Genomic DNA, 56,275 nt, shown 5'->3' with positions numbered 1-56,275 from the left:
CAGAAACAGTTGGAGGACCAGCCCGGCGTTGCAGCCCACGAAAGTGCCGATGGCCCGGTTCCATCCCGCCGGCCCGGCGCCTTTCCAGTTGAGGGGAAACAGCACCAGTATGGTGGCCACCTGGGCGGACAGGGATCCCCGCAGATCCAGTACCTGGAAGGCGATGAATGACAGCGTTGCTACCGTGGTAGCCAGGATCACCTCATGGCGCTGGTTGCTGACGGGCTTGGGCGGTATCTGTCGCGGTGGCCGGGGTTCCACCTCGGGAAACAGCCAGTGCATCAATACTACAATGGCCAGGCTGACGAGGACCGCCTCCAGGAAGGTGGTCACCATGCCCAGCACGTCGGCGCTAGGGTAGCTGGCGAAGTGCAGCAACATCGACAGGTTGACAATGCTGGTGGCGCCAAACAGGAAGTTAGGGCCGCGGGTCATGGCGCGGAACAGCAATGCAAACAGCCCGGCCACGATCAGGATAAGGGGCACGGGTTTGTCACCAAACAGCCCCTGTACCACCAGCACCATAACCGTTACCAGGGCGGCGCCGGCCAGGAACTGCCTCATCACATGGGGATTCAGGACCGGGACCATGCCCAGGAGCAGCATGGGGGTCACGGTGTAGAACGCACCATAGTTGGTGCCGGCGATCTTGCAGAAGAGGAACCCAAGGATCCCGCCAAAGGCAATTCGCAGGCACTGGCGCAGGTCGTTGGCGTTCATCGACGGCTTGCGGATCAGCAGTATTGGCTTGAAGCGTGCCATGGTGGCCTCAGTAGATGTAGTGGATCAGGCTGATGGCCTTGATTTGCAGTTCCCCGAGCCAGGCAGCCGGCCCGGATGCCGGTAACAGTTGTACTGTGGCGCGGGCGCCGGAGGGCAGGCGTTGCAGCAACTCCCGGTGTTCCCGCAGATCCAGGTGCAGGCGCTCGCGCTGGGCATCCCGTACCCAGCGGTCGGTGCTGGTGGGGGCGGCCAGGGTGCCGTCCGCCAGCAGTTGGCCCTGGCGTGTGCCGGCATCAATGGTGCCGACGCTGGCATGGAACACTTCCCCGGGAATGGCATCGAACACGACGGCGGCCTGGTCGCCGGGATGCACATAGGCCAGGGACTTCTCCCGGAAATCCGCCACCACATCCGCCCGGTCACCCACCAGGGCCGCCAGGGAGGCTCCCGCCCGGGCGTAGGTGCCCGCCTGCACCTGCAGGTTGGAGAGAGTGCCATCCTGTTCGGCGCGGATCTCGGTGTAGGCCAGGTCCAGTTGCGCCTGGGCCAGGTCATTACGGGCCTGGCGCAAGCGCAGGTTCTGTTCGTCCGTCAGCCCCCGCTGCACCGATAGTTGATGCACCTTGGCCTGCGCCGCCCATACGTTGGCCTGGGCGGCCTCGTGTTCGGCAGCGATCTGGTCCGCCTGCTGGCGGGATACGCCGCCATTCGCCTTCAGCCGTTGCATGCGGGCATCATCCCGGGCCAGTTGGGCCTCCTTCGCCTTTGCGGCCGCCAGGGCGGCGTCGGCGTTGGCCAGGCCGGCATCGTACTGGTCGTTCTGGACACTGGCCGCCTCCAGGGCCAGTTCGGCTTTCTCGATGGCAAGCTGGAACGGGCGCTGGTCCAGGGTAAACAGCAGGTCGCCGGCTTCCACATGCTGGTTGTTGCGCACATGCATCTCGGCCACCTGACCGCTGACCTGCGGCGCCACCTGCACCACGCTGTGCATTACCCGGCCCTGGGGTGTCAGCGGCATCCACAGGTCGGCCACCAGGAAATAGATAAACACCACCACAAAGGCGATCAGCGATAACCGCACCCAGCGGGCAAAGGCCTGATCCGGTGTCATTGACGGTCCTCCTTGTGGGTATCCAGGTACTGGTGGAGGTTGGTCTCCATGGCGCAGATGATGCGGGCGAGCTGATCCAGCTGTTGGTCGTCCAGGTTGCCGTAGATGGCGGTTCGCACGGCCTGGATGCGCTCTTCCAGGTCGGTCATGAGGTGGCGGCCCTGTGCGGTGAACCAGAGAGTATGGGCACGGCGATCATTGGGGGCGGCTCGGCGCTCGATCAGTTTCTGTTGTTCAAGCTGGTTGAGGGTGCGGGTAAGGGACGGCATCTCGATGGCCAGGGCACGGGCCAGGGCCTGCTGGGTGTTGCCTTCCCCCAGGTGGTCCAGGTGCACCAGCACCGCCCAGCGGCTTTCCGTCAGTTCCAGCGGTGATACCGCATGGGTAATGGCCTGACGCCACAACCGGTGGACGCGCCCAAGGGCGCCACCGACGGACGGCTTGAGTTTGTGGTGGGCAGTTTGTGTGGCGGTATCGGACGGCAGGGCGCCCGTTTGTGCATGAATGGGCATGGTCGGGATCTCATGGCTCCGGTGGCGTTGATGGCCGCAATGGAGCGAATAACTTGATTAGCGTGCTAACAATAATATCGACGGAAGTTTAATTTAGCAAGCTAACATAAATAGTGGATAGGGCTTACGGATGGCACTGGGAGATCAGGAAGGGGGCGCCTATAGCAATGAGCCTTCCTTGGCTTGGCGCAGTTTGGCCTTCAGAACAGCCCTATCTGGGGCTCTTCCTGTCTCAGGTCTGGGAAGTCCGCAGTGGGCACTCGCTGACCCAGGAGTTCATTCCATAACCTGGCCAATGCCAGGGCGTCACCACTGTCAGGCATGTGCATGAAGATGTACGGATACTTATCCCGAGTGATCCATTCAGCTACCCGGTCAACCCAGGGTTGGAGGAAGGGGCGGTTGGCCTCCAGGTCCGGGTGACCGATGTAGCGGATGACGGGTGGCGCGTCGGCAGGCAGCAGGTGGAGGGGGAGCCTCGGTTTTTTGCGCTGGGCATCGCGGGTTGCTTCGTCCGTAGCAGGGGCCGCAAAAAGGGCGCGGGTGTCAAAACAGACACGGGCAAGGGCCCGTTCACGCAGCCCCCGGTTCAACTCCCGCTCCGCACTGCCCTTGTCGAAGAAAGCCGGGTGTCGGACTTCCACGGCACAGGTGAGTGGGGATGGCAGTGTATCGATGAAATACCAGAGGTTATTCAGGTGCTCCGGCCCGAAGGCCGGGGGGAGCTGGAGTAGCAAAGGCCCCAGCACATCCTGGAGTGGGTCCAGCAAGGTCAGGAACGCCCGCAACGGCTGGTCGACCCCGGCAAGCATCCGGTCGTGGGTGATCTGGCGGGGGAGCTTGAACAGGAAACGGAAAGAGTCCGGCACCTGGGATCGCCACCGTTCACACTGACTGGGTGACGGGGTGGCATAGAAAGTGGTGTTGCCCTCCACGCTGTTGCAAACCTGGCTATAACAGGCGAGAGGGCTCTGCCCTGGTGGCAATACCCGGTTCCAGTCCGGGTGCTGCCACTGTGGGCAGCCAAGGAAGTAGGGATGGGGCATGGGGCGGTCGCTGTGAGCCTGTCAGTTGTCCTGAATGCGCGCCAAGTATAGCAAGCCAGTCCCCGGGTTTATTGCCCCACCTTGGGTAACAGTCACAGATCAGACGGCACCCTGATCATTGTGATGTCTGGCTGGCAGGTCGTTTCGATCCGGTTCTCACGGAAACGCCTGTTTTGCCCTGCATTTTCTGCTCGCAGAAGTGGTAACTGTTTCGACCACTTTTCTTGGCGGTATACATGGCGCTGTCAGCGTTGCGCATCAGGGTGTCGGCGTCCATGCCGTTTTCCGGATAGACAGCAATACCCATGCTCATGGTCACCTGAAGCTGGCGGCCATCGACCATGCGCGGCGTGGAGAACCTGGCCAGCACTTTTTCGGCAATCTGTGCGGCGTCGCTCCGTTTTTCGATTTCGGTCAACAGGATAACGAATTCATCACCGCCGTGGCGGCTGACGGTATCCGTGGCGCGTACACAGTTGCTGATCTCCGCTGCCACGTCGCGTAGTAAGTGGTCTCCCATGGCATGGCCCAGGGAGTCGTTAACCTGTTTGAAATGGTCCAGATCCAGGAAAAGCAGGGCCATCTGCTTCTGGTGTCGATTGGCCATGCCAATGGCCTGGGTAAGCCGTTCCAGAAGAAGCATCCGGTTGGGCAGGTCGGTGAGAAAGTCGTGCTGGGCCTGATGACTCATTTTCTGGATCACGGAGCCTGCCTGGCGGGCGTCGTGAAAGACAATCACCGCTCCCACGATCCTGCCGTGATGATCGTGGATGGGGGCTGCGGAATCCTCAATGGTAAGGTCGGCACCGTCACGACGGACAAGGACGCTGCCAAGGGCGAGCGCCACATTCTGGTCCTCGTCGATTGCCTGTTGAGCGGGGCTTCTCACCCGTTCCCGGGTTGTGCCGTCGAAAACGAAAAACACCTGCTCGACCGGACGCCCAAGCGCCTCCTCCCGTGACCAGCCGGTCATGGTTTCGGCCACTTTGTTGAGATAGAGAAGTTTCCCCCATGGGTCTACCACCAGTACGGCGTCACCTATGGCGTCAAGGGTGATCTGTGCCATATTGGCGAATGAAATATCCGTTAAGGGCCCGTAGAGAGCGGCATTGGCGCTTTCTGGTCTGGCCCTGCAATGCGGGCAGGTGGATTCGGGGCCGTAGGTATTGGCACTATCAGCGGGTAAGAAGGTAATAGGCATTGGGGGCTCCCAGTCATTATTGTCCTGAGGAGATTAGTCAGGTGGGGGAGCCCGGTCTGTTCGGAACCGCACTAAGCCACTGGAGTCAGGGGCGTTCCTCGGGACTGTGGGGGGCCTGTGTCGCCGGTTTCTCTTCGGCGTCGGTTCTGGAACCTGAATCCGGGGCGCTGTCCTTGCGTACTGAGTGTGAGAACAGGGGCACTACAAAAAGTACCAGCCAGGCCAGGACAGTGCACAGGATAGCCGTCTGCTCACGCCCAAGGCCGACGGCAATGCCGATGGCCGCCGTAAACCAGATTCCGGCCGCTGTGGTAAGGCCGCTGGCATCCTGTTGGCCTTTACCCGTGATAATGGTTCCCGCGCAAAGGAAACCGATGCCCGCAATCACCCCCTGGATAACTCGGCTCATTTCGGAATCCGTGATTCCGGTCTGTTGTGGAATCAGGATGAATAAGGCTGCACCCATGCAGACCAGCATGTGGGTACGTATTCCGGCAGCCTTGCCCCGTTGCTGACGCTCAAGCCCAAGCAGACCACCAAGAAGTGCGGCGACCAGTAACCTGGTTACCACAATGACAAAATCACCCAGATCGTTGAGGTCCGAAAATTCCGCGACAATTGTATCGCCAACCAGTGCCATTATTTCATTCATGGCTGCAAGGCCCGTGATGAACGTGAACCAGCTTAGCAGATCCTTCCATCATGCCACGTCTTCTTTTACAGGACAGGGTTTCAGGACAAAGACGAGGGTAACAGTCTGTCACACTCCTTCTTGACCACCCCATAGCACTCACAACTCAGCCGCTCAAGTTCCGGGCGATCAAGCACACGGATGTGGCCGCGCTTGTAATGGATCACGCCCAGCCTGTCCAGTTTGCCTGCGGCTTCCGTCACGCCCTCCCGGCGGACCCCGAGCATGTTGGCGATCAGTTCCTGGGTCATGGTCAACTCGTCACCGGGCAGGCGGTCCAGTGACAGTAGCAGCCATCGGCACAGCTGCTGGTCAATGGAGTGGTGACGGTTGCAGACTGCAGTCTGCGCCATCTGGGTGATCAGTGACTGGGTGTAGCGCAGCATCAGATCCATAAGGTCGCTGTGGCGGTTGAACTCATCCTTGAGGTGTTGTCTTGGCAGTCGGAATGCGTTGCCGGCACTCTGGACGATGGCCCGGCTGGTCGTGCTCTCTCCGCCCATGAATACGGCGACCCCGACAATGCCTTCCCGTCCCACCACGGAGATCTCCGCAGAGGCGCCGTTGCTCATCAGGTAAAGCAGGGATACGATGCAGTCGGTGGGAAAGTATACGTAATGCTCGGTATCACCCGACTCATACAGCACCTTGCCGAGTGGGAAGTTTACCAGTTCAAGGTTGGGAATCAGGCGGTCCCGGGCGGCCTGTGGCAATGCCGCGATTAAACAGTTGTCCTCGGGGGAAGCGACGGCTTTCAGCATGGTTGCTCCAAATTGCCCACGGACATACGTGGTCATTCACCATATCACAATCGGGTAACCGTTCGGTTCGGTATCGAACACAGCCAAACATTCCCTTGGATGCCACCGGCGCATACCCGGAATCCTACCCGAACAACGCACGATACTTGTTGTTCAGGGCGGTATGGCATTCACAGGCGGCGATCTCAAGTCCGGCCCGGTCGATAATGCGTATCTCGCCCCGGTTATAGCTGATCAGGCCCCGGCGCTGCAGAGAGCCTGCCGCGATCGTTACCCCGCTTCGGCGCACGCCCAGGGCATGGGAAAGCAACGTGTGCGTAAAATGAATGTTGTCGGTCAGGCTAAGCTCCTGGACCAGCAGCAGCCAGCGTGCCAGACGTGGCTCGATCTCGTGAAAATGCAGGCAGGCGGCGGTCTGCAGGGTTTGCATCATTAACCGGTACTGGTAGTGGTGTACCGCGTCCCGCAGGCACTGGCTGGCACGTAGCTCCTGGTGCAGTTGAGCTGAGGGCATCACCAGGGCGGTGCCTTCTACCTGCACCACAGCGCGCATGGGTGCCGCCAGAATATCCAGTGACAACGTTGCCCCCAGCATACCGTCGCGGCCGATCAGGCCCAGCTCGAGGGGCGGTCGGCTACCAAGGACCATGGCCAGTGACATGACCCCGGATGTCGGGAAGTATGCCTTTTCCAGGCTTTGATTCGGCTGGCACAGAATGTCGCCCCGTTTGAGTGGAGTGGGTTGACACAGGGCAGCAAGTCGTCGGCCTTCCCTGGTCGGCAGTGCTGCCACGATGGCGTTCGTCGCTTGTTTGCTCTCCTCAGGCATGATGGTCTCCCTGCGGCTTTCCAGCCGCTGAAGGTTCTGCAACGTGGATCGGCAGAATCCCCTTAGCACGCTGTGCTCTTGCATCGTCAGGGTCTGTGCGTTGACGCACCCAAGCACCCCTCGATCCTGGTGTACCCCTTCAGGGCGGTGGCTCTGTGTATGTCGGCGCACAGACGACACCGTCGCCAGGCCCCATGATGAAGATCGATCTCATCACACGGGTGAGAGAAGGATCATGTCAGGGAGTCACGACATGCGATCAAGTAGAAGTGTTCAACCCCGTCCTTACAGAAGGAGAACCTGACATGACACTCATACCACTCCCATACGCCGGCTCATTACGCCTTTTTCTGTTGGCGCTAGTGACCAGCGGGTTGCTGATCACCGGTTGCGCATCCTCGCCTCCGGCACCGACCACCTTGCTGGATGATGCGCGTACCGCGGTTGTCAGTGCCGAACAATACAACGCTGGCCGATTCGCCGCCTCCGAACTGGGTGATGCCCGGGAAAAGCTGGCGCAGGCGGATACGGCTGTACGAGAGGAGCGAATGGACGACGCCGAGAGGCTGGCTGTGGAGGCCAGAGTAGAGGCCGAGCTGGCATACGCAAAGACCGAGGCCGCCAAGGCGGCGGCGATCAATGCTGAAATGCAACGCGGTGCAGAGGCCTTGACCGAAGAAATGAACCGCACAGGAGCACAACAATGAACACGCATCGTTTACTTGGCGGGTTAATGCTCGGGTCGGTCCTGCTGGCGGGGTGTGCTTCCACGCCACAAAGCCCCCAGGGCGCGGACCTTGCCCGCGAAAAACTGAACCGTCTGCAGTCCGATCCGGTACTGGCCAACAAGGCACCAACAGCACTCGAAGCGGCTGAAAGGGCAGTTCGCCTGGCGGAGCAACCATTGTCCGATAGCGGGCAGAATCAGGTGTTAGGCGCGCACCGCGTATATGTGGCTGATCGTCAGGTGGAGATTGCCATGGCGAAGGCATCCACTCGCCAGGCAGAGGAAGAACGCGCACAGTTGGCTGAACAGAGGGCCACCTCCCGCCTGGACGCCCGCACACTTGAGGCTGACCGGGCGCGGGCGGACGCCGACCGCATGCAACAGGAAGGGGAACAGGAACAGGCATTGTCAGCCGCCAGGGCCGCCGACCTGCAGCGGCAGATCGATGAACTGGAGGCGGAAGCGACTGAGCGGGGACTGGTGCTGACACTGGGCGATCTGCTGTTCGAGTTTGACAGCTCGGAACTGAAAGCGGGAAATACCTCCCACCTCACAAGACTCGTGGCCTTCCTTACGGAGTATCCGGAACGCAATGCGGCGATAGAGGGCCATACCGATAACGTGGGCAATATGGACTACAACCGTGAGTTGTCTCAGCGCAGGGCCGAGGCCGTCCGGTCTTACCTGGTGCAGCAGGGGATAGCGGCACAGCGTCTGACCGCCATCGGTCTGGGGCAGAACCAGCCGCTGGCCAGCAACGACTCCGCAGCCGGCCGGCAAAGCAACCGTCGGGTCGAGATCATTATCGACAACCCGCCGGTGGCGTCGGCAAATGCGCAGTGAACGGATGTTCGCGATCCGTCCCCCGTTCAGGGACGGACCGGCCCTGGGCCAAGCCCGCTAAAGCGAGCGTGGAGTATAATTCCGAAGGGCCTTGCGCGGAGGCTGGCAAGCCTGAGCGCTTCCCTACAGGTCAAAATGACTGGCCTGCCGGGTCAGCTTCTCGGATAGCTGCCGAAGTCTGCCGCCAACATCCGCCAGGTGATGTACCTCGGCATTGCTGGCGACAATGTCCCGGCTGATGGCCTGCACGCTGCTGTCGCCGGTCTCCATGACCTGACGTTGATGATTGGCGGCTTCCGCTGTCTGGGCATTTGCGATGTTGATCTTGTCAACGCCGGTGGCGATGGTCTCAAGGTGTGCCGCCAGGCATTCAAACACCTGGACGGTTTCCTCCGTTGCCGACTGGCTTTCGGTCATGGCGTCATCCGCGTCCCGGGCTGCCTGCTGTAGCTCGTTGATCATTGACTGGATCTCATGAGCCGACTCCTGGGTCTTGGTGGCCAGGGAACGTACTTCATCCGCAACCACCGCAAACCCCCGACCATGCTCACCGGCACGGGCGGCCTCAATGGCCGCGTTCAGTGCCAGCAGATTGGTCTGCTCCGCCACACTATGGATAACGTCCAGCACCGTCCCGATGGATTCGCTGTCTTTTGTCAGGCGGCTGACCAGTTGGCTCCCCCCATGAATACTGCCGGAAAGGCGGTCAATCACTGGCTTGCTGTCGGCGAGGGCGCGGGTACCTTCCCGGGCGGCATCGTCAACCCTGCCAGCGGCTTCCGCCGCCTCGCTGGCGCTGGAAGACACCTGTCGGACGGCGGCGGTTGCCTGACTGACGGCGGTGGCCGCTTCCTGGGTGTCGGTTTCCTCGGCGCGGAAAGTTTTAGCAAAGTCGTCCGCGAGAGTCGCCATCTCCGAGCTGGTCTCGTCGAGCTGCCGGGTGACGTCCCGGGTTTCGCTCATGACTTCCCGGGTGCGTGCCATTACGTCCTGCAGGGCCTTGCCAACGCGGCTGGCCGGTTTCCGGTCGGTGCCCCGCAGGTCGATCCGGTCGCCGCCCTCCAGGAGCGAGCCCACGGCAGAATGGATATCCTGGGTTTCCAGGGCCTCGCGGTGGAGCTTGATGGCCATCAGCACAAGAATGATGGTTTCAAAAACCACGTAGGCGGCATGCAGGAAGACGATTTCCAGGCCGGTGTTGGCCTCGAAGACAAAGACGGGCACGGCAGTGGCAACCTGCAGGTAGTTGAACACCAGGTGGTGGATTGCGATAACCCCCGCAGCAAAGACGACAGGTGCCCAGTCCCGATAGTAGAGCAGGAAAGCCAACAGCATGAAGATGCCGAAGTGCATCTCGATCATGCCGTGGGCCTGGTGGATATGCAGGGCCGACAGGATCATGAAGCTGGCCCCGAAACCCAGCCTGGCAGTGCGGGTTGCCGGCACCATGACCGCGATAACCGTCGGGATGATGGCGGCCGGAAGTCCGAACCAGAGAACGGCGGCCCAGGTATCGTGCCAGGACGCCAGCACCACGGCGTATGCGAGCAGGAGCCAGGTGACCCCCACCATCAGCCGGTCGGCACCTCGTTGTTGCTGTGCCAGGCTGAACAACTGCCCTGCTTTTTGCCCGGGCTGCCTGTGCTGGGGGAGGATGCGGGGTGTTCCTATCGTTGTTGCGGGCATATCCATGCTGAAATGCTCCTGGGGCTCGGTGATCAGGTTGAGTACGTGCCGGTTTTACAGAAACAGCCGACGGCCATGTCGTTGATCCAGGGTGAGGGGGGCTGCCCTTTATCCAGCCTGGTCAGCAGGTCTTCGACAAAGTTGATGCCCGCACCGCAGATGGGGCCACTGGAGTAGGGGCCGAAGTAGAGCAGGGTGCCGCTGGCATCAAACAGTGCCGCCGAAGGAACTGCCGGAACGATCGCCCAGAATTCGGGTAGCGCTATCGTCTGCGCCCTGGGCATCGCTGTGCTGGTGGCGTCATAGGATTGCGTTGCCTGCACAAGGGTGAGGGCGGTCCCGTCAAAGATATCGTACAGGTCGCTGACGTGTTGCCGGCTCTGCTGGTCGCAGTGGCATTGGGGGGTGGAAAAATGGATCAGCGTTGGCCCGGAGGAAAACGCCTCACCCTGCCCGGGGAGTGTTGTCCAGGCGCTTTCCAGGTGCCGTTTCAGTTCCCCATGCCCGATGGGGCTGTCGATAGTGGTGTAGGGACGGGTGACCTTGTCCTGATACAACCAGTAACCAAGGGCCGTCACCAGCAGCCAGCCGATCATCAGGGCAATCGCGCCCAGGCGTCTATACTGCTCCATAACACTCCAGGCAAACAGCTGTTTGAATGGCCGATAGTGTTAAAGCTAGCAGCTAAGCCGGTTTTGTCTGGCGAAATTTGTATAGAAAGTGTTACACATGGATGTCCATTCATGCGCTCGGCGCCACAGCGCCAGCCGACGCTTTCATAAAGGCGTTACTGGCCCGCGCCGATACCGTGATGTACAGCGTCAAGCAGGTGCGCCGGGCCGGCTGGGCGCCAGGTTCTGTCCTGCAGGATTCCGGTTCAGCTTCCGGGCCCCATGGCCTCCAGCAACTGCCTCTCCCAGTCCGGATCAACCTTCGGTGCGAGGATCTCAATCCGGCTCTCCAGAGCGTCATCCAGGGGTATCTCGGTGAGGCTGTCACTGGTCAGGTTGTACCCGAAGACGCCGTTGTCGGTGATGAAGACCGCTTTCATGCGTTCGGCGTCCAGCCCGCTCAGGAAGGCGAACAGTGTCTGGTGATCGAAGATGCGATTGGCGTCAAAGCGCCAGCCGACGCTTTCATAGCCTTCACCCTCATTGGTTGCCCTGAGGAAGCCGCTGTCGGGAAGGGGGCCGGTTCCGGCCGGTGCTTCCGGGGGGCGCGCATGGTGATGGTGGTGATGGCCATCTGACAGGGACGCAGAGGGGCCTTCCAGCCATGCCGGCTCCAGCGCTCCCTGCTCGGTGAACGTAACGGTCGCTCCGGGGGCGCCATGGTCACGCACGTAGGTCTCCAGCCGTGACTTGTCCTCCGGCCCGTACATATCCTGCTTGTTACCCACCACCACATCGGCCATGGCAATCTGCTGGTTGAAGGTGGTGTGTCCGGTATACCGGGCATCCGTGAGCTTGCGGGCGTCCACCAGGGTCACGGTTTTGCGGATCGAGAGCACGTCCCGGTAATGCTCGGCGGAAAGGCTCTGCAATACTTCAAGTGGATGGCCCAGACCGGTGGGTTCAATCAGCAGGCGATCGGGCCTGGCCTTCGCCAGTAGCTGGTTCAGGGCGATCTGCATGGGCAGGCCGGCGGTGCAGCACATGCAGCCACCGGGTACCTCGCGCACAAAGACGCCGGCCGCTTCGGCATGTACGCCCTGGAGCAGGCTGCCATCCACACCGATTTCTCCAAACTCGTTGACCAGAACCGCCCAGCGTTCGTTGTCGGGTTTGTGCTGTAGCAGGTGAAGGATGGCGGTGGTCTTGCCCACGCCCAGGAAGCCGGTGATGACGTTGGTGGGAACTGCCTTGATCTGGTTATGGTTCATGGATCGGAGTGCCTGATCGTATATTGCGGGGTGTGTTATATTATAACATTATATGTCATCCATGTTCAGGATGTCCTTCAGCGGGCACGGTCGGTGCACCCAGTAGCCCTGGAGCAGGTCAACGCCGATATCGGTCAGCAGGGCCGCGGCTTGCTCCGATTCCACGTATTCAGCGACCGTGGTCATGTGCATGGTATGGCCAATATCGTGGATGGCCCTGACCATGGCCAGGTCGGTGTCGTTGGTGAGAATGTCACGGACGAACATGCCGTCTATTTTCAGGCAGGTAACGGGTAACTGACGCAGGTAGCCGAACGACGACAGTCCCGAACCGAAGTCATCCAGGGCGAACTGGCAGCCCATGTCACCGAGTCGTTTCATGAAGGCTTCCGCTTCGAGCAGATTGTGAACAGCGGCGGTTTCTGTGATTTCAAAGCAGATTTTATGCGGGGGAATCTGGTAGCGGGTGAACTGTGACACCACGAAATCCGCAAAGCCGCTCTGGTCGAATGAGCGGCCGGACAGGTTGATGTGACAGGCGTCGAGCCTCTCCAGGTGTTGTGGTGCCCGGGACAGGGCTTCCAGGACGTGGGTGATGACCCATCGGTCAATCCTGCCGGCCACGCCGAACCGCTCCGCGGGGGGCAGGAAGGCGTTTGGGGGGACAACCGTACCGTCCGGCGCCCGCAGGCGAATCAGCACTTCGTAACGCAGCCCCCGGTTGGAATGACGGGATGGTGCAATGACCTGGCCTTCGAGGAAGAACCGATCCTCCTGAAACGCTGTCTGGATGCGGCTAAGCCATTCCATTTCGCCGCGTTGGGTTGCAAGCTGTTCGTCGTCCAGTGCCATCAGGCAAACGCGATTCCTGCCTCCGTCCTTCGCGGTATAGCAGGCGATGTCCGCAGCCCTCATCAGTGCACTGATGCCGGTGGTTTCCGCCGTGATCGGTACCACCCCGATACTGCAACTGATGGTATGGCTGGTTCCCCGCCAGGTGAAAACCAGATGGTCCAGGGATGCCCGCACTTTTTCCGCCAGCCGATGGGCGATATCCAGGTCGCAGTGTTGCAGGATAAGGCCGAATTCGTCACCGCCGAGCCTGGCCAGGATATCGGTGTCGCGGAGGTTCTTCTGGATGATGCTGGCCACCTGTCGCAACAGTTGGTCACCGGCATCGTGGCCTGAGGTGTCGTTCGCCACCTTGAACTGGTCAAGGTCGATAAAACAGAGGGCATGCTGTTCGCCTCCGTTACGTACACGCCCGAGATGGCTGGCAAGCTGTTGTTCGAAGGCGCGCCGGTTGATCAGGTCAGTCAGGCTGTCATGGGTGGCCAGGTAGCTCAGTTCGGTGGATAGCCGATGGGATTCGGAGATGTCCTCCAGTACGGTCGTAAAGTAGAAAGAGTGGCTGGCGGCGTCCCACACGCGGGAGATGGTCAGGCGGGCCCACAGCAGTTCCCCGCTTTTGCGGACCAGCCGGTGTTCCGTCGTGTAGTTGTCGATATCGCCGCGGTTGATGGCAACCCTGGCCTCCTTTTCGATCTCCCAGTCTTCCGGATGGATCAGCGCACGATAGGAGTGCGGTACCAGTTCCTCGCGGGAATAGCCCAGGATGTCGCACGTGGCCTGGTTGGCGTTGACGATCCGACCGGCGGGATCGATCTGGACAATGCCGATGGCGGACTGCTCGAAGATGGAGCGAAAGCTCTGTTCGCTCCGTTGCAGCAGCTTGACCAGTTGGACTGCGAGGAACCAGGACAGCAACGTCACCAGCGCCAGGAACCCGGCGCTGACCCAGGAGAGGAATCCGGCGGCCCAGCGTGCGGCCTCTCCCATGGCCAGCCTGAACACCAGGGCTCGTGAACGCAGTTGGTCGTCCAGTGTGGACAGGCGTTGCTCCAGGTCCTGAAGATGGCTCCGGTCGGGAGACTCGCTGAGCCATTCCCGCTCCATGGCGTTACCGATCTGGTCCATCTCCATCAGCAGATCATCGGTGGCTTGCCAGGCGTTAATGGCCGTTTCCATGGGCTCAAGCCATGACAGATAACGGACCAGCAGGATCATGCGGGTGAAGTCGTCGGGGTGGATGCCGCCCTGTTCAAGGCCCTTCCTGGCCCGGGCCCAGTCCAGTTCCGGGGCGGTCATGGCCAGGCGCGCGTGCAGGTCGCCGATGGGGACCATCAGTGATTGCCGGGCCTGGGCCAGTTCCCGGAAGCGCCCGGTTTCCCCGAAACGGTGGAAGTGCCGGACAGCGTCAACCTGTGCCCTCGACCAGACACTCTCTCCGAAGGTGTAGGCGGTAATGGCGGACTGTATCTGCACCACGGCGACCATGAATCCCACCGTCAGGACAATCGTAAGGCCGAGTCCTGTCACCAGTAGGGTCAGTTTTCTCCGCAGGTTGGGTTGCTGTTCCCTGACTCCCATGTCGCGTCGGTATCCCGTTGAGATGTGTCGAACAGCTAGAGCTTGCTAACTGTTTATAAATCTAGCAGGGAGGAGCGGAAAGTCGACCGCGTGCGATCGTTTTTGCACTGTTTGACAGGTTGGGGAAGCCAGAGGCCGGTGTGATAAGGCTGACTGGAGCAACTGGTACCCTCCATGGCTCCAGCAGATTGTGGGATTATCGTCCCTGGCAGTTGAGGGTCAGGGAGTAACGATGTTGAACCCGAACTCGAAGCTGTCCAACAGCCCCAGGAAGGTCAGGAAGGCCTTCTGGTCGCCCTCGATCGCCACGTCACCGGACTGGATGGCGTCCGGGAAGGTGCGCTGCTGCAGGTTGATGGCGTCCAGCACGGCACGGTCCATGGTGACAGTGGCGTCGGCGTCATCGGCCTGGGTATCCATGGTGTAGTTCATCACGCCATTGGCAATGCTGAGGGTGACCTCATCGCCGGCATCCGGCATGACCAGGTTCAGGGTCATGTCGACACCCGCCTTGGCGGCTCTGGGGTGATCCAGGCGCATGGCCAGGTAGTCCAGGTACTTGTCCAGCGGCAACCCGAGGATGATGTCGGCGGAGGCCGCATTCGGCGCCAGGTCGGAGCTGACGCCGTCACGCAGTTCCTTCGCTCCGGTGAGGTAGAAGTTGCGCCAGGGGCCGCTCTCGGACTGGTATCCCATCTGGGTCAGCGTGTCGGCCAGCAGATCCTTGGCGGCCTCATTGTCCGGCTCGGCGAAGACCAGGTGGTTCAGGGCGGTGGCCGCCCAGCGGTAGTTGCCCGCCTCATAGTCGTCCCGGGCCTTGCTGATCAGGGCGTCGGCACCGCCGGCATATTCGACGAACTTACGGCCTTCCTCCGCCGGCGGCAGCGGATTGAGCTCCGACGGATTGCCACTGAACCAGCCGAAGTACAGCTGGTACTGCGCCTTGGCGTTGTGGCTCACGGTGCCGTAGTAACCGCGGTTGGCAAATTCGCTGGACAGGGTGTCGGGCAGCTTCACGTTTTCGGCGATTTCGTCCATGGTCTGGCCCTTGTTGGCCAGGCGCAGGGTTTCATCGTGGATATAGCGGTAGGTATCCCGCTGCTTGCGCCAGAACTCGTTGATTTCCTCGTTGCCCCACACCGGCCAGTGATGACTGCCGAAACTGATTTCGACCTCATCGCCGTACAGGTTGATCACCTGGTTGATGTACTTGGCCCACTGGTCGCCGCTGCGAACCTTGGCGCCCCTCAGGGTATAGAGGTTATGCAGGGTGTGGTTGATTTCTTCCGCCTGCATCAGGGCTTTGGAATCCGGCAGGTAGAACATCAGTTCCGCCGGTGCTTCCGCGCCCGGGGTGTTGAGGAAGGTGATGTTGACGCCGTCAACGGTGGTTTCGATGGGCTCTCCCGGGGGGCCGGAAATGGTCCGGGTCGGGCGCATGATGGTGATGTTGCCGGCAGATGTAATCGGCCCGAGGCCGGCACCGATGGAACCCTCGGGCCCCGTGGGCAGCAGGTTGCCGAACATATAGCTGGCCCGGCGGCTCATGGCGTTGCCGGCTATCAGGTTCTCGCCCACGGATTCCTCGTAGAAGCCTTCCGGCGCGATGATGGGTACGTTCCGTTCTTCCACTTCCTGTTCGGAAATGATGCCTTTTACACCACCGAAGTGGTCCGCGTGGCTGTGGGTGAAGATAACCGCGCTCACCGGCAGGTCCTCGACGTTGTCACGCAGAAGCTTGAAACCGGCCCTGGCGGTATCAACGGACAGCAGCGGGTCAATCACGATCCAGCCCTCGTCACCCCGGATGAAGCTCATCACCGAGAGGTCGTATCCCCGGATCTGGTAGATATCGTCGGTTACCTCGAACAACCCGGAAAGCTGGTTGAGGTGGCCCTGACGCCAGAGACTGGGGTTGGCCGTGTCCGGGGCCTCCGTGCCTTCAAGGAACTCGAACTGGTCTAGGTCGTAGACAACCTTTCCGTTGGCATCGGTGATCTCGTTCTGTTCCGGTGTGGCGATCAGCCCGCGTGTGGCCCGCTCGAAATCGGAGCGGTCATCGAAGGGCAGGCTGTCCAGTACGGCACGGTTGGCTTCGGCGGTATGTACGGTCGCGTCCTGTGCATGGGTTGTCGGCGCCATCAGCGCCAGCGAGACCATCATCGGCACCGCCATCTGTTTTAGGGGTATTGTTATTGTCATGTGTACTCCTGTTGCGATGTTCTGGGCGGCAGCGACCGATGTCCGTTGGTCGTGGCCCTAAAGGAAGGTTTCCAATACGGCCCGCATTTCCATGGCGAGCGATTCTTGGTCCCGGGGAGTGCCCGTGACCTGGTTTTGCATCTGATAGCGGAAGACGCCATCTAGCACGGCATAGCCGAGTGAGGCGTCGACTTCGTCAGCTTTGCCGGCCCGGGTTGCGGCCATGGCGACAATCTCGATCAGCGCCTGTTCGATATCCCTGACTGCGGGTCGGAACGTTGGGTCAAACAGGGCCTGGCTGCGCAGGTCGTACCACAGCCGGTGGGTAGAGGCATCCTCGACAATGGTGGTTGCCAGACCTTTCGCCAGGGCGTCCATGATCGCTTCACGGCCGTCCGCGTTGCCCACCGCCTCACGGAGCAACGAGATGAACGTTGTCTTATAGGCGGTCACACAATGCAGGATCAGCGCCGTCCGGTCCTCGAAGTAGTAGTGCAGCATGCCCAGTGACAGCCCGGCCTTCTCGGCGATGTCCCGCAGGCTGGTATTGGCATAGCCCAGTTCCTGCAGTGCCTGCAGGGCGCTGCTGGCAATCTGGTCCTTCTTTTCCTGGCGCTTGCGGTTCTTGCGTTCGGCACGGGCCAGTAACTTGTCGGGTGCGGCGGAACTCATACAACCTGTCCTCAAATGGATGACACAGCCATGGGGCGCGGGTGCGCCCCGATTCGGGCGTCAACCTTACCCCAAGAGCGCATTGGCGAAAATGCGGGGAATACGATGCCAGCCGGGGCTATGCTGGAAACGGGTGAGCAGGCGCCCAAGCCGGTGCTGGCGGCGGTTGGTGATAAACCAGGGCGGCCGTGGCAGCAGGCTCCATTCGCCGGACAGTACCGATCGGGGGAAGGGCCGGAAGGGCGCTTCCACGACTGCACGCTCCACTGCATCGAACATGAAGGTGTTGTGGACGGTACCAATACCGCTCTGGACATCGTCCAGGGTGTGACCCGGGAAGGCGCCCCACGGGCAGGCGGTATTCAGGAAACCCAGTCCGGTCCAGGTATTGATGGCGATGGTGCCGTAGCGGAGATCCGTCAGCAGTGCCTCGAACCGGTCGCGTCCGATGGAGCGGATGGTGTCCGGGTGGATAACGATGTTGGCGCCCAGCGTGCCGTGGAGCTTGCTGTTGGCGAAGTCGATGGCATTGCGCAGGTATTGTTCCGCATCCGGTGCCTCCAGGGAGTGAGTGGAAAGCGCCGGGGCAAAGATTTCATTGCTGCGGAACCAGTCGTCGTCTTCAAGCTGGTTGATCAGCAGGTCGGGAGCTGTGTCCCGGCTGACCGATGTCACCTCTGCAGACTTCTGGCGGAAGGTTTCCAGGCGATCCTCGGCGCCCGGATAGTAGGCCGGGCGCGTGGAGCGGCCCATGACCCCGCGGATCTCGTTCAGCAGTTCATTGGCCTGATCCCAGCCCTCTGGCATCAGCAGTGCCTGGCAGGCCACGCAGTTGAAACCGGAGTTGTGGAGCTTCTGGGTGGCGATCTGTTCCGCCTGGAAGCGGATGTCGGCGCCTGACCAGTTACCCGGTACCACGATGGTTGGGCAGACCGCGCCCAGTTCGGAGGTGATGCGCTTGTCCAACCGGGGGGTGCCGGCCTCCCGGTTGCGTTGGCCCTCATCGCCCCGGCCCCAGATGATGGCGTCGTGGGTCGATTCGGCACCGGTGATGTGGATTTCCTCCACCGTCGGGTGCTCGGTCAGCCAGGCGCCCACGTCACCGCCACCCTTCACGATGCGCAGGGCGTCGCGTTCAATCAGCGGGCGCAGGGCGGCCTCCAGGTGTTCGGTCGGGTAATCGTTGACCGGGTTCATCTTGAGGACCACCACCTGGTGTTCCAGGAACAGTTTCTGGAAGGCATCGAGCGGCGCGATGGCGGCAATGTTGCCAGCGCCGAGAACCAGGGCAACGCGACCGGTTCTCTGTTCGGGCGGCACATCATAGGCGGTTGCGGCGTGTTCGGCGATGTTGCTCTCGTTGACGCCCTGTTTCATCCAGACATCGGCCTTCACGCCCGACAGCAGCAGGCGGTCCCAGATGCCATGAGGCGTTACCCGCGCGGCGGTCTGTCCGGACGGCAGCGTGCGGAAGGGAATGTGCTTCAGGAAGGCCTTGCCCTCCAGCTCCGAGAGCGTCTGCATCAGGCCATTGCAGCCAGACATGACCGCATAGGGGCCTGACAGCCATTCCTCGCCAGCCAGGGGCGAATCCGCAGACAGGCCCTTGGCCCGGGCGGCATCCCGAACCCAGCCATCGGATGCGGACAGCAGGGCATCCTTGATTTCCTGGAGTACCTGGATGCGTTCCGCCACCGGTGTCCTGGCCCAGTTGTCACGGGCGTTGGCGAGGGCAGCGAGGTCGTTCTCAAGACCAGTGAAAACATCGTTCTCTTGGGGGGCGTTGTTGGTCATATCCGGGCCTTTTCAGTCGATTCGGGTTGGATCTGCTGTGTTGCCGGCGCGTCGGTCGGCTGGTGTGACCGCTTGTCCGGGGTGTCGGTCTTTTCCGGAATGAACGACATGGCTCGTTCCGCGAGGGCGGTGATGGTCAGGCTGGGGTTCACGCCCAGGTTGGCGGACAGCATGGAGCCGTCCACCACGTACAGGTTCTGGTAGTTGAACACCCGGTTCTGCGCGTCGATCACGCCCTTGTCCGGCGAGTCCGCCATGGCGCAGCCGCCCATGCAGTGGGCGGTCATGGGTACGTTGAACAGGATCTCGCTCATGGAGCTGAGGCCGACGCCACCGGTGGCCCGGGCCGCTTTTTCCGTGAAGGTGTTGGCCTCGGGAATGAACGTGGGAATACGGTCGCCCTGGGTCGCCAGTTGCTTGCCGAACGGCCAGTACCAGGCCCGCTTCCAGCGCATGTTGATATGGCCATCGATGGTCTGCATGACCAGGAAAATCACCGTTTCCGAGGACCACCGGTAGGGCAGGACACTGCGGATGCCGTTGATACCACGGGTGGCGACCAGCTTGGTGAGTGCCCCCATCCAGCTCAGTATCCGGGTCGGCCCCGGCCGGCCGCCGGTCAGCACCGTCAGCAGGCTGCTCATCAGGTTGGAGCCCTCCGGGTAGCGGACAGCCTCGATGTGGGTGTGGTCGTCGATGTAGATGCCCGAACCAATGGCAACCCCACGGGACATGTCCTCCTTGGCGCCAGGGTAGCGAACCCCGAGGATCGACTCGGAATTGGTGCGGACCCGCTTGCCCAGATCGTCGGATACGTTAGGCAGCGACCCGGAGTCCTTCAGCTTGAACAGGAGTTGCTGGGTACCCAGGGACGAGGCGGAAAACACGACGCTCCTGGCCGTGATGCGGGTCTTGGGGCGGTTGAAGCGCTTGAAGGCCGGAGCCGTGATGACCTCGTAACCCTCTGAGCCGTCCGCATTGCCCAGGGGTCGGACATCCACGCACTCCGTTTCCGCGCGGACTTCCGTGCCCAGCCTTTCGGCCAGGTACAGGTAATTCTTGTCCAGGGTGTTCTTGGCGTTGTAGCGGCAGCCCACCATGCAGCCGCCGCAGCCGATGCAGGAATTTCGCGCCGGGCCTTCTCCGCCGAAGTAGGGGTCCGGATATTCGGTGCCCTGCGGATCGCCCTCATTGCCGAAAAACACACCCACGTCCGTGTAGTAGAAGCTGTCCTCTATGTTGGCCGCGACCGCCATCTCCCGGAGTTTGTCGTCGGCGGGCCCCGGGCGACGGTTCTCGTTGACCCCGAGCATCTGCTTGGCGGCGTCGTAATGGGCGGGCATGGTGGCCGTCCAGTTATCCAGGCCGGCCCAGTTGCCTTCCTCCCACACGCTGTCCTTGGGAACCAGCAGGGTCTGGGCGTAGGTGATGGAGCCGCCACCGACGGCGTTGCCATGGAGGATCATGACGTGTCGGAACAGGCGAAGGCTCAGGAACCCCTTCAGGCCGAGGAACGGGCGCCAGAGGTAATCCCAGGCTTTCCAGTTGGTCTTCGGCAGGTTCTCCGGTGTCCAGCGGCGGCCCTGTTCGAGCACCAGGACCTGATAGCCCTTCTGGCTCAGACGGTATGCCGAGACGCTGCCGCCAAAGCCGGAACCAACGACCACGTAATCAAAATCATGTTGTTCATGTTTCATAGGGAAGGCTCATCGAATCATTGTTGTTGGTAGCCTCGGACCTCGCCGCGCCAGCGGTGATTTCGGATCCAGATCCCTGGCTTTCTGCATCGAGTGCTGCTGGCGCCTCCATCGCTACTGTCGGTGCGATGCTGGCGAATAGTCCCTTTGTTTTTGTGTTATGCGTTTAGTTAATCATTTTTACTGGACAACTGTCCAATAAAATTGTCCTGTCAACTGTTTTGTGTGGAAATGGCCTGCATTATCAGTTGGGTACGGGGTTTCTCCGTTATCTGCTCAGGCATGGTGTCGGGATATCCACATCTCCGTATCGCTCGCATTGGGTTGGCCCAAGGACGTGAAAGGGCTGGGTGCCTCAAAACAGGGGACATGATCTGAGCTGAGGGAAGATTTTTTCCGGCTTATGTCACATTCCGGAAGGCTGCGCCGTCTTACCCGGTAGAGACACCCAACCGACACAGAGGAGCACCACCATGGAAAAACGACTGAACCCCTACCAGGCCGCCCCGGACGCCATTGCCGCCATGGTCAAACTGGAAGACTATGTCCGCGACTGCGGGCTGGAATACAGCCTGGTCGAACTGGTGAAGACCCGGGCGTCCCAGATCAACGGCTGTGCCAATTGCCTGCACATGCACACCAGTGATGCCCGCGCGGCGGGAGAAAGCGAAGCCCGGTTGTACCTGCTCTCCGCCTGGCGTGAGTCTGCGCTCTACACCCCCCGGGAACGGGCTGCGCTGGCCTGGACCGAATCGCTGACACGGTTGGCGGACACCGGAGCACCCACACCGGATTATGAACAGGGGCTGGCACATTTCACGGAACAGGAGTTCGTCAACCTGACGCTGCTGATTGGTGTCATCAACGTGTGGAACCGGATCAGTGTGGGGTTTCGTGTCGTGCATCCGAATGATAAAGCCCATAATCGTTGATGCAGGCTGGATGGGAGCCCATTATCATGACGGATGAATCCACACAACAGTTCGAACAATGGCGACGCTACCTGACCGGCGTTGCCTACCGCATGCTGGGTTCGGTGAGCGAGGCGGAGGACGTGGTGCAGGACGCCTACCTGCGTTGGCACAACACGGATCATGGGGCGGTGGAGGATGCGTGGGCCTACCTGACCACGGTCGCCAGCCGCCTGTGCCTGGACCGCCTTCGCTCGGCCCGTCACCAGCGGGAAACCTACGTCGGCCCCTGGCTGCCGGAGCCGCTGGTGGAAAGTCCGGACACGCCGATGGAGGTGGAAGCCCTGGCCAGCGATGTGTCCTTTGCCCTGATGCTGGCGCTGGAGCGACTCTCACCACTGGAGCGCGTGGCCTTCCTGTTGCACGATGTTTTCGGACTGGACTTCGGCCAGGTTGCTGCCAGCCTGGACCGTAGCGAGGCGACCTGCCGTCAGCTTGCCAGCCGGGCCCGCAAACGCGTGCAGGCCGGGCGTCCACGCTATCGGGTTACCCCGGACGAGCATGGGGAAGTGGCGGACCGCTTTTTCATGGCGGCGCGCACCGGCGATGTGGGCGCCCTGCAAGCGCTATTGAGTGAGGGCGCCACCCTGCACGCGGATGGCGGTGGCAAGCGGATCGCCGCCCTGCGACTGTTGGAGGGTGTCGATAGAATCTGCCGGCTCTTCTCGGCCGTAGCCCGCAGGGCGGAATCGGTCGACCCACCCTGGGTCAAACGGGTTAACGTGAACGGCTTGCCGGGCTGGCTGACCATTGAGGAGGATGGTCTTCCCCAGGTCACGATGGTGGATATTGATGGCGGGTATATCCAGGCTGTGTACATCATCCGTAACCCGGATAAGCTCGGTCATCTGGTGGACCATCTGCCATCGGGGCACAGGATTCACTGACTTGGCTGACAATCCGGCAGCAGAGTGGCAGGGGACGTGAGGCAGCCGGTTACAGCGGCACGATGGTGCAATGAAAGATCGGCCGGTGGCCTGGAGGAGGGGTGCCTGGTACCGGGATCAAGATCGTGATCTATTGCGCCAGCTTCAGGCAATCTTCCGTCGCTCCGCTCCGGCCCGCTGTTTCAGGCGATCAATGCACTCCCGGAAGGTACGGCTGACCAGGGTCTGGTCCTCAATCATGGCCATCATTGGCCAGGTGGCGTGTTCGCCGATGCGAATGTACATGGCCAGGTCATCCGTATCGGGGTTGGCGAGGACCTTCCGGTAGAGCCGCGGCCGGAAGGGGAACTGTACATTGATGTCCCCCAGGTAGGACTGGGTGGCCATGGAGTGGGCCTGTTCGATCAGGGGGCGGACCATGGACGACGACCAGGTGTTGCGGGTCAGCTCCAGCAGGGTCGAGACATGGGCATGGATCAGTGACGAGGTGGCCTGCCTGACCGACGCCCCCAGCCCCCGCTCGAAGCGATGGCTGATAAAGGGCAGGACGTGGGGGTTGGCCTGGCTCACGATGGTCCGGTTGATATTATGCAGGCGTGCCATCCGCAGGTGTGGCAGGTCGCCATGGACGCTGCCGTCGATCCATTTCTCCGTGGGCATGTAGGGGATCTCGTCGCTGTCCTCACCGGACAGGTCCCGGGCCTGCAGGGTGACGGACGGATAGATGCCCGGCACGGCACAGGATGCCAGTACCGCGGAATCGATGGTGACATCCGGCGACGTCAGCTCGTTCAACAGGCGGGGTTTCTGCCGGGTGCGGGTGGGGGAGACGGAGATGTTCATGGCCCGGCCGCTGTGTTCAAAGGCCTCGCGAAAGCTCAGGTTGCCGATATTGGTGCGGATGTGGTCGTGGAGCTGGGACTGGTCCATGGCGTGGCCCCGGCGCCAGATATCGCCAGGTTTCAGCCAGCGCAGGGCATGGCGGTGAACCTGCTCGGGGTTGTCGAACAGGGTATCCAGTTCCCGGTCGTCGCGGCAGCACACGGCGGCGGCCACAATCGAGCCCATGCTGGAGCCGGCGATCACGTCCGGCAGCAGGTTCCGGCGCCACAGCGCCCGGGTGACACCGAAGTGGTAGATGCCAAAGGCGGCGCCGCCGCTGAGCATGAGCGCCGGGCGGCCGAACACCTTTTCCGCGCGCCGGAACAGCGCCAGTTTCTGCTCCACGGGCAGCTCTGCCTGTGGTTTGTCGCAGATGTAGTTCATGCCCCGCCGGACTTCGTCCAGGAACTCGCTCACGATCTGCTTGGTGCCGGTGCGGGCCACGGCGTAGAGATCCGGGTTGGACAGCTCGCCCAGGTGCCGGTAAAGGCTCTCCTGGAGCACCCGGGTCAGGGCGGCGGGCCGGCCCTGCCGACGGTACCGGTGCATCAGCCGGATATGTTCCCGGATCAGCGGTTCGTGCAGCATGTCCGTATGGCCGTCCTCACGCCACCGGAGGTTGCCGTCGAGCTCGTCCAGCTTCCAGGCAATGTCATACCACTGCTCGAATGATGTCGCTTCGGAGAGTTGGCGGTTGAGCTGTTTGCGAAGTCTGGCATTGGTATCCATGGGCAATACCATAGCTCAAATGGATACCCGTTTCTCCCGCGTCTCCTCGATCATGTCCGCATACCAGAGCCCGGAATCGTAGGCCATGGTCACCAGTACCCGGTTCCGGAACTCGCTGCGTTCCAGTAACTGTCTTGCCACGGCAAAGCAGGCGGCGGCGGTATTGCCGATGTGGATGCCGTTGTGCATGTAGAAGTGGCGCTGGGCCTCCAGGGTTTCTTTCAGGCCTACCCCGTAGACATCATGCACCAGAGACCAGTCCAGAAAGGGCGGTGTCACACCCACGGCCATGCCTTCCAACCGGTGATCCCCGAAGATGCCCTTGCGAGTGTCACACTCGGCAGGCTCAACGAGGACTGTCTCCACATCGAACCCATGATCGATCAATGCCTGGGTGATACCGGTAAAGCTCGCACCGGTGCCGGCGCAGCCAACGAACAACAGGCGTTTGCCCACGCCCTGCTCAAGCAATTGGGTGGCAAGCTCAGGGCCGGTTCCCATGCGGTGGGCTTCCACGCCATCCAGGTTGTTGAACTGGTCGGTGTAATAGTAATGCCTGCCCAGTTCGCGCTGGTGGTGAAGGTAGTGCTCCACGACCTCGCGGGGCGTTGCCCCCTCCCGCAGCATGTCCTTGCCGATAAGCCGGGCGCCGAAGCACTCCAGCAGTTTTCTTTTCAGGGGACTGAATGACAGGCCAACCGCCAGGTCAACCTTGACGTCGTACTGGTAACAGGCGGCCAGCAGGCCGAAGCCGAAGTTACCACCGGTCTTTTCGATCACCGTGGTTCGTCCCGGGATGATATCGCCCCGTTCTATGGCCTGGCGCACGATATGGCGGGCGGCCCGGAATTTATGGCTGCCGCCCAGGTTGTTCAGTTCGAGTTTGGTAAAGAGGCGGTCGTTGTACCTTGCAAGTTCCGTCATGAGCGCGATACCTCGGTCACCATTTGATTGCGGTTGCCCAGGGAAAGGAGGGGCACCGATACCACCAGCGCCAGGAGGCACAGGGCCATACTGAGAGTATTGGTGCCCGTCCAGCCGATGCTGTACTGGAGCAGCGATGGCAGGAAGGCCCCAATGGTGGCCATCACCGAAATACAGACATCGTTGATGCCCTGTATCTTCACGGCATCCGGGTGGGAGCCGGTGAGTGTGGTCAGCAAGGCGCCGCCGCCGACATAGGTGAAGTTCCAGCCCAGGCCGAGCAGGATCAGCCCGGTCACGGTCATGGGATAGCCCTGGCTCAGCAGGTTGGCGCCACTACTGAGCACCAGCAGGAGTAGCCCCATGTAGAGCACGGCATGATTTCCCAGCAGGCGAATCAGCTTGCCGGTAAAGAACGAGGGGGCGAACATGGCCACCACATGCCACTGGATGGCCTGGCCGACGTCACTGAAGTCGGAGCAGATGGTCTTCATATGCAGCGATGCCTGGACCATCAGCAGGTTCATGATGCCGTAGCCCAGGGCGGACAGGGCAATGGCCAGGACGATCTGCCGCTGCCCCAGCAGACCGGCCAGGGATGAGGCGGAAATCCGGCTGTTGGCCCCACGCTGTGCATCTCCGCTGGGGCCAGGATCGCTGGGAATCATCAGCACAATGCCCATGGAAATCAGCGCCAGGACCACAAAGAAGGCATAGCTGATGGCAAAGTCCTGATAGCCCACCACCGACCGGAGATTGTCGGACAACATCGGCCCGATGAAGGCGGCCAGCACGCCCCCCGCCACTACCAGGGATATGGCCCGGGGCTTGAGCGAGGTCGGAATACCATCGGCGGCGGCAAAACGGTAGAAGTTGGCGAAGGCGATAAAGGCCCCCAGTGCGCTATGGGCGGCCACCAGCAGGTAGAATGCATCCTTCTGGATGCTCAGGAAGCCAAGCACCCCCGCAACGGCCAGGCAAAGGTTGCCCAGCATGAACCCGGCCTTGCGCCCGAACCGGCTCATGAACCAGGAAGCCGGGTAGGTCACCAGCATCACGAACAGGAACTGGAAGCCGTAGGGTATGGTGGCCATGGCCGGGTCGTCGGTGAGCAGCGACCCCACCACCGCCGCCATGGCCACCGACATGACCGCCGTGGTCAGGTTGATGGACTGGGCGGCGAAGAACAGATAGGTTTTAATCGGAAGTCGTTCTGTCATGCGGTGATCATTCCCTGGTGATACCTCCAGACATCCGGACAGGCCTCCGGAAACTCACAGATCAGTCGTTCCTTGCCTTTGCCCACATTCTTGCGGCGTACCCTCAGGGAACCGATGGCGCCCGGGCGTTCCAGATGGGTGCCGCCGCAGGGGATTTCCAGGCCGCCGTATCGCCAGTAGCGGGCATCGGGGCAATCCGGAAGACTCCCCAGTTTGATGGGCAGGTTCTGTTCGATCAGCGAGTTGGCCACCGACTCGATCTTCTGGATGCTGTCACCGTCGAACTTCTCATCCGAGAGAAAATCGAATCGCGCCGAGTCTTCCTTGATATGACAGCCGATGGTCCGCTCTTCCAGCTCGTAGTCATGGTTCATGGCGGCGGCATAGAGGAAATGGCTGGCGGAGTGGGACAGGGTCAGCCTGGCGCGGCGCAGGGCGTTGATGCGGACAGTGACGGGCATGCCCACCTGCAGCTTGGCCAGCAGGGGCAGGTCGTCCGTGTTGATCAGGTGCAGGATGACCCCGCCGGTTTTAACACCCTTGAAGCCTTCAATGTGGCAGGGCGTGCCATACATCCGCTTGACCTGTTCGAACCGCAGCATACCGACCGGGGTATGGATGATGCCGTGGTCCGCTTCCTGTCCGCCGCCTTCGGGAAAGGCCACCGTCCGGTCCAGTTCGACGGCCTCGGTGTAGAGCCGGCTGATGTTGGCCTGACACTCCGTAAGATACTGGTCTTTGTAGTAAAGTTTCTGCGTTGTTCTCATGATTCGTTCCTTACTTCATGACGGTGATGTTCTGTTCGCGCCGTAACGTGACCCTGTGGCCCGGGGGCACATCCCGTGACACCAGGCATCCGGTGCCGATAAAGGCGTCATCACCAATCTCGATAGGACCCAGCAGGGTGGCGTTCATGCCTACCTGGACCCGATCCCCCAGTTGCGGATGCCTGGGGGTGGGGAGGTTGTCGGCAATCTCGCGGCTGCCCAGGGTGACGCCTCCGAGGATGTAGCAGTCGTTGCCGATCCGGGCGGTTTCGCCGATCACGGTGCCGTAGCCGTGGTCCAGTACAAAGCGCTGGCCGATGGAGCACTTGTAGTGGATCTCGGCCCCCGACAGGAGCTTGCCCCGCCGTGACAGCAGGGCGGCGAGCATGGTTTTCTCGGGTTCCTGCAGGTTCCTGTGGATCCAGTTGGCAATCCGGTAGTGAAGGACCGCAGTGAAGGATGTGGAGGCCCTGGCCAGTACCTCGATTTCACTGCCCGCCGAGGGGTCCTTGGTGGAAAACGTGATCAGATCATGGGTACACGTGGACGTCAGATCATGGATGATCTCCGCGTACTTAAGTGAGTGATACAGCCTGCTTGAACAGCACTCCATCAGTGCCGCCATGATCAGCCGCTCGACAACGCTAACTGCCTGTTCCCATTTCAGTTCAACTCCCTCCGGGTTCCGGTTGGTAAATCCAAGGTGACTGGAATAACTGAGTTGTTCAGGGCTCGCCATGCATCATCTTCCTTTGATTGTTGTTCTGACTTCGAGCTTATAGCGTGACAGCTTTATCGTCCTTTCAGGCGCACAGTGGTCTAAATCTTCCGCCAACTGTTAGGATAAATCCGCGAACAGTTAACGTTGGGGCCGGCAGTCCACGCGATGGACTGTTGCGTGTACTCCTGGCATGGAAGAGGCAGTGACATGGATACTCAGGCGCTCTATGACAAGTTCAGAACGCGGTTGGATAACGGCGACTGGAAGCTGGGGCAGCGCATACCATCCATTCGCCAGGTAGTGACGTCCGAGGGGGCCAGTCACCACACCGTGGTAAAGCTCTACGAACGGCTGGTGGCAGAGGGATACATTGAGGCCCAGCAGGGGCGCGGCTACTTCGTCACCCGCTCCGGCAGTGACGGCTCCGCGGTGATGATGCCGTTCTCCTCATCCATGGAGATGTCCAGCGACCCACTGTTTCGCCTGCTGCAGGGGCATCCCGATGCGGTCAAGCTCGGCTGCGGCTGGCTGCCCACCAAGTGGCGGGACACCGATATACTGACCCGTTCCATCCGGCGTACCGCCCGCCTGGAGCGCCGTTCACTGGTGGAATACGGCGATATTCAGGGTTATCGCCCCCTGCGGCTGCAGTTGTGCCAGCACCTGAACAATAAGATCCGGCTCCATGTATCGCCGATGCAGATACTGACCACCCTGGGAGCAACCCAGGCGCTGGACCTGGTGACCCGTTTACTGGTCAAACCGGGGGATGTGGTGCTGGTGGACGAGCCCGGTAATGGCAACCTGATCAAACTGATCAACATGGCGGGGGGTAAGGTGATCGGCGTACCCCGTGGACTGGATGGTCCGGATGTCGCCGAGCTTGGCAGGCTGGCGGAGCAGCACCGGATCAAGGCCTTTTACTGCAACAGCACCTTCCATAATCCGACCGGCGGCTGTGTCAGCGCCCGGGTGGCGTTCGATGTGCTGCGACTGGCCATCGAGCATGATTTCATGATCGTGGAGGACGATGTCTACGGCGACTTTGCCGCCGGTGCCCACCAGAGCTTCGCGGAGCTGGACGGGCTGGAGCGGGTGATCTACATCGGCAGTTTCTCCAAGTCCCTGTCAGCCTCCCTGCGTATTGGCTACCTGGCCTGCAACCTCAACCTCATCGCGGGGCTGCTGGAGCTGAAACTGCTCACGTCCGTGGCGGTGCCCGGTTTCTGCGAGCGATTCGTCAATACCATCATGACGGATGGTTCCTACCTCAAACACATGCAGTCCATCCAGCGTAAGCTCATGGTGCAGCAGGAAGTGACGCAGCAGGCACTCCGGGACCTTGGCTGGCGTTTTGAAATAGAGCCGGTGGGTGGCATGTTCCTGTGGGTCCGCCACCCTTCGATGGACGACCTGAACCCCTTTATACAGCGATTGGCCGACCGGAATGTGTTGTTGATGCCGGGCAGCTCGTTCAGTGTGAACCGGGGTTCGGATGACTGCCTGCGGGTCAACGTGTCCCATTTCTCGCCCGAACTTGTGCCGCTGTTCCGGGTCTGAGCGGGTGGGCGCGCCGGGATCCCCGCGTTCACGGCGGTGTATGGCCGCGATGGCGGCAGGGGTTGTCCGGAACGGATTCGTCCCACATATTGTCAGGAGGTAGTATTCACAAGCAGGCTTGTGTCGTAGCCATCTGATTCGCGCCGGGAGGTAAGCCCATGACGAAACAGACCAGGACCCAGCCACGTAATGTGACCCAGAAACTGTTCGGGTCACACCTTGTATCCGGCGAGATGAAGGCGGGTCAGGAAATCGGCCTGAAGATCGACCAGACCCTCACCCAGGACGCCACCGGTACGCTGGTGATGCTGGAACTGGAGGCCATGGGCCTGGATCGTGCCCGCACCGAGCTGTCTGCCCAGTACGTCGACCACAACCTCCTGCAGACGGATAGCCGCAACCCCGACGACCACCTGTTCCTGCGCAGTGCCTGCGAGAAGTTCGGCCTCTGGTTCAGCCCGCCGGGTTCCGGGGTGAGCCATGCGGTCCATATGGAGCGTTTTGGCAAACCCGGCAAGACACTGCTGGGGTCCGACAGCCATACCTGTGCCGCCGGTTCCATGGGCATGCTGGCCATGGGCGCCGGGGGTCTTGCGGTAGCCCTGGCCATTTGTGGCGAACCCTTCCACCTGAACATGCCCAGCGTGATGGGCGTCAAGCTGACCGGCAAACTGCCGGACTGGGTCAGCGCCAAGGACGTGATCCTGGAAATGCTGCGCCGCCACGACGTCAAGGGCGGCGCCGGCAAGGTGATTGAGTACTATGGTCCGGGTCTGAAGCACCTGTCCGCCATGGATCGCCACGTGATCGCCAACATGGGGCAGGAAATGGGCCACACCGCCACCGTCTTCCCGGCGGATGAGGCTGTGCGCACCTTCCTGCGGCAACAGGAGCGGGAAGGTGACTTCGAGCCCCTGGAGGCCGATGCCGGCGCCTCCTACGACGAGTACGAGGAGATCGACCTGGGCAAGCTGGAGCCCCTGATCGCGCTGCCCAGCAGTCCGGGCAAGGTGGTGCCGGTGCGGGAGGTGGCAGGTGAGCCCATCTACCAGGCCTACATCGGCTCCTCCGCCAACCCCGGCCTGCGGGATTTTGTGGTGCCTGCGATGATGGTCCGGGGGCAACAGGTCCAGGAACGGGTATCTTTCGACATCAACCCCACGTCACGACAGGTGCTGGAGAACCTGGCCGGGCTCGGCTACCTGACGGACCTGCTCGGGGCCGGCGCCCGCCTGCACCAGACCGGCTGCAATGGTTGTATCGGTATGGGCCAGGCACCGGCCACGGACCAGATCAGCCTGCGCACCGTGCCCCGCAACTTCGTCGGCCGCTCCGGTACCCCGGAGGACAAGGTCTGCCTGTGCAGCCCTGAGACGGCCACCGCGTCCGCACTGACCGGGGTGATCACCGATCCCCGGGACCTGGGCATGGACTACCCGGCCTTTGATGACAGCCAGGCCTACCATGTGGATGACCGCAACATCCGGCCACCGGCCCGGCACCCGGAACTGACCGTGGTGGAGAAGGGGCCGAACATCAGTACGTTGCCGGATTTCGGCGGCCTGCCGGACAGCCTGGAAGGCCCGGTGCTGCTCAAGGTGGGTGATAACATCTCCACCGATGAAATCCTGCCCGCCGGCTCGGAGATCCTGCCCTATCGCAGCAATATCCCGAAGATCAGCGAGTTCACCTACATCCGGGTGGATCCGTCCTACCCCCGGCGGGCCATGGACTACCAGGACAGGGGCTCCCTGATTGTGGGCGGCGACAACTATGGCCAGGGTTCAAGCCGCGAACACGCCGCCCTGGCGCCGCGTTACCTGGGCGTACGGGCTGTGATTGCCAAGAGCTATTCCCGCATCCACTGGCAGAACCTGTGTAACTTCGGGGTATTGCCGCTGCGCTTCGAAGTGCCGGAGGATTACGACGACATCGAGCAGAGTGACATACTGGCACTGGACGACCTGTCCACGGCACTGGAAACCGGCAACGCCATAGCGGCGAAGAATCAGCGCAGTGGCAGGACCTACCCCCTGACCCACGACCTCAGCGGCCGTCAGGTTCGCATGGTGCTCAAGGGTGGTCTGCTGAATATGATGCGGGAGTCGCTGGCTGCCTGACCTCAGGCTGGTTCAGGCAGCACTGATGCGACAGGTCAGGCGCCAACCGCCTCCTCAGTATCTGTGCGGCTGTCGCTGCCTGTGGTCTCTTTCGGAATGTCCCCGAATTCCCCGGGATTACGGATGATCATGGCCGCCCTGACCAGTGAGCGGCTGGAGGAGCCGCTGTCCGGAAACAGGCTCTGGCCAGCGTCCCATTCGAGGTTGTCACCCAGCGACCGGTCATTGGTGACCAGTTCCTGGATGCGTCTGAAAAGCGCCCGTTGGTGAGCGGCCAGTGGATCGTCCACAATCACCGCAAAAGCACTCTCGGAGTATCGGCAAAGCCAGGTACCCCTGGCATTCTCGCGGACCAGGTTGCTGAGATTTCGGGCGACACCCGGTACCCATTCCGGAGTCTCACGGGCTCCCTTTACCGGCGCCAGTTCCCGGAAGTTACGGATGTTCAGGTAAAGCAGGGCGAAGGTGCTGCCGTCCCGCTGTGATTTCACGATGCGGTCCAGCAGTTGCTGGTCGAGCGCGGAACGGTTGGGTAGGCCGGTCTCGGAATCCCGGAAGGCCATCTGCGAGACCCGCTTGCGGTCGGCTTCCGCCTGTTCAGCGGCCAGCCGGGTGGCGCGACGATCCAGTATGATGACCACGATGGCCAGAATCAGCAGCAGACCGATGGTGATGGCCAGTGGCACGCCCATCCAGCCGCCGGTGACCAGGTTGTCCGGATGCGCCATGGCTCCTGTTGGATAGCTGACGGCGAACATCCCGGTATAGTGCATGCCGCTGATGGCGGCACCCATAATCAGCGCTGCCACCGCGTGCAGCACCCGCGCCCGGGTTCCCTCGGTATCGGCAAGCTGCCGGCTGAGGATCATCGCCCCCGCCGACGCGGCCAGCGCAATCACTACGGAGACGGTCACCCATGGCCAGTTGTAGACCAGGCCCGGTGACAGCCGCATGGCCTCCATCCCCACATAGTGCATAACGACAATGCCCGAGGCCATGAACAGACTGCTGACGGCAATCTGAAGTGCTGAGATGCGGGGCAGGCCGATGCGGTTGAGGGCGAGCCCTGAGGCGATGACGGCGGCAAACCAGGACAGGACTGTCAGCCCCAGATCATAACTCTGGACCATCTCCATCTTATGGGCTTGCATGCCCACGAAATGCATGGTCCAGACGCCGGTGCCCATAGTAAAGGCGCCCAGGCCCAGCCAAAGCCGGCGTCCCGAGACTGCATGGGTCATCTGGGCACCGAAGTATAGCGCGCTGTATCCGGCCAGCACGGCAACCAGATAGGAAACCAGTACAAGCCCGTAGTCGTAATGCCCGGTCATCTAACACTCCCTTTGGTAGCGTTGTTCCGGAAAATGGGAACAGGTCGAAGGCAGGATACGGATGGCGTGTAAAACGGTTTCGTCAGTTTTGTAGAAGATTGCAAAATCTTATGCAGTGAATGTATTCAGCGGTGAAAGGTACCCAGGCAGTAGTGGTCACTCACATACGACTCTGGTAAGCAAGCTACTCATATAACCGGCGGTTCCAACAAAAGGCGGAAATCATCTAGCCGGGGCATTGCTGTTTTGTGCGCCGTGTCTTATCGTTCCGTTCTAAATAAGTACTCCCATTATTCTTCATTCGAATATGGGGATCTGGATGAACAGGAGCCCTGAGCACTATGTTGAATGGCACTACATTGAATGCCCTACTACCAGCTGTCAGAAACAAGGGCCTGTGGTTCGGTACCCTGGCGCTGGTTTTTTCCCTGTCCGGCCCGGCGTCCGCCCAGGAGCGGGAGCTGCTGAACTCCTCCTACGATATCGCCCGTGAGCTGTTCGCCGAGTACAACGAGCTGTTCACCGAGCACTGGCAGGAGAAGACCGGCGAGGCCGTCAATATCCAGCAGTCCCACGCCGGTTCCTCCAAGCAGGCCCGGGCCATCCTTCAGGGTCTTGGCGCCGACGTGGTGACCTATAACCAGGTGACCGACGTCAACATCCTGGCTGAGCGTGGCAAACTGATCCCCGAGGACTGGGCGTCACGTCTGCCCAACAACAGCTCGCCGTACTATTCCACCATGGCGTTCCTGGTGCGGGAGGGGAATCCCAAAAACATCGAGAACTGGGACGACCTGGTGCGGGACGACGTTGAGTTGATCATGCCCAACCCGAAGACCTCCGGTAATGGTCGTTACACCTACCTGGCGGCCCTCGGCTACGCCCAGGAGGAGTTTGGTGATGACCAGGAGAAGATCGATGCCTTCCTGAGTGACCTGCTCGGCCATGTGAAGGTGTTCGACTCCGGCGGTCGCGGCGCCACCACCACCTTTGTGGAGCGTGGCCTGGGGGATGTGCTGCTGACGTTCGAATCCGAGGTCAACAACATTCCGGAACTGAACCCGGAAGGGAACTATGAGGTGGTGGTGCCGAAGGTCAGCTTCCTGGCGGAATTCCCGGTCACCTGGATCGATGCGAACATCGAGAAGAAGGGGACAGAGGACCTGGCCAGGGCCTACCTGGAATACCTCTACTCCGAGGAAGCCCAGCGCATGCTGGCCGGCTTCAACTACCGGGTCCACAACGAGACCGTGAAGGCCGAGGTGGCGGACAAATTCCCTGAGTTGAAACTGATGCCCATCCAGGAGATTGCCGGAAGCTGGGAAAACGCCATGGAGACCCACTTCTCCAGCGGCGGTAAGCTTGATCAACTGCAACGCCGCTAGGAGTGCCTGCCTGACCCATGGCCTCATCTGATCTGACAGCGCGCCCGGCCAGACGGCTGGGCGCGCCTGTTTCCAAACGCGTACTGCCGGGGTTCGGCCTGAGCCTCGGCATTTCGCTGTTCTTTATCAGCCTGGTCCTGCTGCTTCCCATCAGTGGCCTGGTGATCCGCGCTGCGGGCATGGGCTGGGAGCAGTTCTGGTTCGTTATCTCCGACCCACGGGTGGTGGCTTCGTACAAGGTGACCGCTCTGGCGGCGCTGGCGGCCTCGCTGTTCAACTGCGTGTTCGGCCTGCTGATGGCCTGGGTGTTGGTGCGTTATGACTTCCCCGGGAAACGCCTGCTGGATGCCATCATGGACCTGCCCTTTGCCCTGCCCACGGCAGTAGCAGGCATTACCCTGGCCACCCTGTTCTCGGAGAACGGCTGGTACGGTCAGATGCTGGCTCAAGTGGGTATCGAGGTGGCCTATACGCCGCTGGGGATTGTGGTGGCAATGGCCTTCACCAGCGTGCCCTTCGTGGTGCGTACGGTGCAGCCGGTGCTTGAGGAACTGGCACCGGAAGACGAGGAGGCCGCGGTCAGCCTGGGCGCCTCGGACTGGACGGTGTTCCGCCGCATCCTGTTTCCCACGCTGTGGCCGGCAGTGGTTACCGGGGGCGCGTTGTCTTTTGCCCGCAGCCTGGGTGAGTATGGCGCGGTGATCTTTATTGCCGGCAACTCGCCCTATGTCAGCGAGGTGATCAGCCTGATGATCTTCGTGCGCCTGGAGGAGTACGACTTCCCGGCCGCCAGCGCCATCGCGGCGGTGGTGATGGGCGTGTCGCTGCTGTTGCTGCTGGCCATCAACGTCTGGCAGGGGCGCTATCTCAAGCGCCTGCATGGAGGGTAGGGTATGACGCCCAGACATCGTCGCGTGGGCGACAGCCCCCTGGTCCGCCGCTCGCTTATCGGCCTGGCCGTTGTGCTGACCGTGCTGTTGCTGTTCATGCCGCTGGTGCTGATCTTCGTGCAGGCGCTGGCGGACGGCTGGGCCGGCTATGTGGGTAATATCCTGGATAAGTACACCCTCCATGCCATCGGCCTGACCCTGTTCGTGGCGCTGCTGACGGTGCCGCTGAATATGGTGTTCGGGGTGTTCCTGGCCTGGCTGGTGACCCGTTTCCGCTTCCCGGGGCGCAAGGTGTTGACCACGCTGATTGATATTCCGTTCGCCGTTTCACCGGTGGTGGCTGGCCTGTTATACCTGCTGCTCTATGGCAACAATGGCTGGATCGGGCAGTGGCTGGGGCAGTACGACATCCAGTTGATGTTCTCCTGGCCCGGCATCGTGATGGTGACGGTGTTCGTGACCTGTCCGTTTGTGGCCCGGGAGCTGATCCCGCTGATGCAGCAGCAGGGGCGGGAAGAGGAAGAAGCCGGCGTGGTGCTGGGGGCTTCCGGCTGGCAACTGTTCCGGCGCATCACCCTGCCCAATATCCGCTGGGCCCTGCTGTATGGCGTGATTCTCACCAATGCCCGGGCGGTGGGGGAGTTCGGCGCGGTGTCGGTGGTGTCCGGCAATATCCGTGGCGAGACCAACACGCTGCCCCTGCACGTGGAATTGCTGTACCAGGACTACAACGCCGTCGGGGCCTTTGCCGCCTCGTCGCTGCTGGCGGGCATTGCACTGGTCACCCTGGCGGTCAAGGCCATTGCGGAATGGCGCCAGAGTCGCATCTGAGGATTATCCATGAGTATTGAAATCCAGGGCATCAACAAGTTCTTCGGCAGCTTCCAGGCGCTGCACGACATCAACCTGACGATCCCGGACGGCCAGCTTACGGCGCTGCTGGGGCCGTCCGGCTCCGGCAAGACCACCCTGCTGCGGATTATCGCTGGCCTGGAGAACGCGGAGCAGGGGCGCATCCTGTTCAGTGGCCGCGACGTGACCGGATTGCATGTGCGTGACCGTCGCGTCGGTTTTGTGTTCCAGCACTACGCGCTGTTCCGGCACATGACCGTGGCCCAGAACGTGGCCTTCGGTCTGGATGTGCTGCCCCGCAAGGAACGCCCCGGCAAGCGGGAGATCCGGCAACGGGTCGGGAACCTGCTGGAGATGGTCCAGTTGGATCACCTGGCCAACCGCTATCCGACGCAGCTTTCCGGCGGTCAGAAACAGCGTATTGCCCTGGCACGGGCCATGGCCACGCGTCCGGAAATCCTGCTGCTGGATGAGCCCTTCGGGGCGCTGGATGCCAAGGTGCGCAAGGAACTGCGACGCTGGCTGCGTAGTCTGCACGATGAGCTGCACTTTACCAGCGTGTTCGTGACCCACGACCAGGAAGAGGCCCTGGAGTTGTCCGATCAGGTGGTGGTGATGAGCAATGGCCATATCGAGCAGGTGGATTCGCCGCTGGAACTCTACGCCCGCCCGGACAGCCGTTTCGTGTTTGATTTCCTGGGCCAGGTCAACGTGCTTTCGGGCCGGATCACCGATGGCGCCATCCGCCAGGGGGATGCCTGGGTCAACCTGCCCCAGGGCTGCGATGACGACGACGCCCAGCTCTACCTGCGCCCCCACGAAGTGCGCCTGACCCAGCAGCCGACCAGCGAGGCCCACCTGCCGTTCCGCATCGAGGCCATCAATGTAATCGGCGCGGAAGTCCGCATCGAGCTCAAGCCCGACGGCTGGGCCTGCGAGGAGCTGTGGGAGGTGGGAATCAGCCATACTGAATTCAATGCCCGTCGGCCTCAGCGCGGTGACCGTTACTACGCGGTGCCGGAAGTGGGGCATCTGTTCTGCGAGCATCTGGACGAGCCGAAGACCCTGAACTGGGCCTGACGAATGACTGCGACGAAAACCAACATTATTCTCATCGGCATGCCGGGAAGCGGCAAGAGTACCGTTGGCGTGCTGCTCGCCAAGCGGCTTGGCCTGGGGTTTGTGGATACCGACCTGCTGATCCAGCGGCATGCGGGGGCCACCCTGCAGGACATTGTGGATGCCGACGGGTACCAGGCGCTGAGACAGGTGGAAGAGGATGTCCTGTTGCAGATGGACGTTCAGCGCCAGGTGGTGTCAACCGGTGGTAGCGCTGTCTACAGCAAGGCGGCCATGGACCATCTCGCCAGAAACGGCAAGGTTGTTTTTCTGGATATTCCTCTGGACGAGGTCATGCGACGCATCGGTGACCATGGCAAACGCGGGATATCCCGGCGGCCGGATCAGTCCTTCCCGGATTTGTTTGATGAACGCCTGGCGCTGTATCGCCACTATGCCGACGTCACGGTCCAGGCCTCGGGAAGAAATCAGGAGGCGGTGTGTGAGGCCATTGTCGAGGCCCTGGAAATCCCCTGACACAGGTGGCGTCCCCGTCGGGGCCCTGCCATTCCCGAATTGAAGTTTGTCCAATTACGTCCTAAAGTGAATTTGGCCTAACAAAATGACATTTCGCTCTGCGAAAACTCTAATCACAAATACAACAAACAAGAGGATACTAACCATGCCTACCATCAAGCGGCATCTGCTCGCCTTTGCCCTGGCGGCAGCCCCGATCCTGGCTTTCAGCGCCGACGGTGTCGAGTTGCCCAACACTCTTGGAATGACCGCCTATGGAACCGGTTCCGCCGGCTACAGCCAGATGGTTTCCATTGGCAACCTGCTGAAGAACGAGTATGGCGTGTCCATGCGCATCCTGCCGGGTGAGAACGATGTCTCCCGGATGACTCCCCTCAAGATGGGTCGTGTGCCCCTGTGTGCCTGCGGGATTGCCGCCTTCTACGGTGCCGAGGGCGTGTTGCTGTTCGCGGATGAGAACTGGGGACCGCAGCCGATCCGGGTGGTGACCACCTCCATCGCCAGCTTTGGCCTGAGTATTGCCGTGGCCGGCGATATCGGTGTGGAAACCCCCTACGACCTCAAGGGCAAGCGGGTGTCCTACATTCGCGGTGATGACGCCCTCAACCTGGGCACCGAAGCCATGCTGGCCTTTGGCGACCTGACCTGGGATGACGTGGAACGGGTGGAGTTTCCCGGCTATGGCCGCTCCTTCGAGGGTATTGTCGCCGACCAGACCGATACCGCGTTCTCGGTTTCCGTGGCCGGCGGGCCCCAGCAACTGGCGGCCAGTCCCCGTGGTATCACCTGGCTGACCCTGGATCCGGAAGACAAGGAAGGCTGGGCACGGCTGAAGGAGGTTGCCCCTTACTTCCAGCCCCACAAGGTGACCTCCGGTGCCGGCATCAGCAAGGATGATCCGTGGATCGGCTCCAGCTATCCCTACCCTATCGTGGTGGCCAACGCCGATGCCGACAACACGCTGGTCGAGAGCATGGTGAAAGTCTTCACTGAGGACTACGACAAGTACAAGGACGCCGCCCCGGGTAATGAGGGCTACGCCCTGGAAAACCAGAACATGCAGTGGGTGATCCCGTTCCACGATGCGGTGGTGGAGTACTACAAGGACATCGGTCACTGGACCGACGAGATGCAGGCGCATCAGGACAGGCTGGTACAGCGCCAGCAGATCCTGCTGGACACCTGGGATTCCTTCACCGCTGGCGATACGCCGGATGACGAGGAAGCCTTCCGCAGCGCCTGGATGGAGGCCCGGGCCGCGGCACTGGAGGAAGCCGGGATGAATCCGATCTTCCGCTGAGTTCTCCGGCGGTTGACCGGTGTCGCGGGTGGGGGTGAATCCGGCCCCTCGCCTGCGATGTCCTTCCTGGTGGCGGGGGACCTGATGGTCTCCCGCCGGGTTTCCTCCAAGGAGTTGCTGCATTATGACCCAAGCACCCGCAACCTCCCCGGACCGGGACAACGTCTCCGGTATCCGGCGACCGGGCGGCTTCTGGCCGTGGGTTCCGCGCCTTTTCACCCTGGCGCTGACACTGTTTACCATCGATTACCTGTTCAACCTGCAACTGATCAATGTGGTCACGCAGGTGGAGAGCCAGTTCTTCTACACGGTGGTGGCGCTGATGCTGCCGCTGGTATTCCTGCTGTGGCCAATGAACCGCTATGCGGCCCGGGATCGCGTCCCCTGGTATGACATCATGCTGTTCGTGGCGTCGGCGGGCATCTGCGGGTTCTTCGTGGTCAATGCGGAACCGATCCTCGACCAGGGCTGGGAATACGCCGCGCCCCAGTATGCGGTGGTGATGAGTTTCCTGTTCTGGGTCACGGTAGTGGAGGCGATTCGCCGGGCCGGGGGGCTGCCCATCGCCATTATCGTGGGGCTGGCGAGTCTTTATCCGATCTTCGCGGACGTGGTGCCGGGGCCGATACAGGGCTTCCCGTCGTCACCGGAGCAGACCGCCATCTACCTGGCCATGAGCCGTGAGGGCATCATGGGGATTCCCCTGCAGGCCTTTGCCAACCTGGTCATCGGCTTCCTGCTGTTTGGGGTTGCCCTGCAGAAGACCGGTGGTGGCAAATTTTTCATCAACCTGGCCTTCTCGCTGCTGGGCCATGTCCGTGGTGGTCCCGCCAAGGTGGCAGTGTTCTCCAGTGGGCTGATGGGCTCCATGAGCGGCAGTGTCATTACCAATGTGATGACCACCGGGGTCATGTCTATTCCCGCCATGCGCCGGGTGGGGTTCGGTAAATCCTACGCAGCGGGGGTGGAAGCCTGCGCCTCCACCGGGGGCGTGCTGATGCCACCGGTGATGGGAGCCACCGCCTTTATCATGGCGGCGTTCCTGAACATTCCCTACGGCACCATTGCGCTGGCCGCCGTGGTGCCCTCGGTGCTGTATTTCCTCGGCCTGTTTATCCAGATTGACGCCTACGCCGCCCGCTATGACCTCAAGGGCCTGGCGGCGGAGGAACTGCCGTCCCTGAAGGAGACCCTGAAGGAAGGGTGGTACTTCATCTTCGTGTTCGTGCTGTTGATCTGGATGCTGTTCTTCCTGCGTCAGGAAGCCACCGCCCCGTTTTATGCCACGGCATTGCTGCTGGTGATCAACCAGGTGCTGCCGTACCAGCGCTGGGCCTGGCAGGACGTGGAGGATTTCTTCTTCGATGCGGGCAAGCTATTCGCTGAGCTGATTGCGATCCTGGCGGGGGTCGGGCTACTGGTGGGGGCACTGTCGGTGACCGGTCTGTCGGGCACCATTGCCAACGACCTGATCTACCTGGCCGGGGGCAACACGCTGGTATTGCTGATGATGGGGGCGCTGACCAGCTTCATCCTTGGCATCGGCATGACGGTGACCGCTGCCTACATCTTCCTGGCCGTGGCCCTGGCGCCGGCGCTGGTGAACGGCGGCGGTATGGATCCGCTGGCGGTGCACCTGTTTATCCTCTACTGGGGCATGCTCAGCTTTATCACGCCGCCGGTGGCCCTGGGGGCCTTTGCCGCCGCCACGGTGGCGGGAGCCCGCGCCATGGAGACGGGCATCCAGGCCATGCGTCTGGGCAGCGTGATCTACTTTATCCCGTTCCTGTTTGTGCTGAATCCGGCGCTGATCTTCCAGGGTAGCTGGAACGAGGTGCTGGTGGTCATCCTGCAGGCATTGGCCGGCGTGGTGCTGATTGCCGGGTCCATGCAGGGCTGGTTGCTGGGGGTGGGTAACCTGGCGGCCAGCGGTGTGCTGCAATGGCCGGTCCGGCTGGCCCTGATCGTGGGTGGTCTGCTGCTGGCGGTGCCCGGCGGTGGGCCGGTGCCCCTCAGCAACCTGCAACTGTCGGCGATCAGTGCGGTACTGATTGTTCCGGCGATTGCGGTAGCGCTGATCTTCCATCGTCGCGGGCTTGAGACGGCAGGCAGTCGAACAGCGAACTGATCAGAAGGGACGCTGGCAAACCAGAAAAGCCGCCGAGTGGAGTGCCCGGCGGCTTTTTCGGTACCGTTGGATCAGTAGTGGATCACCGTCCGGATACTCTTGCCCTCATGCATCAGCTCGAAGGCCTCGTTGATGTCTTCCAGCTTCATGTTGTGGGTGATGAAGGTGTCCAGCGGGATCTCGCCGCTTTCCGCTTTCCTGACGTATTCCGGCAGCTCGGTACGGCCCTTGACGCCGCCGAAGGCGGAGCCTTTCCAGACCCGGCCGGTGACCAGTTGGAACGGGCGGGTGCTGATCTCCTCGCCAGCTCCGGCCACGCCGATGATGATGGACTCGCCCCAGCCCTTGTGGCAGCACTCCAGGGCGGAACGCATCAGCTGGACGTTGCCCACGCACTCGAAGGAGTAGTCCACGCCGCCGTCGGTCATCTCCACGATCACTTCCTGGATCGGCTTGTCGTAGTCCTTGGGGTTCACGAAATCGGTGGCGCCCAACTCTTCTGCGATCTGGAACTTGGCCGGGTTGATGTCGATGGCGATGATGCGGCCGGCCTTGGCCATCTTCGCGCCGATAATCGCCGCCAGGCCGATGCCGCCCAGGCCGAAGATGGCCACGGTGGCGCCTTCCTCCACCTTGGCGGTATTGAGCACGGCACCGATGCCGGTGGTCACGCCGCAGCCCAGCAGGCACACCTTGTCCAGGGGGGCTTCCTTGGGGATCTTCGCCAGGGAGACTTCCGGCAGCACAGTGTATTCGGAGAAGGTGGACGTGCCCATGTAGTGGTACAGCGGCTCGCCGTTATAGCTGAAGCGGCTGGTGCCGTCCGGCATCACGCCCTTGCCCTGGGTGGCCCGGACCGAGCCGCACAGGTTGGTCTTGCCGGAGGTGCAGAACTTGCACTCGCCACATTCGGCGGTGTACAGCGGAATCACGTGGTCACCCACTTCCACGGACGTGACGCCATCACCCACGGCAGCCACGATACCGCCGCCCTCGTGCCCGAGGATGGTAGGGAAGAGGCCTTCCGGGTCGGCGCCGGACAGGGTGTAGGCGTCGGTGTGGCAGACGCCGGTGGCGACGATGCGCACCAGCACCTCGCCGGCCTTGGGTGGCTCGACGTCCACTTCGACGATTTCCAGGGGCTTGTTGGGCCCGAAAGCGACAGCAGCGCGGGATTTGATCATGGAATGTCTCCTCGTTATTCAGAAATATCCAGGCCCAGTGCCCTGGAATGATAGCGCAAGTGGTCGTCCATGAAGGTGGATACGAAGAAATAGCTGTGGTCGTAGCCTTCACGCATCCGCAGGTCCAACGGATGTTCCGCCTCGGCACAGGCGGCTTGCAGGGCGGATGGCAGCAGTTGTTCCTCCAGGAACTGATCCGCGGTGCCCTGATCCACCAGCAGGGGCAGTTTGCTGGTGCCCTGGCGGATCAGGCTGCTGGCGTCCCATTCCCGCCAGTCGTCACGGTCCGGTCCCAGGTAGGCGCCCAGGGCCTTCTGGCCCCAGGGGCACTGGCTCGGGTTGGCGATGGGGGCAAAGGCGGAAACGGATTCGAAGGCGCCGGGATTGCGCAGGGCGCACACCAGGGCACCATGGCCGCCCATGGAGTGGCCGCTGATGGAGCGCTTGCCGTTGACCGGGAAGTGCTCGTTGATCATCGCCGGCAGTTCTTCCAGCACGTAGTCGTACATCCGGTAGTGCTCGCTCCAGGGGGCCTGGGTGGCATTCACGTAGAAACCGGCCCCGGAGCCGAAGTCATAGCTGTCATGCTCGCCGGGCAGGTCGGTTCCCCGGGGGCTGGTGTCCGGGCAGACGATGGCCAGCCCGAGCTGACTGGCAAGGCGGAAGGCCCCGGCCTTCTGCACGAAGTTCTCGTCGGTGCAGGTCAGCCCCGACAGCCAGTAGAGCACCGGTACCTCTTGGTGTTCGGCCTGGGGCGGCAGGAAGATCGAGAAGGTCATGTCTGTCTTCGTCGAGGCAGACGGATGCCGGTAGCGTGTTACCACGCCATCAAACACCCTGTTCTGGGCAATCTGTTCGAGTTGCTGCATGAAAACGACTCCCGGGAAATGGTTGTCTGGCTGGCTTTCATGGCCAGATCACGGCGCCAAGAATAACAGCGGTATTTTTCACGGTGGTGCGCCTATCTTTATCATTATTGCTCAGCGACAATAATCCCCTGTTTGCAGTCAATGGCAGTCGTACCATGAAACACCTGGAATCCATCGAAGCCTTCGTGGCGGTTGTCCAGAAGGGCAGCTTCAGCGCCGCCGCCGCAAAACTGAGGGTATCGGCCTCCCATATCAGCCGCCAGATAGCCACCCTGGAGAAGGAACTGGGCGTCAACCTGCTGTTCCGCACCACTCGCACAGTCAGGTTGCGGCGGGAGGCGGAACCATTCTACGCGGAATGTGCCGCCGCCCTGGAGCGAATACGTGCGGCGGAAGGCACCCTGAACCAGGAGCACGGTCGCCTGACGGGACAGATTCGGATCACCTGCGCGACCTCCTTCGGGCAGAAGTTCCTGGGGCCTTTTATCAATGAGTTTGCAGCCCGGCACCCGGGTATCGAAATCGACCTGTTCCTCACCAATCGTAATGTAGACCTGATTGAAGAAGGCTTCGACCTGGGCATCCGCATGGGCAAGCTGGAGGATTCGTCCATGCTGTCCCGTCGGCTGTGCGACCGCAGCGAGTTTATCTGTGGTAGCCCCGACTATTTCCGTCGTCACCCGGTGCCGACTTCCCTGGAGGACCTGGCCCGACACAATTGCCTGCGGGGCACCAATGATTTCTGGAACGTGTACGAAGGGGGAGACCGGAAACGACTCCCGGTCTCCGGGAGCTTCCGGGCCAATTCAGGATATGTGTTGCTGGACGCCGCCATCCGGGGGCTGGGGTTGGTCCAGCTCCCGGACTACTATCTGACTGACGCCCTGGACAGCGGCCAACTGGTGTCGGTGATGGATGAGTTCCACGATCCCTACAGTGGCGTCTGGATGGTCTATCCCAATACCCGGTTCCGCCCCCGTCGGCTCAATGCGCTGATTGATTTCCTGGCAGAACGATTTGATGCCTTTTCTCCGGCAGGGGCGTCGGCCTGAGTCCGGGTATTCTCACCCGACCTGCTGGCGGAACTGCGCCAGGGGCCAGCGGACTTTCTTCGCGGTGGCCAGGGTATCCTGTACCGTATCCCGGTAGCCCAGGGTGGCGATGACCACACTGTGCAACCCCTGTTCCGGGAGGCCCAGCACCTGGTCCAGGGCATGGGGATCGAAGCCTTCCATGGGGGTGGCGTCGACCCGGGCCATGGCCGCGGCGGCAAGTGCCATGCCCAGGCCAAGATAGGCCTGGCGGGCAGCCCAGTGACCTTTCTCCGTGTCGGTGGCAAGGCCGTTGACGGTACCCTTGATGGTGTCGGCATACCCCTTCAGTTCATCCCTGGACTGGTTCCGCTCCCGGGCAATCAGTTCGATGAACCTATCCACTTCCCGGTCGGTGATCCGGTTCCAGGCGGCAAATACCAGCAAGTGGGAGCCTTCGGTAAGCTGCGGCTGGGGAGCCGCCTTCTGCTGGATGGCGGCCCGCAGCGCCGGGTCCTTCACCACCTGCACGGTGTAGGGCTGCAGGCCATAGGAGGATGGTGCCAGCCGGGCGGCCTCCACGATGGTGTCCACCGTCTCGTCGGGTACGGCCTGGCCATTCATTCGCTTGGCGGCATAGCGCCAGTTCAGTGCGTCGATCAGTTGCATGGGAGTCCCCTGTCCGGTTTGGTCTGGGTGGGCCGCTTTCCCATGGTGAACACGGTTCGGGAAGCGGCGAGATCGGGAGCCAGACTGACGGTTTCCAGGACTTGGATACAGGCCTGATCCGGAAAAGGACTTTTCACGAAACGCCTGGCGGAATCAGGTCGCCAGTTCTTCCTTCAGGTGATCGACAAACAGCCGGGCCCGGCGTGGCAGGTGCTGGCGGGCCGGGTAGACCGCGTAGATGGTCCTTGGGGCAGGTGCCGGGGTCAGGTCGATTGTGGTTAGGTCGCCAGCGAGCAACTCCGACTGCACATAGCCGCTGGGAACCAGAGCAATGCCCAGTCCGGCCCTGGCGGCCTCGACCAGCATCAGTGAATTGTCGGCGATGATGGGCCCGTTGACGGCAACCGTCTGGCGCTCCCGGCCGTCGCCAAACTCCCATTGCTGGCTGTCCTGGCTGAGGCTGAAGATCAGGCACCGGTGCGTGGCCAGTTCCTGGACCGACTGCGGTGTACCGTGGCAGGCCAGGTAATCCGGGGACGCCACCAGGCAGCGGGGCATATCGCCTACCCTGGTGGCGATCAGGGCGGAGTCGTCGAGGGTGCCGGTCCCGCGGACCGCCAGGTCCACGCCCTCGGCGATGAGGTTGGTCATTTCATCGCTGAGTCGCAGCCGGACCACCAGTTCCGGGTGCTTCTGCTGGAAGCGGAACAGGGCCGGTGCGAGGATCCGGACCGACAGGGAGACGGGGCAGGCCACCACCAGGGTGCCGTCAAGCGTGTCCTGCTCGTTCAGCGAATCCAGCATCTGCGTGGTGCCGGTCAGCACCTGTACACAGTAATCGTAGAACGCCAGGCCTTCCTCAGTCATGCGGATGGTGCGGGTGTTGCGGTTGACCAGGCGGGTGCCGGTCCAGTCCTCCAGGAAGCGCACGTACTTGGAGATCACCGCATTGGAGCAGCCGAACTCTTCGGCCACCGCCGTGAAGGAGCCCAGCTCCACAATACGCTTGAAGTACTCGATGCCCTTGAGTCGGTCCATGGCTATGCCTGCTGTGGTGGGAGACGACAAGTCTGACACAGGTAAAAAGTGTTTTTCCAAAAAACGGGGCGATGTCCGATGCTATGCCGATGACAATGGGGACTCTCTCACCTGTTCCGGAGTTATTGTCATGCAGGCCAACGCCATCGCCGCACCCCGAAGGGATCCCCTGGCCTACCTGCTGCTGGTCGCCGTCGGCTTCCTGATCGCCCTGATGCTGCCTCTGGCGAGTATCGCCATGGAGGCCGGCATGTCCGCCATGGCCTATGCCTTCTGGCAGGCCCTTGGCGGCGGCGCCCTGCTGTGGCTGTGGCGCCGGCCAACACCAGGCAGCCTGCCTGCGGGCAGCTATCGGTATTTCCTCGTCAGCGGCCTGACCGCGATTGCCATTCCCAATGCCATCGCTTTCCTGGTGGTGGCACAGGTAGGTTCGGGGCTTACTTCCACCCTCTACGCACTGCCGTCACTTATTACCTACGCCTTGTCGGTGATGATCCGCCTGGATCGGGTCAGTGTGCTCCGTCTGGCAGGCCTGTTGCTGGGGGTGCTGGGATGCGTTCGGATCCTGGTTCCGGACAGCAACGGCATCAGTGTGGACGCCCTGCCATGGATGCTGTTTGGCCTGCTGGTGCCGCTGTCCCTGGCCATCGGCAATGTCTATCGCACCGTGGCCTGGCCGGTGGGGGCGGGGGCCCGTGACCTGGCGCCGGGTATGCTGCTCAGCGGCGCGTTGCTGGTGGGCGTGGTGCTGGTGGCCTCCGGGCGTGCCGGTGATGTTCTGGTTCCCGGGTGGGAGGTTGTGCCGGTGCTCGTCGCCCAGGCCGTGCTGTCGGCGCTGGCCTATCTGGGGTTCTTTGAGCTCCAGCGCCGCTCGTCGCCGGTGTTCCTCAGTCAGATCGGATTCGTGATCGCACCGGCGGGCCTGCTCCTGGGCTATGTGTTCTTCGGTGAACGCTTTGGCCTGGAAATCTGGCTGGGCGTTGGCGTCCTGATGGCCGGGGTACTGCTGGCGAACTGGAAGCCGTGACTCCCTACTGCAACAGCGGGAGCAAGTGCTCCCGCCATAGCGAATCCCGGTATCGCTCCCGGAACCAGCCCAGATGGCCGATGTGTGTCTCGCCGATGTCGGCCGGATCGATGAAACGCAGGGTCACCGGCGCGTTGCTGAAGAACCCGTGGAGGGATTCGGTATTGCGTCGGGACATCATTTCGTCGTCGGTAAAGGCCACCGTGGTAATGGGAACCCGCACTTCTGCATATTGCTGGCGGACCGACGGCCCCTCGGCACCCACCGAGTACTCCCGGTTGAGGCACCAGCGCCGCCATTGGCGTATGACATTGGGGGGCAGGTCACCAACGATGTTCAGCCGCTTGCCCGGGAAGTAACCCAGTAGCCGCAGGCTGACCGGAGCCAGGAAGTACCACAGCAGCCAGGCCACGCGCCGGGTGGGCGCCGCGTTCTCGCGCCAGTATCCACTGCCGCAGGCGATGGTGACGATGTTGTCCAGGTCGTTGGCGTTGGGGGTCAGGCCCAGCAGCTGGCCCCCGACGCTGTGGCCGATCCAGTGCAGTTGCTGGCTGGGGTATTGGTCACGGGCAAACCGGATTACCGCCTGGCAGTCCTCCGTCGCCCACTCGGTAAGGCGTACCGGGCAGTCTTTCATGGGGGTGGTCAGGGAGACGCCGCTACCGAAGTAGTCAAAGGTGATGGCGGTGAACCCCCGGCCAGCCAGGAAGCGGGCGAACTTCTCGTAACAATGCTGGCCCACGCCCATGGCGCCGGCAACTACAACCACGGAGTGGGCCTCCTGTGCCGGGAATACCCGGACGCTGAGCTGATGGCCACCGTCGGTGGTCAGCGTGACATCCTGCCGGACAACGTCCTGCAGGGCGGATTCCTGTGCGCTCATTGTTGGACTCCTGTGTGGTCATCAGAATTCTTCGACGAGACGGTTGAGAAAACGCAGGATCACGGTGATCTCGTCGTTGCTGAATCCTTCGGTCATGTGGTCGTTCAACGCCTGGATCATGGGTTTGGCACTATCAATCTTCTGTCGCCCCAGGTCGGTCAGGTGCAGGCGGCTGGAGCGGCCATCTTCCTCGCAGGCCCGGCGCTCCAGCAGGCCGCGCTGTTCCATGCGACCGGCCAGGCCGGTGAGGGCCGAGTTGTTGAGGTTCAGGCTTTGCGCCACTTCCTTGAGCTGACAGCCTTCATTGGCGGCGACCACCAGCAGGGCGCCAAGCTGGGTGACGGATACATCCAGGGCTTCCTCGCACTGCTGGTCCGCCACCCGGTAGACCCGGTGACGGGCCATGTTGAGCAGGTAGAAAAGACGCTTGTCCATGGTTCTCCAATATATTTCATATGTGAAGTAAATATACTACAGGCAAGGACATGGCCGCAATTACCCGTGGGGTAAAGGTTCATCCGCTTTTTCGATGTCCTCCGGAGCCGTGTGGTCCTGACGGTCTGCCGTTGCTACATTGAAATGACAGTGTCTATCCCGGGGCACACTGGGACTGGGTCGGTACGATGGACAGGCAGGACGTTCAGAGAACGGTCTATCAGATCGCCATGGTGACGGTGGTCGCGGTGGTGGTGGGCAGTATCGCGTCGCTGGCCGCCATCGGATTCGTGGATGCCGTGCTGTGGCTGAACGATGTGCTGCTGGTATCGCCCTATGCCCGCATCCAGGCGGAGGACCATCACCTGCTGGTGGTGGCCGCGACGGTTGCGGTACCGGCGGTCGGGGGGCTGCTGGTGGGGCTGATAGTCCGCTGGCTGGTGCAGGAGCGCCGGGCGCTGGCACCACCGGATGCCATCCTCGCGGCCCAGACCCGCCGTCCCGCCCCCTCGTTCCGCAGCGGCCTGGCCTCGACCCTGGCGGCGCTGGTGTCCCTGGGGTGTGGGGCCTCGGTGGGGCAGTATGGTCCTCTGGTGTACCTGGGGGCCATGTTCGGCAACGTCGCTGGCCGGATCCGGCTCAACCTGCGTCACCAGCGTTCCATTGCGATTGCCTGCGGGGTGGCGGCGGCCATTGCCACGGCCTTCAATGCCCCCATTGCCGGGCTGGTGTTTGCCCATGAGGTGATCCTGCGTCACTACTCCCTGCGGGCCTTTGCCCCGGTGACCGTGGCTTCAGCTACCGGCTACATTATCGCCAATGTGATCTTCGACCGTCCGGCCCTGTTCCTGGTCAGTTTTGGGCGGGTGGAGCACAGCTACGAGTTTGTGCTGTTCGCCCTGGAGGGGGTACTGTGCGCGGGCCTGGCCGTCACCTTCATGCTGGTGCTGAGGGCCAGTGCCTCCCTGGCCGGGCGCTACCCGGTGCCGTCGTGGCTGAAGCCGGCAACGGCAGGCGCGATACTCGGGCTGGTGGCCCTGTGGATACCGGAGGTACTGGGCATTGGCCAGGAAACCCTGCGCTTCGCCACCATTGAGGGAGCTTTCGGGGTGGGGGAGCTGGCCTTGATCATTGCCGCCAAACTGCTGGTGACCGCCCTGTGTATCGGTTTCGGCTTTGTCGGGGGCGTATTCAGCCCGGCCCTGCTGATCGGCATCCTGTTCGGAGCCTTCTATGGCCTGGTGCTGCCATACCTGTTGCCGCTGCCGTATTCCGGACTGGAGGTCTATGCCATCTGCGGCATGATGGCCCTGGCCAGCTCGGTGATCGGGGCGCCGCTCACCACTATCCTGATTGTGTTCGAACTGACCCGCAGTTATGACCTGACCATTGCCGCCATGGTGGCGGTGGTGTTCTCCAACCTGATCTCCTACCGGGTGATGGGGCGCTCGCTGTTTGACCTCCAGCTCCGGGCCCGTGGTTTTGACCTGTCCCTGGGGCGCGACAAGGCAATCCTGGAAAGCCATCCGATCCGGGACTACCACACCCGCGCCTTCACCACCGCACGCCTGGGCGAGACGGTGGCAACGGTACGGCAGCGGCTGGTGGACGATAACCGTACCGAGGCCATGGTGCTGGACAGCGATGGTCTGTTCCGGGGGATGGTCAGGCTCCAACAACTGGTATCCGCAACCGCCGACACCGCCATAGACCCTCGCGTCATGACCGATGTGACGCGATTCCAGGAGGACACCACCGTCTGGCGCTCCATGGAGCTGCTGCGGGGATTCCTGGGCGAGGCGGTGCCATTGACGGGAAACGATGGCCGCCTGATTGGCGTGGTACCGGAGGAAGCCGTGATCCGGGCCTACCTGGAAATCGTCCATGACCTGCGGGAGGAGGAGAATGAGGCTGCCTAGGTTGCTGTTCACGCTGCTGTTCCTGCCTGCCCTGGGGGTGGCCGATGAAGATCGGGTACTGACCGTGGCCACCTGGGGCGGGGCTTACGAGGGCAGCCAGCGGGAGGCCTACTTTGAACCGTTCACCGAGCAGACCGGTATCGAGGTGCGTACCGTGGCCTACGACGGTGGCCTGCAGGTGCTTCGTGACCATCTTGCCAGCGGCCAGGTGGAATGGGATGTCATCGACATGATCCAGTCGGATGCCCGGGCCGCCTGCGATGAAGGATTACTGGATCCGATTTCCCCGGACATCCTGGAACCGGCCCCCGATGGCACGGCACCGGAGCAGGACTTCATGGACGGTGCCATCGATCCCTGCTTTATCACCCAGATCGTGTTTTCAACCGTCATTGCCTACGACGACCGGGCCTTTCCCGGGGTAAAGCCCCGTCGTGTGGAGGATTTCTTCGACCTGGAGACTTTTCCCGGCAAGCGGGCCTTGCGGCGGGCCCCCGTGGGCCTGTTGGAGTGGGCGTTGCTGTCCCTGTCGGTGCCCCGGGAGCAACTCTATGACCTGCTCAGCACACGACGGGGGCTGGACCTGGCGTTCCGGCGCCTGGACGGGATTCGTCCGGAGATTGTCTGGTGGACCCGGGGTGACGAGCCGGTGGAACTGTTGACCAGTGGCAAAGTGGCCATGGCCTCCGGCTACAACGGGCGCTTCTTCCAGGCCCAGGTGATGGAGGGTGCACCCATTTCCGTGATCTGGGACGGACAACTGGTGGGGTTCAATAGCTGGGCCATCCCCCGGGGCACGGACCAGGCGGACCTGGCCCGGCAGTTTATCGGTTTTGCCACGCGTACGGAGAACATGGCCGCCCAGGCCAACCGGATCAGCTACGGTCCCGCCCGCCACTCGGCCCGGCGTCGCGTTGGGCTCCATGTGGAGGCGGGCATCCCCATGCGGGCCCATATGCCCACCGCGCCAGATCATATGGACGAGGCGGTTATCCGTGACCATCGCTGGTATTCCCAGACTGTCAACCTCCGTGAACAGTGGTTTCGGGAGTGGCTTGAAGGTAAGGGGGATGCAGGAGACCGGTGAGTTCCAGTCACCGGGAAGATGAATTTTCACTCATTAGTTGGCCTATCGGCTCCATGCCTCCTACCTTTCAGCAAAGAGCCTGTAACAAAAAAGGGGAGGGCAGGTGATGGAAGCACTGGCGAGAAAGCTCGGGCTCAGGACCAATCCGACCATTTTCTTCGTGTCCGCCGGCATCATGGTGGCCTTCCTGGTTGCCCTGCTGGTGGCTCCCGGGCCTATCGGTGACGCCTTCGGGGCAGGCCGGGCCTGGATCGTGACCAACCTGGGATGGTTCTTTATCTTCGGGGTGACCAGTTGGGTTGTGTTCCTGTTGTGGGTGGCCATCAGCCGCTATGGTTCCATCCGACTGGGTGGCAACGATGCCCGGCCTGACTACGGCAATATCTCCTGGTTCACCATGCTGTTTGCGGGGGGCATCGGTACCGTGCTCATGTTCTGGGGCGTGGCGGAGCCAATCTCGCATTTCGCCAATCCACCCAGACCCGACGTCGATCCCTTCACCGTGCAGGCCGCCGATGACGCCATGGGTTTCTCCATCTACCACCTGGGGCTGCACACCTGGGCCATCTTCACGCTGCCCGGACTGGCGTTCGCCTACTTTATCTACCGTTATGACCTGCCGATGCGTTTCAGTTCGGTGTTCTACTCCCTGATCGGTGATCGTATCTATGGCCCGATCGGAAAGACCCTGGATATCTTTGCCATCCTCGGCACCCTGTTCGGCGTGGCGGTGTCGATCGGCCTGGGTACCCAGCAGATCAATGCCGGCCTGAACGAGTTGCTGGGGGTACCGGATTCCGTGACCAGCAAGGTTGTCATCATTGTGGTACTTACCACGGTAGCGGTCTGTTCGATTGTGGCCGGCCTGGACAAGGGTGTGAAGCTGCTGTCCAACATCAATATCGGCATGGCGGTGGGGCTGATGATCTTCGTGCTCCTGGCCGGATCGACGGTGTTCCTGCTGCGTGCGATTGTGGAAACCTTCGGCCTCTACATTTCCAACATCCTGCCCATGGCCTTCTGGAACGATGCCCTGGCGGAATACACCCATGAAGAGGGCGGATGGGGCTGGCAGGGAAGCTGGACGGTGTTCTACTGGGCCTGGACGGTCACCTGGTCGCCCTTTATTGGTATTTTCGTGGCGCGGATATCCCGGGGGCGCACGATCCGTGAGTTTGTCCTGGGGGTGCTCTTTGCGCCGTCCATCTTCACGCTGATCTGGTTCGCCATCTTCGGCTGGTCGGCCATGGAAATCGACGGCATTGGTGCGGAGGCCCGGGCCGCCCTGGGCGCCCAGGCGGGGTCCCTGTCCGCCGCGGTGCAGGAAAGCATTCCCCTGGCCATGTTTGCGTTCTTCGATAACTTCCCGGCAGCCACCCTGATCCAGGGGCTGGCGGTGGTGATTGTGGCGATCTTCTTTGCCACGTCATCGGACTCCGCGTCGCTGGTGGTGGACATGTTGTGCACAGGCACGCCGGACCCGGGACCGTGGCATCAGCGGGTTTTCTGGGGCGTCTCCGAGGGGGCCCTGGCGGCCATGCTGATCGTGCTGGCCGGTGAGGCGGGACTGACCGCCCTGCAGCAGGTCATCACCGTGGTTGGCCTGCCCATGTTCATCCTGGTGTTCACGATGATGGTTGCCCTGTTTCGGGGGCTGTCGAAGGAGAACCTGACCGGAATCCAGGTGGGGCGACCACCCGAGCCCGAGGAGTTGTAGGACTCAGATGTCCACTTCTTCAAACAGCTCCGGTACCTCTGAGGTCCAGCCCAGACGCTCGCGGATGTGTTTGCGCATTACATCCGCGGCGACCATTTCGCCGTGGGTAACGTACACCCGCTCCGGTTTCAGCAAGCCCTGTTCCAGCCAGGTGAGGATTTCCTCATAGTCGCCGTGAGCGGACAGGGAATCCAGATTATGGATCTGTGCCTTGACCGGCCAGTATTCGCCGTGGATCTTGACTGCCTCCGCGCCGTTGACCATGGCGTCGCCCCGGGTGCCTGGCGCCTGGAAGCCGGCAAAGACAATGCTGTTACGGGGATTGGGCAGCAGGGTCTTCAGGTGGTGCAGGACCCGGCCGCCACTGGCCATGCCACTGGCGGAAATAATCACTGAGGGGAATGTTCTCCCGGTCAGTTCTATGGATTCTTCCACCGAGCGCACGAACCGGGTGTTCTCATCAATCAGTTCGCACTGCGTCTGGCTCAGCCGGTGTTCCCTGTGGTGACGGCAGAAGATCTCGGTGGCGCGAATGGCCATGGGGCTGTTGAGGTAGACGGGAAGCTTAGGAATCCGGCCCTCGGCCATCAGTTTATGCACCAGGTAAAGGAGCATTTGTGCGCGGCCGACGGCAAATGCCGGTATCAGCACGACACCACCCCGGCCGGCTGTCTGGCTGATGATGTCGGTCAGCGCCTGTTCTGGATCCGTGTCGGCGTGGCGGCGGTCACCATAGGTGGATTCGCACACCAGCACATCGGCGTGATCGATGGGCTCTGGAGGTCGCATGACAAGGTCATCCTGCCGCCCCACATCGCCACTGAATACCACGGTACGGTCATGGTCGGTGTGGGTGACATGGACACAGGCGGAGCCCAGGATATGTCCGGCCGGGGTAAAGGTTACGCTGAACCCGGGTATGGGTTCGAAGGGTTCGTGGTAGTGACGTGACTCGAAATACTTCAGGGCCTCATAGGCGTCTTTCTCGGTAAACAGGGGTTCCGGGTTCTCGTGTTTGGAGAATTTCTTGCGATGGGCGTACCTGGCATCTTCCTCCTGGAGGAAGCCGGCATCGGGCAGCAATACCTTGCACAGTTCGTGGGTGGCCCTGGTGCAGTAGATGCTGCCTCGAAATCCATGTTTGACCAGCGCCGGCAGGTAGCCGGTGTGGTCGATGTGGGCATGTGTCAGTATCACGGTGCTGATAGTGCGGGGATCCACCTGGAACGGTGCCCAGTTACGACGTCGGAGCGTCTTCACCCCCTGGTACATGCCACAATCCACCAGAACCCGGTGCCTGTCATCGCTGAGCAGGTACCGCGAGCCCGTTACCGTGCCCACACCCCCAAGAAAGCGTAGTTTCATCCTGATACTCCATTGCCGGTCACGTACCTGGGTACTATGGATCGTTTCCCCGTGGCCGATATTGATCCCGGGCAGGTTTCAGGCAAAATCGGATAAACCCGCGCCAGGTCCCCGGTACCGGGTGACTGTGCCGGGCACGACCAGCCCGCCTGTTGGAGGGCTGGTCGTACAGGCTTCAGAAGTGAAGCACCTGTGGATGCACCAGACGGTCGTAATCCTGGTAGCTCATCCGCAACACATCGCTGTGGTTGCCGGCATTGAATACGATGTGGTCGTCCTCGCGCAGATGCTCGCTGACAAACACGTCCATGTTGTAGAGGTTGCCGAAGGGTGGCATGGCGCCGGTTTCACAATCGGGAAAGGCGGTGTGGAGCTCGTCCTCGTCCGCCAGTTCCAGCTGCCTGGCGCCCATAGACTGCTTCAACTGATCCAGATGTACCTGATCCGTGGATGGCAGTACCGTCATGAACAGCTTGCCGTCGGCCTTGACGATGACGGTCTTGGCGAATTCGCGGCCCGGTACATGGGCTGCCTGGGCGGTCCGCGAGGCATCGATGGTCGGTTCGTGAACCTCCACCTCATACTTCACGGCATTGCTGTCGAGAAAATCCCGAAGTTTCTGGTTAATCATGGTGTTACCCTCCCTCACTCAGGTGACAAAGTCCATGATTTGTGCACTTTTTCAGTTTAGCATGCATGTTGCTGTTCCGTTAGCCGCAGCCTGTAAAGGCGCGCACAGGCGCTGGCTGCGGCATGTACGTACACCCGCTGCCCATTCCTGAAAACTCTGTTAGATTCCTAACATGACTACCTCCAGCTATTCCTACCACCTGCAGCCGCCCCGGGTACGAGCAGAATTCTTCCGCTTGTTGCCCATCTCCCTGTTTGTCATCGCCTTCGGGGCGGCATTCGGGCTGGCGGCGACGCAGGAAGGGCTGGAACCCCTGCAGGCATTGCTGATGAGTACGGTGGTGTTTGCCGGCGCGTCCCAGTTTGCGGCGGTGGATATGTGGGGCGCCGAGGTGTCGCTGGTACCCATGATGGCGGTGGTCTTTGCCATCAACTCCAGGCATCTGCTGATGGGGGCCTCCCTGTATCCCATGCTGCGGGACATGTCCCCCGGGCGACGGTATGCGTTGCTTCTGCTGCTCACCGATGCCAACTGGGCGGTATCGGCGCAGGAATACCAGAACGGCCGTCGCAACCTGGAGGTCATTGTGGGCGGCGGCCTGGCCCTGTGGCTTGCCTGGGTGCTGGGCACCGGTCTTGGGGTCTATTTTGGTGGTCTGCTCAGGGACCCCCACAGCCTGGGACTGGATATGGTGCTGGGCTGTTTCCTGCTGGCCATGGCCCTGGGCGGACGGAAAACGCCAAGGACCCTGGTGGCCTGGGCGGTGGCGGCCCTGGCATCGCTGGCCGCCTGGTACTGGTTGCCGCCGAACACCCATGTGGTGGTGGGGGCGCTGGCCGGCGGCGTGATCGGGTTCTTCTGGCTGGAACCGCACCGGACCGGTGATCATGACGCGGAGGGCCGAGCGCAATGACAGTGGAAACCACGACCACCGGCATACTGATCATCATCGCACTGATGGCGCTGGTGACCCTGGCCACCCGCTGGGGTGGTGTGTTCATCATGTCGTTCGTTCGTATCAATCCCCGTATCGAAAGCTTTATCAACACCATGGCCAGCTCCGTGCTCATCGCCATCATCGTGCCCATGGCGTTCAGCGGTGATGCGGGAGCGATTGTCGCCCTGGTGACGACAGCGGTGATCATGCTGGTCTCGCAACGGGCCTTGCCGGCCATTGGTGCGGGCATTGCCGCTGCGGCATTGATACGGTTTCTGCTGGGATAGAAGGAGGAGGGCGCGACCGGTTGCCCACCGGCCGCTCCTGCCCATTATTGACGCATGGGCTTCAGGGCAGTGGCCCATTTCTTCAGTTCTTCCAGCATGGACGCTGCAGAACTGGTGTGAACGTCC

51 protein-coding genes (2 of these 51 only partly in view) are annotated in these 56,275 nt (G+C 61.8%); 20 read left to right on the top strand and 31 right to left on the bottom strand.

The annotated features are described in order from the left end of the window. The 8 genes from ACJO3T_RS01160 to ACJO3T_RS01125 form a co-directional block, all read right to left on the bottom strand. Positions 1-762 carry the 5' portion of a DUF2955 domain-containing protein gene (locus ACJO3T_RS01160; protein ID WP_406977565.1) on the bottom strand. 288 nt of this gene lie to the left of the window's left edge, so only the first 762 of its 1,050 coding nucleotides appear in the window; it begins with the start codon at positions 760-762; the stop codon falls past the left edge of the window. A gap of 7 nt (positions 763-769) precedes the next feature. Then, positions 770-1,834 carry an HlyD family secretion protein gene (locus tag ACJO3T_RS01155; RefSeq protein WP_406977564.1) on the bottom strand — a complete coding sequence of 355 codons (1,065 nt, stop codon included), beginning with the start codon at positions 1,832-1,834 and terminating at the stop codon, positions 770-772. Continuing rightward, the gene (locus ACJO3T_RS01150) at positions 1,831-2,346 is read right to left on the bottom strand and encodes a MarR family transcriptional regulator (protein ID WP_406963955.1); all 516 of its coding nucleotides are present in this window, start codon (positions 2,344-2,346) and stop codon (positions 1,831-1,833) included. Before ACJO3T_RS01150 ends, ACJO3T_RS01155 begins: the two co-directional genes overlap by 4 nt. A 200-nt stretch (positions 2,347-2,546) precedes the next feature. Further along, positions 2,547-3,392 carry a DUF72 domain-containing protein gene (locus ACJO3T_RS01145; RefSeq protein ID WP_406977563.1) on the bottom strand — a complete coding sequence of 282 codons (846 nt, stop codon included), beginning with the start codon at positions 3,390-3,392 and terminating at the stop codon, positions 2,547-2,549. Positions 3,393-3,507: 115 nt separating this feature from the next. Next, positions 3,508-4,458, bottom strand: coding sequence for a diguanylate cyclase domain-containing protein (locus ACJO3T_RS01140; RefSeq protein ID WP_406977562.1), 951 nt, complete (start codon positions 4,456-4,458; stop codon positions 3,508-3,510). Between the two features lie 220 nt (positions 4,459-4,678). Continuing rightward, a complete protein-coding gene (locus ACJO3T_RS01135; protein WP_406963958.1) occupies positions 4,679-5,245 on the bottom strand; it encodes an MgtC/SapB family protein in 567 nt (188 codons plus the stop codon). Between the two features lie 80 nt (positions 5,246-5,325). Continuing rightward, positions 5,326-6,045, bottom strand: a complete 720-nt coding sequence (locus tag ACJO3T_RS01130) for a Crp/Fnr family transcriptional regulator (protein ID WP_406963959.1) — start codon at positions 6,043-6,045, stop codon at positions 5,326-5,328. Positions 6,046-6,169: 124 nt separating this feature from the next. Then, positions 6,170-6,874 (bottom strand): Crp/Fnr family transcriptional regulator, encoded by a 705-nt coding sequence (locus ACJO3T_RS01125; protein WP_406977561.1) that lies wholly within the window; start codon positions 6,872-6,874, stop codon positions 6,170-6,172. A gap of 305 nt (positions 6,875-7,179) precedes the next feature. On the opposite strand from ACJO3T_RS01125, the gene ACJO3T_RS01120 reads away from it, so the two are divergent. Beyond that, positions 7,180-7,581 (top strand): DUF4398 domain-containing protein, encoded by a 402-nt coding sequence (locus tag ACJO3T_RS01120; protein ID WP_406963961.1) that lies wholly within the window; start codon positions 7,180-7,182, stop codon positions 7,579-7,581. Continuing rightward, positions 7,578-8,444 (top strand): OmpA family protein, encoded by an 867-nt coding sequence (locus tag ACJO3T_RS01115; protein WP_406977560.1) that lies wholly within the window; start codon positions 7,578-7,580, stop codon positions 8,442-8,444. The genes ACJO3T_RS01120 and ACJO3T_RS01115 overlap by 4 nt, the downstream gene beginning before the upstream one ends. Before the next feature lie 123 nt (positions 8,445-8,567). Here ACJO3T_RS01115 and ACJO3T_RS01110 read toward each other — a convergent pair whose 3' ends face one another. From ACJO3T_RS01110 to choxAB, 8 genes are all read right to left on the bottom strand, one after another. Then, positions 8,568-10,136 (bottom strand): methyl-accepting chemotaxis protein, encoded by a 1,569-nt coding sequence (locus ACJO3T_RS01110; protein WP_406977559.1) that lies wholly within the window; start codon positions 10,134-10,136, stop codon positions 8,568-8,570. 26 nt (positions 10,137-10,162) lie between these two features. Then, positions 10,163-10,762, bottom strand: coding sequence for a DUF6436 domain-containing protein (locus ACJO3T_RS01105; RefSeq protein ID WP_406977558.1), 600 nt, complete (start codon positions 10,760-10,762; stop codon positions 10,163-10,165). A 245-nt stretch (positions 10,763-11,007) separates the two neighbouring features. Continuing rightward, complete coding sequence (locus tag ACJO3T_RS01100) at positions 11,008-12,012, bottom strand: CobW family GTP-binding protein (RefSeq protein ID WP_406977557.1); 1,005 nt, start codon at positions 12,010-12,012, stop codon at positions 11,008-11,010. A 48-nt stretch (positions 12,013-12,060) separates the two neighbouring features. Continuing rightward, entirely contained in the window at positions 12,061-14,442 is a 2,382-nt protein-coding gene (locus ACJO3T_RS01095; protein ID WP_406977556.1) for a putative bifunctional diguanylate cyclase/phosphodiesterase, read from the bottom strand. Between the two features lie 219 nt (positions 14,443-14,661). Continuing rightward, the gene (locus ACJO3T_RS01090) at positions 14,662-16,644 is read right to left on the bottom strand and encodes an alkyl/aryl-sulfatase (protein WP_406977555.1); all 1,983 of its coding nucleotides are present in this window, start codon (positions 16,642-16,644) and stop codon (positions 14,662-14,664) included. 57 nt (positions 16,645-16,701) lie between these two features. After that, positions 16,702-17,316, bottom strand: a complete 615-nt coding sequence (locus tag ACJO3T_RS01085) for a TetR/AcrR family transcriptional regulator (protein WP_406963968.1) — start codon at positions 17,314-17,316, stop codon at positions 16,702-16,704. Between the two features lie 66 nt (positions 17,317-17,382). Continuing rightward, the gene (locus ACJO3T_RS01080; protein WP_406977554.1) at positions 17,383-19,110 is read right to left on the bottom strand and encodes an aldehyde dehydrogenase family protein; all 1,728 of its coding nucleotides are present in this window, start codon (positions 19,108-19,110) and stop codon (positions 17,383-17,385) included. Further along, positions 19,107-20,807, bottom strand: a complete 1,701-nt coding sequence (choxAB, locus tag ACJO3T_RS01075) for a cholesterol oxidase (protein WP_406977553.1) — start codon at positions 20,805-20,807, stop codon at positions 19,107-19,109. The genes ACJO3T_RS01080 and choxAB overlap by 4 nt, the downstream gene beginning before the upstream one ends. 473 nt (positions 20,808-21,280) lie before the next feature. Between choxAB and ACJO3T_RS01070 the strand changes: the two genes are divergently transcribed. Then, positions 21,281-21,739, top strand: coding sequence for a carboxymuconolactone decarboxylase family protein (locus tag ACJO3T_RS01070; RefSeq protein ID WP_406963971.1), 459 nt, complete (start codon positions 21,281-21,283; stop codon positions 21,737-21,739). A gap of 26 nt (positions 21,740-21,765) precedes the next feature. After that, entirely contained in the window at positions 21,766-22,665 is a 900-nt protein-coding gene (locus tag ACJO3T_RS01065) for a sigma-70 family RNA polymerase sigma factor (protein WP_406977552.1), read from the top strand. A gap of 144 nt (positions 22,666-22,809) precedes the next feature. Here the strand turns inward: ACJO3T_RS01065 and ACJO3T_RS01060 are convergent, their stop codons facing one another. Genes ACJO3T_RS01060 through ACJO3T_RS01040 form a run of 5 tightly spaced genes read right to left on the bottom strand, consistent with a single transcriptional unit; the run spans position 22,810 to position 27,926 of the window. Further along, a complete protein-coding gene (locus ACJO3T_RS01060; RefSeq protein ID WP_406977551.1) occupies positions 22,810-24,276 on the bottom strand; it encodes a DUF3336 domain-containing protein in 1,467 nt (488 codons plus the stop codon). Between the two features lie 15 nt (positions 24,277-24,291). Continuing rightward, positions 24,292-25,200 carry a PLP-dependent cysteine synthase family protein gene (locus ACJO3T_RS01055; protein ID WP_406963974.1) on the bottom strand — a complete coding sequence of 303 codons (909 nt, stop codon included), beginning with the start codon at positions 25,198-25,200 and terminating at the stop codon, positions 24,292-24,294. After that, positions 25,197-26,420 (bottom strand): MFS transporter, encoded by a 1,224-nt coding sequence (locus ACJO3T_RS01050; RefSeq protein WP_406977550.1) that lies wholly within the window; start codon positions 26,418-26,420, stop codon positions 25,197-25,199. Before ACJO3T_RS01050 ends, ACJO3T_RS01055 begins: the two co-directional genes overlap by 4 nt. After that, on the bottom strand, positions 26,417-27,187 hold the full coding sequence (locus ACJO3T_RS01045; protein WP_406963976.1) for an alanyl-tRNA editing protein: 771 nt from the start codon (positions 27,185-27,187) through the stop codon (positions 26,417-26,419). The genes ACJO3T_RS01050 and ACJO3T_RS01045 overlap by 4 nt, the downstream gene beginning before the upstream one ends. 10 nt (positions 27,188-27,197) lie before the next feature. Further along, positions 27,198-27,926: a serine O-acetyltransferase gene (locus tag ACJO3T_RS01040; RefSeq protein WP_406963977.1), complete on the bottom strand. Its 729-nt coding sequence runs from the start codon at positions 27,924-27,926 to the stop codon at positions 27,198-27,200. Positions 27,927-28,115: 189 nt separating this feature from the next. On the opposite strand from ACJO3T_RS01040, the gene ACJO3T_RS01035 reads away from it, so the two are divergent. Then, a complete protein-coding gene (locus tag ACJO3T_RS01035; protein ID WP_406963978.1) occupies positions 28,116-29,468 on the top strand; it encodes an aminotransferase-like domain-containing protein in 1,353 nt (450 codons plus the stop codon). A 158-nt stretch (positions 29,469-29,626) separates the two neighbouring features. Then, positions 29,627-31,588, top strand: a complete 1,962-nt coding sequence (locus ACJO3T_RS01030) for an aconitate hydratase (RefSeq protein ID WP_406977549.1) — start codon at positions 29,627-29,629, stop codon at positions 31,586-31,588. A gap of 35 nt (positions 31,589-31,623) precedes the next feature. Here the strand turns inward: ACJO3T_RS01030 and ACJO3T_RS01025 are convergent, their stop codons facing one another. Next, positions 31,624-32,919 (bottom strand): MHYT domain-containing protein, encoded by a 1,296-nt coding sequence (locus ACJO3T_RS01025; RefSeq protein ID WP_406977548.1) that lies wholly within the window; start codon positions 32,917-32,919, stop codon positions 31,624-31,626. A gap of 341 nt (positions 32,920-33,260) precedes the next feature. Between ACJO3T_RS01025 and cysP the strand changes: the two genes are divergently transcribed. The 7 genes from cysP to ACJO3T_RS00990 all read left to right on the top strand — a co-directional run bounded on the left by cysP (position 33,261) and on the right by ACJO3T_RS00990 (position 41,070). Then, entirely contained in the window at positions 33,261-34,304 is a 1,044-nt protein-coding gene (gene cysP, locus ACJO3T_RS01020) for a thiosulfate ABC transporter substrate-binding protein CysP (protein WP_406977547.1), read from the top strand. A gap of 17 nt (positions 34,305-34,321) precedes the next feature. Continuing rightward, positions 34,322-35,194: a sulfate/thiosulfate ABC transporter permease CysT gene (cysT, locus tag ACJO3T_RS01015; protein ID WP_406963982.1), complete on the top strand. Its 873-nt coding sequence runs from the start codon at positions 34,322-34,324 to the stop codon at positions 35,192-35,194. Between the two features lie 3 nt (positions 35,195-35,197). Continuing rightward, on the top strand, positions 35,198-36,025 hold the full coding sequence (gene cysW, locus ACJO3T_RS01010) for a sulfate ABC transporter permease subunit CysW (RefSeq protein WP_406977546.1): 828 nt from the start codon (positions 35,198-35,200) through the stop codon (positions 36,023-36,025). Positions 36,026-36,034: 9 nt separating this feature from the next. Beyond that, positions 36,035-37,126 carry a sulfate/molybdate ABC transporter ATP-binding protein gene (locus ACJO3T_RS01005; RefSeq protein WP_406977545.1) on the top strand — a complete coding sequence of 364 codons (1,092 nt, stop codon included), beginning with the start codon at positions 36,035-36,037 and terminating at the stop codon, positions 37,124-37,126. Positions 37,127-37,129: 3 nt separating this feature from the next. After that, on the top strand, positions 37,130-37,642 hold the full coding sequence (locus ACJO3T_RS01000; RefSeq protein WP_406977544.1) for a shikimate kinase: 513 nt from the start codon (positions 37,130-37,132) through the stop codon (positions 37,640-37,642). A gap of 145 nt (positions 37,643-37,787) precedes the next feature. After that, a complete protein-coding gene (locus ACJO3T_RS00995; RefSeq protein ID WP_406977543.1) occupies positions 37,788-38,942 on the top strand; it encodes a TAXI family TRAP transporter solute-binding subunit in 1,155 nt (384 codons plus the stop codon). Between the two features lie 124 nt (positions 38,943-39,066). Then, complete coding sequence (locus ACJO3T_RS00990; protein ID WP_406977542.1) at positions 39,067-41,070, top strand: TRAP transporter permease; 2,004 nt, start codon at positions 39,067-39,069, stop codon at positions 41,068-41,070. A gap of 71 nt (positions 41,071-41,141) precedes the next feature. On the opposite strand, the gene ACJO3T_RS00985 is transcribed toward ACJO3T_RS00990, so the two are convergent. Then, positions 41,142-42,254, bottom strand: coding sequence for an S-(hydroxymethyl)glutathione dehydrogenase/class III alcohol dehydrogenase (locus ACJO3T_RS00985; RefSeq protein WP_406963988.1), 1,113 nt, complete (start codon positions 42,252-42,254; stop codon positions 41,142-41,144). A gap of 14 nt (positions 42,255-42,268) precedes the next feature. Further along, a complete protein-coding gene (fghA, locus tag ACJO3T_RS00980) occupies positions 42,269-43,123 on the bottom strand; it encodes an S-formylglutathione hydrolase (protein ID WP_406963989.1) in 855 nt (284 codons plus the stop codon). A gap of 155 nt (positions 43,124-43,278) precedes the next feature. Here fghA and ACJO3T_RS00975 point away from each other — a divergent pair, with 155 nt between their 5' ends. After that, entirely contained in the window at positions 43,279-44,175 is an 897-nt protein-coding gene (locus ACJO3T_RS00975; protein ID WP_406963990.1) for a LysR family transcriptional regulator, read from the top strand. A gap of 12 nt (positions 44,176-44,187) precedes the next feature. Here ACJO3T_RS00975 and ACJO3T_RS00970 read toward each other — a convergent pair whose 3' ends face one another. Next, on the bottom strand, positions 44,188-44,823 hold the full coding sequence (locus ACJO3T_RS00970; protein WP_406963991.1) for a nitroreductase family protein: 636 nt from the start codon (positions 44,821-44,823) through the stop codon (positions 44,188-44,190). Between the two features lie 153 nt (positions 44,824-44,976). Next, positions 44,977-45,861: a LysR family transcriptional regulator gene (locus tag ACJO3T_RS00965; RefSeq protein ID WP_406963992.1), complete on the bottom strand. Its 885-nt coding sequence runs from the start codon at positions 45,859-45,861 to the stop codon at positions 44,977-44,979. A 130-nt stretch (positions 45,862-45,991) separates the two neighbouring features. Between ACJO3T_RS00965 and ACJO3T_RS00960 the strand changes: the two genes are divergently transcribed. Then, a complete protein-coding gene (locus ACJO3T_RS00960) occupies positions 45,992-46,888 on the top strand; it encodes a DMT family transporter (RefSeq protein ID WP_406963993.1) in 897 nt (298 codons plus the stop codon). 4 nt (positions 46,889-46,892) lie between these two features. On the opposite strand, the gene ACJO3T_RS00955 is transcribed toward ACJO3T_RS00960, so the two are convergent. Together ACJO3T_RS00955 and ACJO3T_RS00950 are read right to left on the bottom strand one after the other, a co-directional pair. Beyond that, positions 46,893-47,771: an alpha/beta hydrolase family protein gene (locus tag ACJO3T_RS00955; RefSeq protein ID WP_406977541.1), complete on the bottom strand. Its 879-nt coding sequence runs from the start codon at positions 47,769-47,771 to the stop codon at positions 46,893-46,895. Positions 47,772-47,792: 21 nt separating this feature from the next. Beyond that, positions 47,793-48,206, bottom strand: coding sequence for a MarR family winged helix-turn-helix transcriptional regulator (locus ACJO3T_RS00950; RefSeq protein ID WP_406977540.1), 414 nt, complete (start codon positions 48,204-48,206; stop codon positions 47,793-47,795). A gap of 188 nt (positions 48,207-48,394) precedes the next feature. Between ACJO3T_RS00950 and ACJO3T_RS00945 the strand changes: the two genes are divergently transcribed. The 3 genes from ACJO3T_RS00945 (at position 48,395) to ACJO3T_RS00935 (ending at position 52,929) form a co-directional block, all read left to right on the top strand. Continuing rightward, positions 48,395-50,125, top strand: a complete 1,731-nt coding sequence (locus ACJO3T_RS00945; protein ID WP_406977539.1) for a chloride channel protein — start codon at positions 48,395-48,397, stop codon at positions 50,123-50,125. After that, a complete protein-coding gene (locus ACJO3T_RS00940; protein ID WP_406963997.1) occupies positions 50,112-51,212 on the top strand; it encodes an ABC transporter substrate-binding protein in 1,101 nt (366 codons plus the stop codon). Before ACJO3T_RS00945 ends, ACJO3T_RS00940 begins: the two co-directional genes overlap by 14 nt. Before the next feature lie 106 nt (positions 51,213-51,318). Then, a complete protein-coding gene (locus ACJO3T_RS00935) occupies positions 51,319-52,929 on the top strand; it encodes a BCCT family transporter (protein WP_406963998.1) in 1,611 nt (536 codons plus the stop codon). 3 nt (positions 52,930-52,932) lie between these two features. On the opposite strand, the gene ACJO3T_RS00930 is transcribed toward ACJO3T_RS00935, so the two are convergent. Both ACJO3T_RS00930 and ACJO3T_RS00925 read right to left on the bottom strand, forming a co-directional pair. Then, positions 52,933-54,294: an MBL fold metallo-hydrolase RNA specificity domain-containing protein gene (locus tag ACJO3T_RS00930; RefSeq protein ID WP_406977538.1), complete on the bottom strand. Its 1,362-nt coding sequence runs from the start codon at positions 54,292-54,294 to the stop codon at positions 52,933-52,935. A 175-nt stretch (positions 54,295-54,469) separates the two neighbouring features. Next, entirely contained in the window at positions 54,470-54,925 is a 456-nt protein-coding gene (locus tag ACJO3T_RS00925; protein WP_406964000.1) for an aminoacyl-tRNA deacylase, read from the bottom strand. Between the two features lie 172 nt (positions 54,926-55,097). Here ACJO3T_RS00925 and ACJO3T_RS00920 point away from each other — a divergent pair, with 172 nt between their 5' ends. Both ACJO3T_RS00920 and ACJO3T_RS00915 read left to right on the top strand, forming a co-directional pair. Next, positions 55,098-55,838: an AzlC family ABC transporter permease gene (locus ACJO3T_RS00920; protein ID WP_406977537.1), complete on the top strand. Its 741-nt coding sequence runs from the start codon at positions 55,098-55,100 to the stop codon at positions 55,836-55,838. After that, complete coding sequence (locus ACJO3T_RS00915; RefSeq protein ID WP_406977536.1) at positions 55,835-56,149, top strand: AzlD family protein; 315 nt, start codon at positions 55,835-55,837, stop codon at positions 56,147-56,149. The genes ACJO3T_RS00920 and ACJO3T_RS00915 overlap by 4 nt, the downstream gene beginning before the upstream one ends. Before the next feature lie 44 nt (positions 56,150-56,193). Here ACJO3T_RS00915 and ACJO3T_RS00910 read toward each other — a convergent pair whose 3' ends face one another. After that, positions 56,194-56,275, bottom strand: partial view of an NADPH-dependent FMN reductase gene (locus ACJO3T_RS00910; protein WP_406964003.1) — the end only. The gene runs 482 nt beyond the window's last position; only the last 82 of its 564 coding nucleotides appear in the window; its start codon lies off the right edge, out of view; it ends in the stop codon at positions 56,194-56,196.

The sequence above is a fragment of the Marinobacter shunpengi genome, from assembly GCF_045449715.1.
Lineage (GTDB): Bacteria > Pseudomonadota > Gammaproteobacteria > Pseudomonadales > Oleiphilaceae > Marinobacter.
Note: the sequence above shows the minus strand (reverse complement) of the source record. Positions and strands in the feature narration are given on the sequence as shown.

Coding starts and splice junctions, on each gene's coding strand:
- ACJO3T_RS01155 (WP_406977564.1), bottom strand. CDS start 1,834: ATGACACCGGATCAGGCCTTTGCCCGCTGGGTGCGGTTATCGCTGATC.
- ACJO3T_RS01150 (WP_406963955.1), bottom strand. CDS start 2,346: ATGCCCATTCATGCACAAACGGGCGCCCTGCCGTCCGATACCGCCACA.
- ACJO3T_RS01145 (WP_406977563.1), bottom strand. CDS start 3,392: ATGCCCCATCCCTACTTCCTTGGCTGCCCACAGTGGCAGCACCCGGAC.
- ACJO3T_RS01140 (WP_406977562.1), bottom strand. CDS start 4,458: ATGGCACAGATCACCCTTGACGCCATAGGTGACGCCGTACTGGTGGTA.
- ACJO3T_RS01135 (WP_406963958.1), bottom strand. CDS start 5,245: ATGAATGAAATAATGGCACTGGTTGGCGATACAATTGTCGCGGAATTT.
- ACJO3T_RS01130 (WP_406963959.1), bottom strand. CDS start 6,045: ATGCTGAAAGCCGTCGCTTCCCCCGAGGACAACTGTTTAATCGCGGCA.
- ACJO3T_RS01125 (WP_406977561.1), bottom strand. CDS start 6,874: ATGCCTGAGGAGAGCAAACAAGCGACGAACGCCATCGTGGCAGCACTG.
- ACJO3T_RS01120 (WP_406963961.1), top strand. CDS start 7,180: ATGACACTCATACCACTCCCATACGCCGGCTCATTACGCCTTTTTCTG.
- ACJO3T_RS01115 (WP_406977560.1), top strand. CDS start 7,578: ATGAACACGCATCGTTTACTTGGCGGGTTAATGCTCGGGTCGGTCCTG.
- ACJO3T_RS01110 (WP_406977559.1), bottom strand. CDS start 10,136: ATGGATATGCCCGCAACAACGATAGGAACACCCCGCATCCTCCCCCAG.
- ACJO3T_RS01105 (WP_406977558.1), bottom strand. CDS start 10,762: ATGGAGCAGTATAGACGCCTGGGCGCGATTGCCCTGATGATCGGCTGG.
- ACJO3T_RS01100 (WP_406977557.1), bottom strand. CDS start 12,012: ATGAACCATAACCAGATCAAGGCAGTTCCCACCAACGTCATCACCGGC.
- ACJO3T_RS01095 (WP_406977556.1), bottom strand. CDS start 14,442: ATGGGAGTCAGGGAACAGCAACCCAACCTGCGGAGAAAACTGACCCTA.
- ACJO3T_RS01090 (WP_406977555.1), bottom strand. CDS start 16,644: ATGACAATAACAATACCCCTAAAACAGATGGCGGTGCCGATGATGGTC.
- ACJO3T_RS01085 (WP_406963968.1), bottom strand. CDS start 17,316: ATGAGTTCCGCCGCACCCGACAAGTTACTGGCCCGTGCCGAACGCAAG.
- ACJO3T_RS01080 (WP_406977554.1), bottom strand. CDS start 19,110: ATGACCAACAACGCCCCCCAAGAGAACGATGTTTTCACTGGTCTTGAG.
- choxAB (WP_406977553.1), bottom strand. CDS start 20,807: ATGAAACATGAACAACATGATTTTGATTACGTGGTCGTTGGTTCCGGC.
- ACJO3T_RS01070 (WP_406963971.1), top strand. CDS start 21,281: ATGGAAAAACGACTGAACCCCTACCAGGCCGCCCCGGACGCCATTGCC.
- ACJO3T_RS01065 (WP_406977552.1), top strand. CDS start 21,766: ATGACGGATGAATCCACACAACAGTTCGAACAATGGCGACGCTACCTG.
- ACJO3T_RS01060 (WP_406977551.1), bottom strand. CDS start 24,276: ATGGATACCAATGCCAGACTTCGCAAACAGCTCAACCGCCAACTCTCC.
- ACJO3T_RS01055 (WP_406963974.1), bottom strand. CDS start 25,200: ATGACGGAACTTGCAAGGTACAACGACCGCCTCTTTACCAAACTCGAA.
- ACJO3T_RS01050 (WP_406977550.1), bottom strand. CDS start 26,420: ATGACAGAACGACTTCCGATTAAAACCTATCTGTTCTTCGCCGCCCAG.
- ACJO3T_RS01045 (WP_406963976.1), bottom strand. CDS start 27,187: ATGAGAACAACGCAGAAACTTTACTACAAAGACCAGTATCTTACGGAG.
- ACJO3T_RS01040 (WP_406963977.1), bottom strand. CDS start 27,926: ATGGCGAGCCCTGAACAACTCAGTTATTCCAGTCACCTTGGATTTACC.
- ACJO3T_RS01035 (WP_406963978.1), top strand. CDS start 28,116: ATGGATACTCAGGCGCTCTATGACAAGTTCAGAACGCGGTTGGATAAC.
- ACJO3T_RS01030 (WP_406977549.1), top strand. CDS start 29,627: ATGACGAAACAGACCAGGACCCAGCCACGTAATGTGACCCAGAAACTG.
- ACJO3T_RS01025 (WP_406977548.1), bottom strand. CDS start 32,919: ATGACCGGGCATTACGACTACGGGCTTGTACTGGTTTCCTATCTGGTT.
- cysP (WP_406977547.1), top strand. CDS start 33,261: ATGTTGAATGGCACTACATTGAATGCCCTACTACCAGCTGTCAGAAAC.
- cysT (WP_406963982.1), top strand. CDS start 34,322: ATGGCCTCATCTGATCTGACAGCGCGCCCGGCCAGACGGCTGGGCGCG.
- cysW (WP_406977546.1), top strand. CDS start 35,198: ATGACGCCCAGACATCGTCGCGTGGGCGACAGCCCCCTGGTCCGCCGC.
- ACJO3T_RS01005 (WP_406977545.1), top strand. CDS start 36,035: ATGAGTATTGAAATCCAGGGCATCAACAAGTTCTTCGGCAGCTTCCAG.
- ACJO3T_RS01000 (WP_406977544.1), top strand. CDS start 37,130: ATGACTGCGACGAAAACCAACATTATTCTCATCGGCATGCCGGGAAGC.
- ACJO3T_RS00995 (WP_406977543.1), top strand. CDS start 37,788: ATGCCTACCATCAAGCGGCATCTGCTCGCCTTTGCCCTGGCGGCAGCC.
- ACJO3T_RS00990 (WP_406977542.1), top strand. CDS start 39,067: ATGACCCAAGCACCCGCAACCTCCCCGGACCGGGACAACGTCTCCGGT.
- ACJO3T_RS00985 (WP_406963988.1), bottom strand. CDS start 42,254: ATGATCAAATCCCGCGCTGCTGTCGCTTTCGGGCCCAACAAGCCCCTG.
- fghA (WP_406963989.1), bottom strand. CDS start 43,123: ATGCAGCAACTCGAACAGATTGCCCAGAACAGGGTGTTTGATGGCGTG.
- ACJO3T_RS00975 (WP_406963990.1), top strand. CDS start 43,279: ATGAAACACCTGGAATCCATCGAAGCCTTCGTGGCGGTTGTCCAGAAG.
- ACJO3T_RS00970 (WP_406963991.1), bottom strand. CDS start 44,823: ATGCAACTGATCGACGCACTGAACTGGCGCTATGCCGCCAAGCGAATG.
- ACJO3T_RS00965 (WP_406963992.1), bottom strand. CDS start 45,861: ATGGACCGACTCAAGGGCATCGAGTACTTCAAGCGTATTGTGGAGCTG.
- ACJO3T_RS00960 (WP_406963993.1), top strand. CDS start 45,992: ATGCAGGCCAACGCCATCGCCGCACCCCGAAGGGATCCCCTGGCCTAC.
- ACJO3T_RS00955 (WP_406977541.1), bottom strand. CDS start 47,771: ATGAGCGCACAGGAATCCGCCCTGCAGGACGTTGTCCGGCAGGATGTC.
- ACJO3T_RS00950 (WP_406977540.1), bottom strand. CDS start 48,206: ATGGACAAGCGTCTTTTCTACCTGCTCAACATGGCCCGTCACCGGGTC.
- ACJO3T_RS00945 (WP_406977539.1), top strand. CDS start 48,395: ATGGACAGGCAGGACGTTCAGAGAACGGTCTATCAGATCGCCATGGTG.
- ACJO3T_RS00940 (WP_406963997.1), top strand. CDS start 50,112: ATGAGGCTGCCTAGGTTGCTGTTCACGCTGCTGTTCCTGCCTGCCCTG.
- ACJO3T_RS00935 (WP_406963998.1), top strand. CDS start 51,319: ATGGAAGCACTGGCGAGAAAGCTCGGGCTCAGGACCAATCCGACCATT.
- ACJO3T_RS00930 (WP_406977538.1), bottom strand. CDS start 54,294: ATGAAACTACGCTTTCTTGGGGGTGTGGGCACGGTAACGGGCTCGCGG.
- ACJO3T_RS00925 (WP_406964000.1), bottom strand. CDS start 54,925: ATGATTAACCAGAAACTTCGGGATTTTCTCGACAGCAATGCCGTGAAG.
- ACJO3T_RS00920 (WP_406977537.1), top strand. CDS start 55,098: ATGACTACCTCCAGCTATTCCTACCACCTGCAGCCGCCCCGGGTACGA.
- ACJO3T_RS00915 (WP_406977536.1), top strand. CDS start 55,835: ATGACAGTGGAAACCACGACCACCGGCATACTGATCATCATCGCACTG.